Origin of the sequence: Pseudomonas sp. ok266, from assembly GCF_900110195.1 — a bacterium.
Classification (GTDB): domain Bacteria; phylum Pseudomonadota; class Gammaproteobacteria; order Pseudomonadales; family Pseudomonadaceae; genus Aquipseudomonas; species Aquipseudomonas neuropathica.
This window is the reverse complement of record NZ_FOCU01000015.1, coordinates 85,314-142,783: the sequence shown is the minus strand read 5'-3', so window position 1 is coordinate 142,783 and position 57,470 is coordinate 85,314. Positions and strand designations below refer to the sequence as shown.

56 protein-coding genes (1 of these 56 only partly in view) are annotated in these 57,470 nt (G+C 59.6%); 17 read left to right on the top strand and 39 right to left on the bottom strand.

Annotation, left to right across the window (positions count from 1 at the left end):
• The 5 genes from BMY54_RS25825 to sdhC all read right to left on the bottom strand — a co-directional run.
• Positions 1-2,233, bottom strand: the 5' portion of a protein-coding gene (locus tag BMY54_RS25825; protein ID WP_093439917.1) for a 2-oxoglutarate dehydrogenase E1 component. The gene continues 599 nt to the left of window position 1, outside the view; 2,233 of the gene's 2,832 nt are visible here — the first part of the coding sequence; it begins with the start codon at positions 2,231-2,233; its stop codon lies beyond the left edge, outside the window.
• A 251-nt stretch (positions 2,234-2,484) separates the two neighbouring features.
• Positions 2,485-3,189, bottom strand: coding sequence for a succinate dehydrogenase iron-sulfur subunit (locus BMY54_RS25820; protein WP_093440161.1), 705 nt, complete (start codon positions 3,187-3,189; stop codon positions 2,485-2,487).
• Between the two features lie 11 nt (positions 3,190-3,200).
• A complete protein-coding gene (gene sdhA / locus BMY54_RS25815; RefSeq protein WP_093439913.1) occupies positions 3,201-4,973 on the bottom strand; it encodes a succinate dehydrogenase flavoprotein subunit in 1,773 nt (590 codons plus the stop codon).
• Between the two features lie 3 nt (positions 4,974-4,976).
• Complete coding sequence (gene sdhD, locus BMY54_RS25810) at positions 4,977-5,345, bottom strand: succinate dehydrogenase, hydrophobic membrane anchor protein (RefSeq protein WP_003222999.1); 369 nt, start codon at positions 5,343-5,345, stop codon at positions 4,977-4,979.
• Complete coding sequence (gene sdhC, locus BMY54_RS25805; protein ID WP_016773673.1) at positions 5,339-5,713, bottom strand: succinate dehydrogenase, cytochrome b556 subunit; 375 nt, start codon at positions 5,711-5,713, stop codon at positions 5,339-5,341. The genes sdhD and sdhC overlap by 7 nt, the downstream gene beginning before the upstream one ends.
• A 363-nt stretch (positions 5,714-6,076) precedes the next feature.
• Here sdhC and gltA point away from each other — a divergent pair, with 363 nt between their 5' ends.
• On the top strand, positions 6,077-7,366 hold the full coding sequence (gene gltA, locus BMY54_RS25800) for a citrate synthase (RefSeq protein ID WP_039763648.1): 1,290 nt from the start codon (positions 6,077-6,079) through the stop codon (positions 7,364-7,366).
• Between the two features lie 1,265 nt (positions 7,367-8,631).
• Here gltA and BMY54_RS25795 read toward each other — a convergent pair.
• From BMY54_RS25795 to BMY54_RS25785, 3 genes are all read right to left on the bottom strand, one after another.
• The gene (locus BMY54_RS25795) at positions 8,632-10,290 is read right to left on the bottom strand and encodes a cation acetate symporter (RefSeq protein WP_093439909.1); all 1,659 of its coding nucleotides are present in this window, start codon (positions 10,288-10,290) and stop codon (positions 8,632-8,634) included.
• Positions 10,287-10,598 carry a DUF485 domain-containing protein gene (locus BMY54_RS25790; protein ID WP_093439905.1) on the bottom strand — a complete coding sequence of 104 codons (312 nt, stop codon included), beginning with the start codon at positions 10,596-10,598 and terminating at the stop codon, positions 10,287-10,289. Before BMY54_RS25790 ends, BMY54_RS25795 begins: the two co-directional genes overlap by 4 nt.
• Positions 10,599-10,838: 240 nt before the next feature.
• Positions 10,839-11,690, bottom strand: a complete 852-nt coding sequence (locus BMY54_RS25785) for a glycine betaine ABC transporter substrate-binding protein (protein WP_093439901.1) — start codon at positions 11,688-11,690, stop codon at positions 10,839-10,841.
• Between the two features lie 286 nt (positions 11,691-11,976).
• On the opposite strand from BMY54_RS25785, the gene BMY54_RS25775 reads away from it, so the two are divergent.
• On the top strand, positions 11,977-13,572 hold the full coding sequence (locus tag BMY54_RS25775) for a glycoside hydrolase family 17 protein (protein WP_093439897.1): 1,596 nt from the start codon (positions 11,977-11,979) through the stop codon (positions 13,570-13,572).
• A 97-nt stretch (positions 13,573-13,669) separates the two neighbouring features.
• Here the strand turns inward: BMY54_RS25775 and BMY54_RS25770 are convergent, their stop codons facing one another.
• Positions 13,670-14,038 (bottom strand): hypothetical protein, encoded by a 369-nt coding sequence (locus BMY54_RS25770; protein ID WP_093439893.1) that lies wholly within the window; start codon positions 14,036-14,038, stop codon positions 13,670-13,672.
• Between the two features lie 224 nt (positions 14,039-14,262).
• On the opposite strand from BMY54_RS25770, the gene BMY54_RS25765 reads away from it, so the two are divergent.
• Positions 14,263-15,561, top strand: a complete 1,299-nt coding sequence (locus tag BMY54_RS25765) for a hypothetical protein (protein ID WP_064117369.1) — start codon at positions 14,263-14,265, stop codon at positions 15,559-15,561.
• Complete coding sequence (locus BMY54_RS25760; RefSeq protein WP_034151542.1) at positions 15,554-16,342, top strand: MlaA family lipoprotein; 789 nt, start codon at positions 15,554-15,556, stop codon at positions 16,340-16,342. Before BMY54_RS25765 ends, BMY54_RS25760 begins: the two co-directional genes overlap by 8 nt.
• Positions 16,343-16,523: 181 nt before the next feature.
• Here the strand turns inward: BMY54_RS25760 and BMY54_RS25755 are convergent, their stop codons facing one another.
• On the bottom strand, positions 16,524-17,438 hold the full coding sequence (locus BMY54_RS25755) for a DUF808 domain-containing protein (RefSeq protein ID WP_093439889.1): 915 nt from the start codon (positions 17,436-17,438) through the stop codon (positions 16,524-16,526).
• A gap of 135 nt (positions 17,439-17,573) precedes the next feature.
• On the opposite strand from BMY54_RS25755, the gene BMY54_RS25750 reads away from it, so the two are divergent.
• Positions 17,574-18,179: a TetR/AcrR family transcriptional regulator gene (locus BMY54_RS25750; RefSeq protein WP_007919931.1), complete on the top strand. Its 606-nt coding sequence runs from the start codon at positions 17,574-17,576 to the stop codon at positions 18,177-18,179.
• Positions 18,180-18,291: 112 nt separating this feature from the next.
• On the opposite strand, the gene BMY54_RS25745 is transcribed toward BMY54_RS25750, so the two are convergent.
• Positions 18,292-18,750 (bottom strand): REP-associated tyrosine transposase, encoded by a 459-nt coding sequence (locus BMY54_RS25745; protein WP_093439884.1) that lies wholly within the window; start codon positions 18,748-18,750, stop codon positions 18,292-18,294.
• 209 nt (positions 18,751-18,959) lie between these two features.
• The gene (locus tag BMY54_RS25740) at positions 18,960-19,400 is read right to left on the bottom strand and encodes a GlcG/HbpS family heme-binding protein (protein WP_016987506.1); all 441 of its coding nucleotides are present in this window, start codon (positions 19,398-19,400) and stop codon (positions 18,960-18,962) included.
• 268 nt (positions 19,401-19,668) lie between these two features.
• Here BMY54_RS25740 and gcl point away from each other — a divergent pair, with 268 nt between their 5' ends.
• From gcl to BMY54_RS25700, 8 genes are all read left to right on the top strand, one after another.
• On the top strand, positions 19,669-21,444 hold the full coding sequence (gcl, locus tag BMY54_RS25735) for a glyoxylate carboligase (protein WP_007919935.1): 1,776 nt from the start codon (positions 19,669-19,671) through the stop codon (positions 21,442-21,444).
• A 136-nt stretch (positions 21,445-21,580) separates the two neighbouring features.
• Positions 21,581-22,363, top strand: a complete 783-nt coding sequence (hyi, locus tag BMY54_RS25730; protein WP_077571696.1) for a hydroxypyruvate isomerase — start codon at positions 21,581-21,583, stop codon at positions 22,361-22,363.
• Positions 22,364-22,519: 156 nt separating this feature from the next.
• A complete protein-coding gene (locus BMY54_RS25725; protein WP_007919937.1) occupies positions 22,520-23,413 on the top strand; it encodes a 2-hydroxy-3-oxopropionate reductase in 894 nt (297 codons plus the stop codon).
• A gap of 160 nt (positions 23,414-23,573) precedes the next feature.
• Positions 23,574-24,848 carry a glycerate kinase type-2 family protein gene (locus BMY54_RS25720; protein ID WP_093439880.1) on the top strand — a complete coding sequence of 425 codons (1,275 nt, stop codon included), beginning with the start codon at positions 23,574-23,576 and terminating at the stop codon, positions 24,846-24,848.
• Positions 24,845-26,260 carry a pyruvate kinase gene (pyk, locus tag BMY54_RS25715; protein WP_093439875.1) on the top strand — a complete coding sequence of 472 codons (1,416 nt, stop codon included), beginning with the start codon at positions 24,845-24,847 and terminating at the stop codon, positions 26,258-26,260. Before BMY54_RS25720 ends, pyk begins: the two co-directional genes overlap by 4 nt.
• Positions 26,261-26,406: 146 nt before the next feature.
• Entirely contained in the window at positions 26,407-27,321 is a 915-nt protein-coding gene (locus BMY54_RS25710) for an urea transporter (RefSeq protein ID WP_093439870.1), read from the top strand.
• Positions 27,322-27,342: 21 nt separating this feature from the next.
• On the top strand, positions 27,343-28,167 hold the full coding sequence (locus BMY54_RS25705; RefSeq protein ID WP_093439865.1) for an ion transporter: 825 nt from the start codon (positions 27,343-27,345) through the stop codon (positions 28,165-28,167).
• Between the two features lie 104 nt (positions 28,168-28,271).
• Positions 28,272-29,270 carry a sulfate ABC transporter substrate-binding protein gene (locus BMY54_RS25700; RefSeq protein ID WP_034151535.1) on the top strand — a complete coding sequence of 333 codons (999 nt, stop codon included), beginning with the start codon at positions 28,272-28,274 and terminating at the stop codon, positions 29,268-29,270.
• Between the two features lie 239 nt (positions 29,271-29,509).
• On the opposite strand, the gene BMY54_RS25695 is transcribed toward BMY54_RS25700, so the two are convergent.
• Positions 29,510-30,121 carry a DUF5666 domain-containing protein gene (locus BMY54_RS25695; protein WP_093439861.1) on the bottom strand — a complete coding sequence of 204 codons (612 nt, stop codon included), beginning with the start codon at positions 30,119-30,121 and terminating at the stop codon, positions 29,510-29,512.
• 241 nt (positions 30,122-30,362) lie between these two features.
• Here BMY54_RS25695 and BMY54_RS25690 point away from each other — a divergent pair, with 241 nt between their 5' ends.
• Positions 30,363-31,550, top strand: a complete 1,188-nt coding sequence (locus tag BMY54_RS25690) for an MFS transporter (protein ID WP_093439857.1) — start codon at positions 30,363-30,365, stop codon at positions 31,548-31,550.
• A 69-nt stretch (positions 31,551-31,619) separates the two neighbouring features.
• Here BMY54_RS25690 and BMY54_RS25685 read toward each other — a convergent pair whose 3' ends face one another.
• The 12 genes from BMY54_RS25685 to ccmA form a co-directional block, all read right to left on the bottom strand.
• Entirely contained in the window at positions 31,620-32,024 is a 405-nt protein-coding gene (locus tag BMY54_RS25685; protein ID WP_093439853.1) for a type II toxin-antitoxin system HicB family antitoxin, read from the bottom strand.
• Entirely contained in the window at positions 32,024-32,236 is a 213-nt protein-coding gene (locus tag BMY54_RS25680; protein WP_093439849.1) for a type II toxin-antitoxin system HicA family toxin, read from the bottom strand. Before BMY54_RS25680 ends, BMY54_RS25685 begins: the two co-directional genes overlap by 1 nt.
• A 207-nt stretch (positions 32,237-32,443) precedes the next feature.
• Positions 32,444-32,848, bottom strand: a complete 405-nt coding sequence (locus BMY54_RS25675; protein ID WP_093439844.1) for a hypothetical protein — start codon at positions 32,846-32,848, stop codon at positions 32,444-32,446.
• A gap of 25 nt (positions 32,849-32,873) precedes the next feature.
• Complete coding sequence (ccmI, locus tag BMY54_RS25670) at positions 32,874-34,076, bottom strand: c-type cytochrome biogenesis protein CcmI (RefSeq protein WP_093439839.1); 1,203 nt, start codon at positions 34,074-34,076, stop codon at positions 32,874-32,876.
• Positions 34,073-34,543: a cytochrome c-type biogenesis protein gene (locus tag BMY54_RS25665; protein WP_093439835.1), complete on the bottom strand. Its 471-nt coding sequence runs from the start codon at positions 34,541-34,543 to the stop codon at positions 34,073-34,075. Before BMY54_RS25665 ends, ccmI begins: the two co-directional genes overlap by 4 nt.
• Complete coding sequence (locus BMY54_RS25660; RefSeq protein ID WP_093439831.1) at positions 34,540-35,076, bottom strand: DsbE family thiol:disulfide interchange protein; 537 nt, start codon at positions 35,074-35,076, stop codon at positions 34,540-34,542. The genes BMY54_RS25665 and BMY54_RS25660 overlap by 4 nt, the downstream gene beginning before the upstream one ends.
• Positions 35,073-37,061 carry a heme lyase CcmF/NrfE family subunit gene (locus tag BMY54_RS25655; RefSeq protein WP_093439827.1) on the bottom strand — a complete coding sequence of 663 codons (1,989 nt, stop codon included), beginning with the start codon at positions 37,059-37,061 and terminating at the stop codon, positions 35,073-35,075. The genes BMY54_RS25660 and BMY54_RS25655 overlap by 4 nt, the downstream gene beginning before the upstream one ends.
• Positions 37,062-37,064: 3 nt before the next feature.
• Entirely contained in the window at positions 37,065-37,520 is a 456-nt protein-coding gene (gene ccmE, locus BMY54_RS25650; protein WP_085699419.1) for a cytochrome c maturation protein CcmE, read from the bottom strand.
• A complete protein-coding gene (gene ccmD, locus BMY54_RS25645; protein ID WP_093439819.1) occupies positions 37,517-37,693 on the bottom strand; it encodes a heme exporter protein CcmD in 177 nt (58 codons plus the stop codon). The genes ccmE and ccmD overlap by 4 nt, the downstream gene beginning before the upstream one ends.
• Positions 37,690-38,445 carry a heme ABC transporter permease gene (locus BMY54_RS25640; protein WP_016987487.1) on the bottom strand — a complete coding sequence of 252 codons (756 nt, stop codon included), beginning with the start codon at positions 38,443-38,445 and terminating at the stop codon, positions 37,690-37,692. Before BMY54_RS25640 ends, ccmD begins: the two co-directional genes overlap by 4 nt.
• Before the next feature lie 78 nt (positions 38,446-38,523).
• Positions 38,524-39,192 carry a heme exporter protein CcmB gene (gene ccmB / locus BMY54_RS25635; RefSeq protein ID WP_007919970.1) on the bottom strand — a complete coding sequence of 223 codons (669 nt, stop codon included), beginning with the start codon at positions 39,190-39,192 and terminating at the stop codon, positions 38,524-38,526.
• Positions 39,189-39,824, bottom strand: coding sequence for a cytochrome c biogenesis heme-transporting ATPase CcmA (gene ccmA / locus BMY54_RS25630; RefSeq protein WP_093439814.1), 636 nt, complete (start codon positions 39,822-39,824; stop codon positions 39,189-39,191). The genes ccmB and ccmA overlap by 4 nt, the downstream gene beginning before the upstream one ends.
• Before the next feature lie 197 nt (positions 39,825-40,021).
• On the opposite strand from ccmA, the gene BMY54_RS25625 reads away from it, so the two are divergent.
• Both BMY54_RS25625 and BMY54_RS25620 read left to right on the top strand, forming a co-directional pair.
• Positions 40,022-41,596 carry a flagellar hook-length control protein FliK gene (locus tag BMY54_RS25625; protein WP_093439809.1) on the top strand — a complete coding sequence of 525 codons (1,575 nt, stop codon included), beginning with the start codon at positions 40,022-40,024 and terminating at the stop codon, positions 41,594-41,596.
• Positions 41,593-41,922 (top strand): EscU/YscU/HrcU family type III secretion system export apparatus switch protein, encoded by a 330-nt coding sequence (locus tag BMY54_RS25620; protein ID WP_016987484.1) that lies wholly within the window; start codon positions 41,593-41,595, stop codon positions 41,920-41,922. Before BMY54_RS25625 ends, BMY54_RS25620 begins: the two co-directional genes overlap by 4 nt.
• Before the next feature lie 112 nt (positions 41,923-42,034).
• Here the strand turns inward: BMY54_RS25620 and BMY54_RS25615 are convergent, their stop codons facing one another.
• The 14 genes from BMY54_RS25615 to flhA form a co-directional block, all read right to left on the bottom strand.
• Positions 42,035-42,427 (bottom strand): DUF2802 domain-containing protein, encoded by a 393-nt coding sequence (locus BMY54_RS25615; protein WP_093439804.1) that lies wholly within the window; start codon positions 42,425-42,427, stop codon positions 42,035-42,037.
• Positions 42,428-42,913 carry a chemotaxis protein CheW gene (locus BMY54_RS25610; protein ID WP_003222936.1) on the bottom strand — a complete coding sequence of 162 codons (486 nt, stop codon included), beginning with the start codon at positions 42,911-42,913 and terminating at the stop codon, positions 42,428-42,430.
• A 90-nt stretch (positions 42,914-43,003) separates the two neighbouring features.
• Positions 43,004-43,963 (bottom strand): CheW domain-containing protein, encoded by a 960-nt coding sequence (locus BMY54_RS25605; RefSeq protein WP_093439800.1) that lies wholly within the window; start codon positions 43,961-43,963, stop codon positions 43,004-43,006.
• Positions 43,964-43,965: 2 nt separating this feature from the next.
• A complete protein-coding gene (locus BMY54_RS25600) occupies positions 43,966-44,754 on the bottom strand; it encodes a ParA family protein (protein ID WP_008077691.1) in 789 nt (262 codons plus the stop codon).
• A 43-nt stretch (positions 44,755-44,797) separates the two neighbouring features.
• A complete protein-coding gene (gene motD / locus BMY54_RS25595; RefSeq protein WP_093439795.1) occupies positions 44,798-45,688 on the bottom strand; it encodes a flagellar motor protein MotD in 891 nt (296 codons plus the stop codon).
• 12 nt (positions 45,689-45,700) lie between these two features.
• A complete protein-coding gene (locus tag BMY54_RS25590; RefSeq protein ID WP_003222929.1) occupies positions 45,701-46,441 on the bottom strand; it encodes a flagellar motor protein in 741 nt (246 codons plus the stop codon).
• Entirely contained in the window at positions 46,441-47,589 is a 1,149-nt protein-coding gene (locus tag BMY54_RS25585; RefSeq protein ID WP_093439790.1) for a protein-glutamate methylesterase/protein-glutamine glutaminase, read from the bottom strand. The genes BMY54_RS25590 and BMY54_RS25585 overlap by 1 nt, the downstream gene beginning before the upstream one ends.
• A 49-nt stretch (positions 47,590-47,638) precedes the next feature.
• Positions 47,639-49,906, bottom strand: a complete 2,268-nt coding sequence (locus tag BMY54_RS25580; protein ID WP_093439786.1) for a chemotaxis protein CheA — start codon at positions 49,904-49,906, stop codon at positions 47,639-47,641.
• Positions 49,907-49,960: 54 nt separating this feature from the next.
• Positions 49,961-50,749 carry a protein phosphatase CheZ gene (locus tag BMY54_RS25575; RefSeq protein ID WP_007920000.1) on the bottom strand — a complete coding sequence of 263 codons (789 nt, stop codon included), beginning with the start codon at positions 50,747-50,749 and terminating at the stop codon, positions 49,961-49,963.
• An 18-nt stretch (positions 50,750-50,767) separates the two neighbouring features.
• Positions 50,768-51,139, bottom strand: a complete 372-nt coding sequence (locus BMY54_RS25570; protein WP_161986607.1) for a chemotaxis response regulator CheY — start codon at positions 51,137-51,139, stop codon at positions 50,768-50,770.
• A gap of 167 nt (positions 51,140-51,306) precedes the next feature.
• Positions 51,307-52,047 (bottom strand): RNA polymerase sigma factor FliA, encoded by a 741-nt coding sequence (gene fliA, locus BMY54_RS25565; RefSeq protein ID WP_093439777.1) that lies wholly within the window; start codon positions 52,045-52,047, stop codon positions 51,307-51,309.
• Complete coding sequence (gene fleN, locus BMY54_RS25560; RefSeq protein ID WP_003222917.1) at positions 52,044-52,874, bottom strand: flagellar synthesis regulator FleN; 831 nt, start codon at positions 52,872-52,874, stop codon at positions 52,044-52,046. Before fleN ends, fliA begins: the two co-directional genes overlap by 4 nt.
• Before the next feature lie 116 nt (positions 52,875-52,990).
• Positions 52,991-54,331, bottom strand: coding sequence for a flagellar biosynthesis GTPase FlhF (gene flhF / locus BMY54_RS25555; protein WP_093439773.1), 1,341 nt, complete (start codon positions 54,329-54,331; stop codon positions 52,991-52,993).
• 11 nt (positions 54,332-54,342) lie between these two features.
• Entirely contained in the window at positions 54,343-56,472 is a 2,130-nt protein-coding gene (flhA, locus tag BMY54_RS25550; protein WP_093439768.1) for a flagellar biosynthesis protein FlhA, read from the bottom strand.
• Positions 56,473-57,092: 620 nt separating this feature from the next.
• Here flhA and BMY54_RS25545 point away from each other — a divergent pair.
• On the top strand, positions 57,093-57,452 hold the full coding sequence (locus tag BMY54_RS25545; protein ID WP_093439764.1) for a DUF6124 family protein: 360 nt from the start codon (positions 57,093-57,095) through the stop codon (positions 57,450-57,452).
• Positions 57,453-57,470: the final 18 nt, after the last annotated feature.

Sequence of the window (57,470 nt, the reverse complement as noted above, 5' to 3'; positions counted from 1 at the left end):
AACGCTCAAGACGTGCCGAGCTGTGCTCAGGGCCCTGACCTTCGTAACCGTGTGGCAGCAACATGGTCAGACCGCAGAGACGGCCCCACTTGTGCTCGCCGCTGGTGATGAACTGGTCGATTACAACCTGTGCACCGTTGGCGAAGTCGCCGAACTGGGCTTCCCAGATCACCAGCGCATCCGGCGTGGTGGTCGAGTAACCGTATTCGAAGGCCAGTACCGCTTCTTCCGACAGGAACGAGTCGTACAGGTCAAAGCGTGGCTGACCGTCGTACAGGTGCTGCAGCGGAATGTAGGTACCCGCGTCTTTCTGGTTGTGCAGCACAGCGTGACGGTGCGAGAACGTACCGCGGCCGATGTCCTGACCGGTCATGCGGATCGGGTGACCTTCGAACGCCAGGGTCGCGTACGCCATGGTTTCGGCGTAACCCCAGTTGATCGGCAGGCCGCCGGCTTGCATCTTCTGACGGTCTTCGTAGATCTTCGAGACCTGACGCTGAACCACGAAGCCTTCCGGAATTTCCAGCAGCTTGGCGGACAGTTCTTGCAGGGTTTTCAGATCAAAGCGAGTGTCGTGACGCGCAGTCCAGGCGTGGCCCAGATACGGACGCCAGTCCACGAACAGCTCTTTGTTCGGCTCTTTGACCAGCGATTTCACTACGTGCAGACCGTTGTCCAGCGCGTTGCGGTATTCATCGACTTTCGCCTGAACACGCTCTGCGTCCAGCACACCGCCCTGGGTCAGACGATCAGCGTACAGCTCACGGGTGGTGCGCTGTTTGGTGATCTGCTGATACATCAGAGGCTGGGTGCCGCTAGGCTCGTCAGCTTCGTTGTGGCCGCGACGACGGTAGCAGACCAGGTCGATCACCACGTCACGCTTGAACTGCATGCGATAGTCGATGGCCAGCTGGGTCACGAACAATACGGCTTCCGGATCATCACCATTCACATGGAGGATCGGAGCCTGGATCATCTTCGCGACGTCGGTGGCGTACTCGGTGGAGCGCGAGTCCAGCGGGTTGCTGATGGTGAAACCGACCTGGTTGTTGATCACGATGTGCACGGTACCGCCGGTCTTGAAACCGCGGGTCTGCGACATCTGGAAGGTTTCCATGACCACGCCCTGACCTGCGAATGCAGCGTCACCGTGGATGGAGATCGGCAGAACCTTCTCGCCAGTGGCGTCATTACGACGATCCTGACGGGCGCGCACCGAACCTTCGACCACCGGGGAAACGATTTCCAGGTGGGACGGGTTGAACGCCATGGCCAGGTGAACTTCACCGCCGGCGGTCATCACGTTGGACGAGAAGCCCTGGTGATACTTAACGTCACCGGAACCCAGCTCGACCTTCTTCTTGCCTTCGAACTCGTCGAACAGCTCGCGCGGGTTCTTGCCGAAGGTGTTGACCAGCACGTTCAGACGGCCACGGTGGGCCATGCCGATGACGACTTCCTTGGTGCCGTAGGAACCGGAACGCTGGATCAGTTCGTCGAGCATCGGAATCAGGCTTTCGCCGCCTTCCAGACCGAAACGCTTGGTGCCCGGGTATTTGGTGCCCAGGTATTTTTCCAGGCCTTCACCGGCGGTTACGCGCTCAAGCAGGTGGCTCTTGATGTCGGCGGAGTACGTCGGACGACCACGCACGCTTTCCAGACGCTGCTGGAACCACTGGCGCTGCTCGGAATCGGTGATGTGCGTAAATTCAGCGCCGATGGTGCGGCAATATGTCTGCTGCAACGCTTCGTGAATTTCGCGTAGGCTCGCTTCCTCTTTGCCGATGAACAGGTCGCCGGCACGGAAGGTCGTATCAAGATCGGCATTGGTCAAGCCGTAATGATTGATCGACAGGTCTGCAGGTGCAGGACGCTGCCACAGCCCCAGCGGGTCAAGCTGGGCTGCCTGGTGGCCACGCATACGGTAGGCCTGGATCAATCGCAACACTTCAACTTGCTTCTTCTCGTGCTCACTGCTCACGCTGCCGGCGGAAACCGGTTGGGCGCGGCGCTGGTTCTTTGCCAGCAGCACGAAATGATCGCGAATCGTGGAGTGCGAAACATCAGTGGCAGAGTTGCCGTCGGCAGGCAACTTCTGAAAGTAGGTGCGCCACTCTTCTGGCACAGCGTTAGGGTCGTGCAGGTAGAGCTCATAAAGCTCTTCCACATAGGCAGCGTTTCCACCTGAAAGGTAGGCGCTGTTCCACATGCGCTGCATCACGCTTTCTTGCATGCTTGGTCACCCTCGGTTAGGGGAACACCATCGATGTCGACACCGAGCAAACTTGCAGAAGTCCGAATGCAGCGACTAAAACAAGCCACTTAGGATCACACTGATAGTCCGGGTACCAGCCCGGATGCCCCTGCTTGTCTCATTTCTTCAAAATAAGAGCGGCAGCTTGTGGCTACTGCTCTGGTTATAGCCATGACGCGGGTTGAAGCCCGCGCCACAGCCTCTACGGTACAGCGGTTACAGCAGCTGAATCACACGCCGCTCGAAAGCAGCATGTTACGGATGTGACCGATGGCCTTAGTCGGGTTCAGGCCTTTCGGACATACGTTGACGCAGTTCATGATGCCCCGGCAGCGGAAGACGCTGAACGGGTCATCGAGCGAAGCCAGACGCTCGGATGTCTTGGTGTCACGGCTGTCTGCCAGGAAGCGATAAGCTTGCAGCAGCGCAGCTGGACCCAGGAACTTGTCCGGGTTCCACCAGAAGGACGGGCAAGAGGTCGAGCAGCAAGCGCACAGGATGCACTCGTACAGACCGTCGAGTTTTTCACGCTCTTCTGGCGACTGCAGACGCTCGATGGCCGGAGCCGGCGTGTCGTTCTGCAGGTAAGGCTTCACCTTCTCGTATTGCTTGTAGAAGATGCTCATATCGACGACCAGGTCACGGATAACCGGCAAACCTGGCAGCGGACGAACGATCAGCTTGTTACCTTTTACAACGGCGGACAGCGGCGTGATGCACGCCAGACCGTTTTTACCGTTGATGTTCATGCCGTCGGAGCCGCAGACGCCTTCACGGCAAGAGCGACGATAGGAGAAACCCTCGTCCTGCTCTTTGATCAGAGCCAGCACGTCCAGCACCATCAGGTCTTTACCACCGGTATCGACCTGGAATTCCTGCATGAACGGCGCAGCGTCCTGATCAGGGTTGTAGCGATAAACACTGACATTCAACATGGCGGTCACCCTTAATAAGTCCGGACTTTAGGTTCGAAAGTCGGAACAGTCTTCGGCGAGAAGTTCACGGCACGCTTGGTGACGCGCTTGTCACCCGGGAAGTACAGGGTGTGGCACAGCCAGTTTTCGTCATCACGATCTTCAAAGTCTTCACGGGCGTGAGCACCGCGGGACTCTTTACGTACTTCGGCCGCGATGGCGGTAGCTTCAGCCACTTCCAGCAGGTTTTGCAGTTCCAGCGCTTCGATACGTGCAGTGTTGAACGCCTGCGACTTATCGTTGATCTTCACGTTGGCGATACGCTTGCGCAGATCGGCCAGCTGAGCAATACCCTTCTGCATGTATTCGCCAGTACGGAATACACCGAAGTAGTTCTGCATGCAGCTCTGCAGCTCGCGACGCAGGGTAGCGACGTCTTCGCCGTCAGTACGGTTGTTCAGTGCGTTCAGGCGCGACAGGGCAGCTTCGATGTCGGCTTCGGTAGCGTCGTCGTATTCGATGCCGTCGGTCAGGGCTTTTTCCAGGTGCAGGCCGGCAGCGCGGCCGAATACCACCAGGTCGAGCAGCGAGTTGCCGCCCAGACGGTTGGCACCGTGAACCGATACGCAAGCCACTTCACCTACCGCGAACAGACCAGGAATGATCTGATCCACGCCATCGGCGTTCTGGGTGATCGCCTGACCATGGATGTTGGTGGCAACGCCGCCCATCATATAGTGGCAAGTCGGAACAACCGGAACCGGCGCAACAACCGGGTCAACGTGGGCGAAAGTCTTCGACAGTTCGCAGATGCCTGGCAGACGGCTGTGCAGCACTTCCTCGCCCAGGTGGTCGAGCTTGAGCATCACGTGGTCGCCATTCGGACCGCAACCGTTGCCAGCGATGATTTCTTTAACCATCGAGCGAGCAACCACGTCACGACCGGCAAGGTCTTTGGCGTTCGGAGCATAACGCTCCATGAAACGCTCGCCGTGCTTGTTGATCAGGTAACCACCTTCACCACGGCAACCTTCTGTAACCAGTACACCGGCACCGGCGATGCCGGTCGGGTGGAACTGCCACATTTCGATGTCTTGTACCGGTACGCCAGCACGCAGAGCCATGCCGACGCCGTCACCGGTGTTGATCAGGGCGTTGGTGGTGGAAGCGTAGATACGACCTGCACCGCCGGTAGCCAATACGGTGGCTTTGGCGCGGATGTAGGAAGTTTCGCCAGTTTCGATGCAGATCGCGATCACACCGACGAAATCGCCTTCCTGGTTTTTCACCAGGTCGACAGCGTAGTACTCGTTCAGGAACGTGGTACCGGCTTTCAGGTTGCCCTGATAAAGGGTGTGCAGCAGGGCGTGACCGGTACGGTCGGAAGCTGCGCAAGTACGCGCAGCCTGGCCGCCTTTACCGTAGTCCTTGGACTGACCACCGAACGGACGCTGGTAGATACGGCCTTGCTCGGTACGCGAGAACGGCAGACCCATGTGGTCCAGTTCGAAAACCGCGGCCGGGCCTTCCTGACACATGTATTCGATAGCGTCCTGGTCACCGATGTAGTCGGAGCCCTTGACGGTATCGTACATGTGCCAGCGCCAGTCATCGTTCGGGTCAGCAGACGCGATCGCGCACGTGATGCCGCCCTGAGCGGATACAGTGTGCGAACGGGTCGGGAAAACCTTGGTGATCACGGCAGTCTTGTGACCGCCCTGTGCCAGTTGCAGCGCAGCGCGCATGCCGGCACCGCCACCACCAATAATGATGGCGTCGAAAGAAATCGTTGGAATGTTAGCCATGACTCAGATACCCCAGAGAATCTGCACACCCCAGACGAAGTAAGCGAACATCGCAACGCCGCATACTGCCTGGAAAAGGAAACGTATCGCCGTTGCGGACTTGCCGAACGCCATCGGCGTCAGGTAGTCAGTCGCGATGGTCCACATGCCGACCCAGGCGTGAGCGCCGAGAGCAACAAGGGCCAGGAGGCTGAAAATACGCATCCCGTTGTGGGCGAACAATTCATGCCACTGGGCATACTCGAGGCCAGGGTGGGCCACGACGTATCCGATCAGAAAGATGAAGTAAGCCGCGAGAACGACCGCAGACACACGTTGCGCCATCCAGTCATAGAGGCCCGAACGCGACAGGTTCGTGACGTTAGTTACCATATCCAAACTCCTGCCAGAACGATTACCACCACGGAAACGGCGATAACGATTTTCGAGCCCAGCTTGCCGCCTTCCAGCGTCTCACCGATGCCCATGTCCATGATCAAATGGCGCACACCGGCTACCAGGTGATACAGCAGAGCGGACAGGATGCCCCAAATCACTAGCTTGGCTAGCGGACTGGTCAGACACGCTTTCACCTGACCGAAGCCTTCCTCGGAGCTGAGCGACTTGTCCAATGCATAAAGCATGATGGCAAGGCACACGAAGAGGATGACACCGGAGATACGGTGAAGAATGGACGTGTAAGCAGTGACTGGGAGTTTGATGGTCCTTAGGTCTAGGTTTACAGGTCGTTGGCTTTTCACGGCTTTTTTTTCACACTGAAGAGCCCCTAACAATCAGGGCAAAGTTGTTGGGGAGTGCACTGGTCAGGTAACCACCACCCAGGGATGCGACCCCCAATGAAAGCAAGCCCAAAAGCCCTTGGCGGTCGGTGGCCGAGTATAGACAGTTAGGCTACTAATGACAACGCAATCACCTACCCCAAATAGCTGATTGCACAAGTCGTATAAAAGGCGTAAATGGCAGTCAATTTCGAGGAAAAAGTGCGCTTAAAGCCTTCTGGAGCAAGACTTTAGGCAAATTGACATTCGAATTTATCTCACTATAGTGGTGCGGGCCCTGCGTGGGGGGTCTGTCTGATGGTTCAAGCATAAATAGGAGGCCACATGGCTGACAAAAAAGCGCAGTTGATCATCGAGGGCGCAGCCCCCGTCGAGCTGCCCATTTTAACCGGCACCGTTGGTCCCGATGTAATCGATGTTCGGGGCCTGACGGCCACGGGCCGCTTCACTTTCGACCCAGGCTTCATGTCGACCGCCTCGTGCGAGTCGAAGATCACCTATATCGACGGCGACAACGGCATTCTGTTGCACCGCGGCTACCCGATCGAACAACTGGCTGAAAAGTCGGACTACCTGGAAACCTGCTACCTGCTGCTCAACGGCGAACTGCCGACCGCAGAACAGAAGGCCCAGTTCGTCAGCACCGTGAAAAACCACACGATGGTTCACGAGCAGTTGAAAACCTTCTTCAACGGTTTCCGTCGCGACGCCCACCCGATGGCCGTCATGTGCGGTGTAGTCGGCGCCCTCTCGGCCTTCTACCACGACTCCCTGGACATCAATAACCCGCAGCATCGCGAAATTTCCGCGATCCGTCTGGTTGCCAAGATGCCGACCCTGGCAGCGATGGTTTACAAGTACTCCATGGGCCAGCCCATGATGTACCCGCGCAACGACCTGACGTACGCGGAAAACTTCCTGCACATGATGTTCAACACCCCGTGCGAGATCAAACCGATCAGCCCGGTACTCGCCAAGGCCATGGACCGGATCTTCATCCTCCACGCCGACCACGAGCAGAACGCTTCGACCTCCACCGTGCGTCTGGCAGGTTCTTCGGGTGCCAACCCGTTCGCTTGTATCGCCGCCGGTATCGCCGCACTGTGGGGCCCTGCCCACGGCGGTGCGAACGAAGCCGTATTGACCATGCTTGACGAGATTGGCGATGTTTCGAACATCGACAAGTTCATCGCCAAGGCCAAGGATAAGAACGATTCGTTCAAACTGATGGGCTTCGGTCACCGCGTTTACAAGAACCGCGACCCTCGCGCGACTGTAATGAAGCAGACCTGCGACGAAGTACTGAAGGAACTGGGCATCAACAACGATCCGCAACTCGAACTGGCCATGCGCCTGGAAGAGATCGCGTTGACTGACCCGTACTTCATCGAGCGCTCGCTGTACCCGAACGTCGACTTCTATTCGGGGATCATCCTCAAGGCGATCGGCATTCCGACCAGCATGTTCACCGTGATTTTCGCGCTGGCGCGTACTGTTGGCTGGATCTCCCACTGGAAAGAAATGCTCTCCAGCCCGTACAAGATTGGCCGTCCGCGCCAGTTGTACACCGGCTACGAGTCGCGTGACATTACCAAGCTGGAAGACCGCAAATAAGATTTGTCTTGCGATAACGTCTTAAGTTGTATCGGGAACGGCCTCTATTTATATAGGGGCCGTTTTTGTTTGTCTGGGATTTGGGGCTTTGGGATTGGGATTGGGATTGGGATTGGGATTGGGGGCATATCCGTTGCTGCGGGTGTTGCCGCTGGCGGTTTCGCTCTTACAGCGACTCACTTTTTCAAACGCCAAAAAGTAAGCAAAAGGCTTTGCCCCTGGCGTACGGCACTTCGCTGAGGCTCAGTGTTCCCTCGCTACGGTGTCCATCCGGGGGCATCGCCTACGGTTTGCTTCGCTGCACCTCCTCTCGATGTGATCGACTTCGTCGAACGGCGCTGCGCGCCTAACCCCCGGATGAACACCTACGCTCGGCCTGCCGATGGGGCAAAAGATCAAAAACCAAAGCCAAAGCCAAAGCAAGATCACAAGCCAGATCAAGAGCCCCTCACCCTAGCCCTCTCCCGGAGGGAGAGGGGACTGACCGAGGTGTTTGGGAGAGGTACGCCGACGTGCAATACCGCGTTGAACTCAGGCTCTGAAAAGCAAACGAATCGGCCCATCACCCTCCCTGAGAGAGAGGGGACTAACTGAGGTATTTGAGAGAGCTACGCCGACTTGCGATACCGCGTTGAACTCAGGCTTTAAAAAAAGGAAACAAATCAGCCCCATTTCCTTCCACTACCGGAGGGAGAGGGGACTGACCGAGGTGTTTGGGAGAGGTACGCCGACGTGCAATACCGCGTTGAACACAAATTTTGAAAAGCTCACCATCGGCTCCCTCTCCCTCGGGAGAGGGCTGGGGTGAGGGGCGAATCCAACACAAAACCACAGCCGACCGCGCTGTGCTCTTCACCACTCAACAGGATGAGCGTTAGCTCGGCTGCAGCTCTTGATCTGTAAGGCGACGTCGGAAGGCTGAGTGGAGGGATTGATCCGGACGGGGGAGCGCAGCGACCGTTTGGCGCAGCCAAACACAGCGAGAGGAGGTGCAGCGAAGCAAACCGTAGGCGCTGCGCCCGGATCGATCCCGCAGCGAAGGAACCCCGAGCCCCAGCGAGCGGGCCGCACGTAGGAGCAAGCGTTTTTTTTCTTACTTTTTTTAGGCGTTTGTAAAAAAAGTGAGTCGCCGTAAGGGCGAAACCCTAATCAGCCGTTACCGCAGCAACGGATATGTACACAGCTCTAGCCGATAACCGCCCAATAAAAATGCCCCGATCTCTCAACCGGGGCATTCAGCACAACATTACAAAACCATCAAACCATCAATGCGAAACCGCCCCACTCGCCCCCAACCCAGTCTGCGAACGCACAAACTGCGGGAAGAACAGCGCCCGCTCGTTATCCGCAGCCGTCGACTTGTCAGTAATCGAGAAGAACCAGATCCCGACAAAAGCAATGATCATCGAAAACAACGCCGGATACTCGTAAGGGAAGATTGCCTTCTCATGATGCAGAATCTGCACCCAGATGGTCGGGCCAAGGATCATCAAGCCCACCGCACTCACCAGACCCAACCAGCCACCAATCATCGCGCCCCGAGTGGTCAGCTTCTTCCAGTACATCGAAAGCAACAGCACCGGGAAGTTACAGCTGGCAGCGATCGAGAACGCCAAGCCCACCATGAACGCAATGTTCTGGCTTTCGAACAAGATACCCAAGCCAATAGCCAGAATACCCAGCGCAACCGTGGTGATCTTCGAAACGCGAATCTCATCCTTGTCGTTAGCCTTGCCCTTCTTGATCACGCTGGCATACAGATCGTGAGAGACCGCCGAAGCACCGGCCAGGGTCAGACCCGCCACTACCGCCAGAATGGTCGCAAACGCTACAGCCGAGATAAAGCCCAGGAAAATACTGCCGCCCACCGCGTCAGCCAGGTGCACCGCCGCCATGTTATTGCCGCCGAGCAGAGCGCCCGCCGCATCTTTGAAGGCCGGGTTGGTGCTGACCAGCAGGATCGCGCCGAAGCCGATGATGAACGTCAGGATGTAGAAGTAACCAATGAAGCCAGTGGCGTAGAGCACGCTCTTGCGCGCTTCTTTGGCGTCACTCACGGTGAAGAAACGCATCAGAATGTGCGGCAGGCCAGCGGTACCGAACATCAGTGCCAGGCCGAGGGAGAACGCCGATACCGGATCTTTCACCAAACCGCCCGGGCTCATGATCGCCTCACCTTTCGGGTGAACCTTGATCGCCTCGGAGAACAGCATGTTGAAGTCGAAGTTGACGTGCTTCATCACCATCAGCGCCATGAACGAGGCACCGGACAGCAGCAGCACCGCCTTGATGATCTGCACCCAGGTGGTCGCCAGCATGCCGCCGAACAGCACGTACATGCACATCAGGATACCGACCAGAATCACCGCCACGTAGTAGTCGAGACCGAACAGCAGCTGGATCAGCTTGCCGGCACCAACCATTTGCGCGATCAGGTAGAACGCCACCACCACCAGCGAGCCGCAGGCCGATAGCGTGCGGATCTGGGTTTGCCCGAGGCGGTAGGACGCCACGTCGGCAAAGGTGTATTTCCCCAGGTTACGCAGACGCTCGGCGATCAGGAACAGAATGATCGGCCAGCCCACCAGGAAGCCGATCGAGTAGATCAGGCCATCGTAGCCGGAGGTGAACACCAGCGCGGAAATCCCCAGGAAGGACGCCGCGGACATGTAGTCACCGGCAATCGCCAGACCGTTCTGGAAACCGGTGATTTTGCCGCCCGCCGCGTAGTAGTCGGCAGCCGACTTGTTACGCTTGGACGCCCAGTAAGTGATGCACAGGGTCGCACCGACGAACACCACGAACATGGCAATCGCCGCGACATTGAGCGGTTGTTTGTGAACTTCACCGGTCAGGGCGTCAGCGGCCCAGACCGCAGGCGCGAACGCCGAGATGCTCAGAAGAGCCAGTAGACGCCGGATCATTGCTGAGCCTCCTTGAGAATCGCATTGTTCAGGTCGTCAAACTCGCCATTGGCGCGGCGCACATAGATACCGGTCAGGACGAAGGCCGAGACAATCAGACCGACACCGATCGGAATGCCCCAGGTAATCGAAGATTCAGGACTGAGTTTCGCCCCGAGCACTTGCGGCCCGTAAGCGATCAACAGAATGAATGCGGAGTACAGCCCGAGCATGATTGCCGAGAGAATCCAGGCGAATCGTTCCCTTTTCTGAACCAGCTCCTTGAATCGGGGACTGTTTTGAATCGAGAGGTAAATGCTGTCGTTCATTGTTTTTATCCTCGCAGCACAAATTATTGTTGGAACATAGCTAATGTATGCGGCTGCGAGCGCGGTAACAGACGACCTTAGTAGTAGAACGCCATGACACTTTTGCCAATTTCCGGTACACACAAAACAACTGTGGGAGCGAGCTTGCTCGCGAAGGCGTCGGATCAGTCGATATTTGCATCAACTGACAGATCGCATTCGCGAGCAGGCTCGCTCCCACAGGGTTAGGCGGTGAGGCTTTTATTTAGTCCAGTCAGCCACGCGATCCGGGTGTTTGGCCACCCAATCCTTGGCCGCGGCTTCAGGTTTGGCACCGTCCTGAATCGCCAGCATGACTTCGCCGATTTCGTCTTTCGACGCCCACTGGAAGTTCTTCAGGAACTTGGCCACTTCCGGCGCTTTGGTCGCCAGTTCTTTGCTGCCGATGCTGTTCACGGTTTCAGCCGCGCCATACACGCCTTTCGGATCGTCGAGGAAGCGCAGTTTCCACTTGGCGAACATCCAGTGCGGCACCCAACCGGTAACGGCGATCGATTCGTTTTTCTTCTCGGCACGGGTCAGCTCGGCAATCATGCCGGCGCCGGAACTGGCCTTGAGCGAGTACTTGTCGAGGCCGTAATCCTTGATCGCCTGATCAGTCTTGAGCATCACGCCTGAACCGGCGTCGATGCCGACGATGCGATTCTTGAAGGTGTCGTCGGTTTTCAGGTCTTCGATCGACTTGGCTTTTACATACTCCGGCACGATCAGGCCGATTTTTGCATCCTTGAAGTTCGGGCCGTAATCGACGACCAGATCCTTGTTCTTCGTCCAGTATTCGCCGTGGGTCACGGGCAGCCAGGCCGAGAGCATGGCGTCGAGCTTGCCGGTGGCAACACCCTGCCACATGATCCCGGTGGCAACGGCTTGCAGTTTCACGTCGTAGCCGAGTTTCTGCTTGATCACTTCGGCCGCCACGTGGGTGGTCGCGACGCTGTCGGACCAGCCGTCAACGTAACCGATGTTCAGGGTCTGTTTTTCTGCGCTGGCGAAAGTGGAACTCATCGCAAGCACCACAGCGGCACCTGCGCCTAAAAGTCGTCGCATCTTCATCGTTACTTCCCCGAAATGCTGCGCCCGACGGATGCCGGGCATCGTCAACGTATTGTTATGGTGCACAGCGCCCCCATCACGCCTGACCGCAAACCAACTCGAACATCAGCGGAGTACTGATGCCTTGATCATCAACCTGACGCCGCAGGCGACCTGCTCTGTCAGCGACCTCAAGGCAACGAGAAACGACATCAGAAGGCCATTAATCGCGGCTATATAAATGACGCCAAATAATCCGCCCGAACTTTGCATGTGCAAATCATGCCGGTCACCAACCCCTCTATAAATGCAGGTAACATGCCTCGCTTTGCAGCCACTCGGCCTGACCATGTCCGCGACTTCCCGCTTCCCCTTTCTGCCTTATCTCTTCGCCTGCCTGCTCGGGCTGTTTGCCCTCGGCGGCTTCTGGTACGGCCTCGGCCAACCAGTGATCCTGCCCGACGCCGCGACCCCGACGCATAAATTGCAGTGCGCCTCCTACACCCCGTTCGATAAAGACCAATCGCCGTTCGACGTGCCGTTCAAACTGCGCCCGGAGCGCATGGACGCCGACCTCGCATTGCTGGCGACACGCTTTGAGTGCATACGCACTTACTCGATGACGGGCCTTGAGGCGCTGCCGGATCTGGCGCGCAAACACGGCTTGAAATTGATGATCGGCGCGTGGGTCAACAGCAACCCGGTGGACACCGAAAAGGAAGTCGACCTGCTGATCAAATCGGCCAACGCCAACGCGGATGTGGTCAGTGCAGTGATCGTCGGCAACGAGGCGCTGCTGCGCAAGGAAGTCACCGGCGCGCAACTGGCCCGATTGATCAACAAGGTCAAAAGTCAGGTCAAGCAACCGGTCACGTACGCCGATGTCTGGGAGTTCTGGCTCAAGCATCCTGAAGTCGCGCCAGCGGTGGACTTTCTGACAATTCATTTGCTGCCGTACTGGGAAGATGATCCGTCGAACATCGATGTCGCCCTGCAGCATGTGGCGGATGTGCGCCAGGTGTTCGGTAATAAATTCGCACCGAAAGACGTGATGATCGGCGAAACCGGCTGGCCGAGCGAAGGCCGTCAGCGCGAAACCGCCCTGCCGAGTCGGGTCAATGAGGCCAAATTCATTCGTGGTTTTGTCGCGATGGCCGAGAAGGAAGGCTGGCATTACAACCTGATCGAAGCCTTCGACCAGCCGTGGAAGCGCGGCAGTGAAGGCGCAGTCGGTGGCTATTGGGGCTTGTTCGATGCCGACCGTCACGACAAGGGCGTGCTGGCCGGGCCGGTGACCAACGTCCCCTATTGGAAGGAATGGCTGGCGGTCGGTGGTTTGATTTTTCTTGGCACGCTGATCCTTGGCGGTCGCGTCCGCACTACGCGCTCGGCGTTGGTGTTGCCGCTGCTGGGCGCCCTCGCCGCTTGCTCGATTGGCGCCTGGGGTGATCTCGCACGGGTAACCACGCGGTTTGCCAGTGAGTGGTTGTGGGTCGGCTTGCTGACGGTGTTGAATCTGTTGGTTCTGGCGCACGCTGCGTTGACGTTGAGCGCCCGTACTGGCTGGCGTGAGCGGGCGTTCAATCTATTGGAGCGCCGCGCGGGCTGGCTGGTCGCAGCGGCAGGTTTTGCCGCAGCAGTAATGATGCTGGAGATGGTCTTCGATCCGCGTTATCGCAGCTTTGCGAGCATGGCGTTCGTGCTGCCGGCGCTGGTTTATCTGTGCCGGCCGGTGAGCGTGCCGCGTCGGGAAATTGCCCTGCTGACGTTTATTGTCGGCGCGGGGATTGCGCCGCAGTTGTATCAGGAAGGTTTGCAGAATCAGCAGGCGTGGGGTTGGGCGTTGGTGAGTGGCTTGATGGTGGCTGCGTTGTGGCGCTGCCTGCGTGTTCGCAAGGTCTGATTTTCAGCGAGGCTAAAGACCTCTTCGCGAGCAAGCTCGCTCCCACAGGAGAATGCATTCCAAATGTGGGAGCGAGCTTGCTCGCGAAGACTGACTGTCAGGCGCTGCGGGACTCCCGGACCAGACGCAACCCGGCAATCACCAGCGCAAACACCGCCAACGTGGTGTTGTACAACGCCAGCGCCGGCGCCCCAAACACCAGCGCCAGCACCGCCAGCCACCACCCTGCCCGCCCCGGCAAGACAAAACCGATCAATGCCGCACCCAACGCCGTCCAGCCCATCACCTTGAAGTGAATCATCAACCCAAGGTTCGACCGCACCTGACATTCCCAGCGACTGGCCTCATCCACGCAGATGCCCACCCACTTTCCGTCTTCCATAAAGCCATAACGCGCGCCATAACTGGCGGCCAGCCACAACGGCAACAGAATGAGCAGCAAAATCACGGGCAAACGGCGGGACATGAAACACTCCAATCTTCGGAAATCGGCGGCCAGCTTAATCTGCCGCCAGCCGTGTGCAAGAACTAACAACTGTTAACTGTTCATTCAGGGCGTGCAAAGTGTATCGTCCAGCTACTATTACTCCGAATTCTGCCTGTTTGGTGCCGCAGCATGGCACTTTGGCGCAACCCCGGTGGTCATAGCCTGCGAACTTCATTCGGCACCTTCCTCTAAGGGATCTAGTCATGCTCCGTTCCTTGCGCTTCGCCGCGCTGTTCAGCGGCCTTATTTTGAGTGCGTCCGCACTGGCGGTGGATATCGATGCCGCCAGTTATGGCTACCCCCTGACCAACCCGTTCGAGGCGACCATCGCCACGACGCCGCCGGACTTGCGCCCGGAATTGCCGCTGGACGACGACATCAATCAGTCGGACCGCAGCCTGACGTTGCGCCCGGAGCGAGAGTTCATCCTGCCGGATAACTTTTGGGCGGTGAAAAAACTCACCTATCGCATCGCCACCCAGGACAAACCGGCACCGCTGATCTTCCTGATCGCCGGCACCGGCGCGCGTTATGACAGCACCCTCAACGAATACCTGAAAAAGCTCTACTACAAGGCCGGCTACCACGTCGTGCAATTGTCGTCGCCGACCAGTTTCGACTTCATCAGCGCCGCCTCGCGCTTCGCGACCCCGGGCGTGACCAAGGAAGACGCCGAGGACATGTATCGGGTGATGCAGGCCGTGCGCGCGCAGAACCCGAAACTGCCGGTGACCGAGTACTACCTGACCGGTTACAGCCTCGGCGCCCTTGATGCCGCCTTCGTCGCGCATCTGGACGAGACGCGCCGCAGCTTCAACTTCAAGAAAGTCCTGCTGCTCAATCCGCCGGTCAACCTCTACACCTCGGTGACCAACCTCGACAAGTTGGTGCAAACCGAGGTGAAAGGCATCAACAACAGCACCACGTTCTATGAACTGGTGCTGTCGAAGTTGACCCGCTACTTCCAGCAGAAAGGCTACATCGACCTCAACGATGCACTGCTCTACGACTTCCAGCAGTCCAAGCAGCACCTGACCAACGAACAGATGGCGATGCTGATCGGCACCTCGTTCCGCTTCTCGGCGGCCGACATTGCCTTCACCTCGGATCTGATCAACCGTCGCGGCCTGATCACCCCGCCGAAGTTCCCGATCACCGAAGGCACCAGCCTCACGCCATTCCTCAAGCGCGCGCTGCAGTGCGACTTCGACTGCTATCTGACCGATCAGGTGATTCCGATGTGGCGTGCGCGCACTGACGGCGGCAGCCTGCTGCAGCTGATCGACCAGGTCAGCCTGTATGCGCTCAAGGATTACCTGCACGACAGCCCGAAAATCGCCGTGATGCACAACGCCGACGACGTGATCCTCGGCCCGGGCGATCTCGGTTTCCTGCGTAAAACGTTCGGTGATCGTCTGACCGTTTATCCACTGGGCGGCCATTGCGGCAACCTTAACTACCGCGTCAACAGCGACGCCATGCTGGAGTTCTTCCGTGGCTAAATATCTCCTGCTGATGGCAGCGCTCCTCTGCGCAGGCGTGGCCCAGGCCGACAACAGTAAAGCCAACGCGCCGGTCGTCGTCGACAGCGACGGCTTCAAAGAGCCGCTCTCCAAACTCAAGTTCAACCCGGGGCTGGATCAGCGCGAATTCGAGCGCTCGACGCTCAACGCGCTGAACGTCTACGACCCGCTGGAGTCGTGGAACCGTCGGGTTTACCACTTCAACTACCGCTTCGACCAATGGGTGTTCCTGCCGGTGGTCGATGGCTATCGCTACATCACGCCGAGTTTTGTGCGTACCGGGGTAAGCAACTTCTTCAACAACCTCGGTGACGTGCCGAACCTGGTCAACAGCCTGTTGCAGTTCAAAGGTCAGCGCTCGATGGAAACCACCGCGCGCCTGCTGCTCAACACCACCATCGGCATTGCCGGCCTTTGGGACCCAGCGACCGCCATGGGCCTGCCGCGCCAGAGCGAAGACTTCGGCCAGACCCTGGGCTTCTACGGAGTACCGGGCGGCGCCTACTTCGTGTTGCCAATCCTCGGCCCGTCGAACATCCGCGACACCGCCGGTCTTGCTGTGGATTACACCGCCGAATCAGCGATCAACTTCCTCAACGTCTCGGAAGTCAGCTCCAACCACCCGGAAATCTGGGCCCTGCGCGCGGTCGACAAGCGCTACCAGACCAGCTTCCGCTACGGCCAGATGAACTCGCCGTTCGAGTACGAGAAGGTGCGTTACGTGTATACCGAAGCGCGTAAGTTGCAGATCGCCGAGTAAAAACGGCAGGCACAAAAAAGGGCCATTCAATGAAAATTGAATGGCCCTTTTTCATGGCATCAGCTGAATCCAATGTGGGAGCGAGCTTGCTCGCGAATGCGGTAGTCCAGTCAACATTTAAGTCGACTGATACTCCGCTTTCGCGAGCAAGCTCGCTCCCACATTTGTTTTGTGTCGCTGGTTAGCCCTTCACGGCTTTCCAGATTTTGCCGACAACGGAAACCACCGCCAACACCACCGCACCGGCAATAATCCCCGCCACGCCATTGAGCAACATCGGCACCGCAAACCCGGCACTACCGGCCGCGGCGCCAACGCCTTCAATCCAATCATGCACGACCGGCACGCCATGGGTGAGGATGCCGCCGCCGACCAGGAACATCGCCGCCGTGCCGACCACCGACAGGGTTTTCATCATGTACGGCGCGGCACTGAGAATGGCGCTGCCGATTTTCTTCGCCAACTGCCCAGGCTTTTGCGTCAGCCACAAGCCGAGGTCGTCGAGTTTGACGATGCCCGCCACCAGTCCATACACGCCCACCGTCATCACAATCGCGATACCGGACATGACGATCACTTGCTGAGTCAGCGAAGCAGTAGCCACGGTGCCCAGGGTGATCGCGATGATTTCTGCGGAGAGGATAAAGTCAGTGCGGATCGCGCCTTTGATCTTGTCCTTCTCGTACGCCACCAGATCGGTCGCCGGATCAGCAACTGCTTCAGTCAGTTGCGCATGTTCGACCTCGTCTTCAGCCTTGCTGTGCAGAAACTTGTGCGCAAGCTTCTCAAAACCCTCAAAGCACAGATACGCACCGCCGACCATCAACAATGGCGTCACCAGCCACGGCACGAACGCACTGATCGCCAGCGCCGATGGCACTAGAATCAGTTTGTTGACGAAAGAACCCTTGGCCACGGCCCAGACCACGGGGATTTCCCGTTCGGCACGTACGCCGGAGACCTGCTGGGCGTTGAGCGCCAGATCATCGCCGAGTACGCCGGCGGTCTTCTTGGCGGCCATTTTGCTCATCAACGCCACGTCATCCAGCACAGTGGCAATATCATCGACCAGCACCAGCAAACTGCTTCCTGCCATGAATCCTGTTTCCTTTTATGTATGAATGGTGCGAAGCATAACGCGACCACAGACCACACGGGGCATTCTTGAGCGCTGCGCGAGGCCGGTGCTACCATGCGCAACCGCCAGAACAGGCAAGGAACCACCGGGTTTATGAGCACAATCCGCGAGCGCAACAAAGAACTGATCCTGCGTGCCGCCAGTGAGGAGTTTGCCGACAAGGGCTTCGCTGCGACCAAAACCAGCGACATCGCCGCCAAGGCGGGATTGCCCAAGCCCAATGTCTACTACTACTTCAAGTCCAAGGAAAACCTCTACCGCGAGGTTCTGGAAAGCATCATCGTGCCGATTTTGCAGGCCTCGACCCCGTTCAATCCGGACGGCGTACCGAGCGAAGTGCTGAGCGGCTACATCCGCTCGAAAATCCGCATCTCCCGCGACCTGCCCTTCGCCTCGAAAGTATTCGCCAGCGAAATCATGCACGGCGCCCCACACCTCAGCGCCGACCTGGTCGAGCAACTCAACGGCCAGGCCAAGCACAACATCGATTGCATCCAGAGCTGGATCGACCGCGGGCAAATTGCCCCGATCGACCCTAATCACCTGATGTTCAGCATCTGGGCCGCGACCCAGACCTACGCCGACTTCGACTGGCAGATTTCTGCAGTCACCGGGAAAGACAAGCTGGACGAGGCGGATTATGAAGCGGCGGCGCAAACGATTATCCGGCTGGTGTTGAAGGGGTGTGAGCCGGACTGATAGACCGCGGCGACTGCTTCGCGAGCAAGCTCGCTCCCACAGGGATTCGTGAACGCCACAGATCCAATGTGGGAGCGAGCTTGCTCGCGAATGGAGCGACTCGGTTAGCCTGTCAGACCCACATCGCATCCCACAGGGGATAGTCGCCAAACTTCTGCACTAAACCTGCCCGCAATGGGTTGGCCACGACATAACGCGCCATTTTCACCAAATCGTCTTCCCGCCTCAGCGCACGGTCATGAAATCCCTGCTGCCACAAACTGCCTTTTCTATCCGCAGCCATATTCACAGCCCGCGCGCTCAAGGATTTGGTCCGTTGCATCAGGTCACTCAAGGAACCTCGCTTCAAATCGATCAACCAATGAAAGTGGTCAGGCATAACCACCCACGCCAAAGAGTCGGCAAAGCCCTGCTCTTGGGCGCGTCGAAATTGGTCAACGACCAACCTGCCCAACGCAAAATCGTGGAAAACAGGTTCGCGATATAGGGTATTGGCAGTCAGCAGATAAATTCGGTTGGGCTCGTCGTAACGACCAAAGCGCAAGCGATGTGAAGCGGACAGTTTCGGCATTCCTTTGCCCCTTTCAAGAGATGACCTGAAAGGTTAGATCTGTACACGGGGAGGAAGCGTCAAGACTGTTAGCCAGATGTGTCCGTTGAATCGCCTTCGCGAGCAAGCTCGCTCCCACAGGGGATTTGAGGTGTTCACACTTTATGTGACAGAACACAAACCTGTGGGAGCGAGCTTGCTCGCGAAGACTTCAGTTCAGACGCTAAAGATCAAGCAGCCACCCCCGCATCCGCCCTCAACTCCAACGCCTCCACCGCCCTGATCGCCACCTGCTCATCAATATCCGACAAATCCCCGCTAATCCCGATCGCACCCAGCACATTCCCCGCCTGATCCCGAATCAACACACCGCCCGGTGCCGGCACGACGCTGCCCTGGCCCATGCTGTTCAGCGCGGCAATAAAGGCTGGGCGTTGTTGCGCGTCGAGTGCCAGCAGGCGTGAGCCTTTGCCCAGCGCGATGGCGCCCCAGGCTTTGCCGATGGCGATGTTCGGGCGCAGCAGGCTGGCGCCGTCTTCGCGTTGCAGGGTGATCAGGTGACCGCCGGTATCGAGTACCGCGATGGTCAGCGGCGCGGCATTGATGCCGCGCCCTGCGTTGATGGCTTCGTTGACCAGGTTGACTGCGACTTTCAAGGTTAAAGCGCTCATGGTGCCGTCCTCATTTTGTTATAGGGAAAGTCGTGGGCCTGCGGTTTTCTGCCGCAGGTCGATGCAACAAATAGAACACAATGAATTATTTTTTTGTATACAATAATTATCGAAAAGCGCCACATGCGACGAAAAGCCACAGTCAGAAAGGCTTCCGACGAATGAAACAGGCGCTTGAGAAAATGGATTGACCTGCGCCGTCCGCCGTGAATACACTCTGCGCAAAGCCACTTGTATACAATTACAAAACGTAAAGAGGCACAAAACCATGAGCAAAATGAGAGCAATCGAAGCCGCCGTTCTGGTGATGCGCCGTGAAGGGGTTGATACCGCTTTTGGCATCCCGGGCGCTGCCATCAACCCGCTGTACTCCGCCTTGCAGAAGGTCGGTGGCATCGATCACGTCCTTGCTCGCCACGTTGAAGGCGCCTCGCACATGGCCGAGGGCTACACCCGCACCAAGGCCGGCAACATCGGCGTGTGCATCGGTACTTCCGGCCCTGCCGGTACCGACATGGTCACCGGGCTCTACAGCGCCTCGGCCGACTCGATTCCAATCCTCTGCATTACCGGCCAGGCACCCCGCGCCCGTATGCACAAGGAAGACTTCCAGGCTGTCGACATCACCAGCATCGTCAAGCCAGTCACCAAGTGGGCGACCACTGTTCTGGAACCGGGCCAGGTGCCTTACGCGTTCCAGAAAGCGTTCTTTGAAATGCGCTCCGGCCGTCCTGGCCCCGTGCTGATCGACCTGCCGTTCGACGTGCAGATGGCCGAAATCGAATTCGACATCGACGCCTACCAGCCGCTGCCGCTGGCCAAACCGACTGCGACCCGCGTTCAGGTCGAGAAGGCTTTGGCTTTGCTGGATCAGGCTGAGCGTCCATTGCTGGTGGCCGGCGGCGGCATCATCAACGCCGACGCCAGCGATCTGCTGGTTGAATTCGCTGAGCTGACCGGCATCCCGGTGATCCCGACCCTGATGGGCTGGGGCACTATCCCGGACGATCACCCGCTGATGGTGGGCATGGTTGGCCTGCAGACTTCGCACCGTTACGGCAACGCGACCATGCTGAAATCCGACGTGGTGTTGGGTATCGGTAACCGTTGGGCCAACCGTCACACCGGTTCGGTTGACGTTTACACCGAAGGTCGCAAGTTCATTCACGTCGACATCGAAGGCACGCAGATCGGCCGCGTGTTCACGCCGGATCTGGGCATCGTTTCCGACGCCGCTGCAGCACTGACCGTGTTCATCGAAGTGGCGCGTGAGTGGCAAGCCGCCGGCAAGCTGAAAAACCGCAGTGCCTGGCTGCAAGACTGCCAGCAGCGTAAAGCCAGCCTGCATCGCAAGACCCACTTCGACAACGTGCCGGTCAAGCCGCAGCGCGTTTACGAAGAAATGAACCAGGTGTTCGGCAAGGACACCTGCTACGTCAGCACCATTGGTCTGTCGCAGATTGCCGGCGCGCAGTTCCTGCACGTCTACAAGCCGCGTCACTGGATCAACTGTGGCCAGGCCGGCCCGTTGGGCTGGACCATTCCGGCAGCGCTGGGCGTGGTGAAGGCCGATCCGAGCCGGAAAGTCGTGGCCCTGTCGGGGGACTATGACTTCCAGTTCATGATCGAAGAACTGGCGGTCGGCGCTCAGTTCAAACTGCCGTACATCCACGTCGTGGTGAACAACTCGTACCTGGGTCTGATCCGTCAGGCCCAGCGCGGGTTCGAAATGGACTACTGCGTGCAGCTGTCCTTCGATAACCTGAACGCGCCGGAACTCAACGGTTACGGTGTTGACCACGTTGCAGTGGCTGAAGGCCTCGGCTGTAAAGCGCTGCGTGTATTCGAGCCCTCGGAAATCGCCCCTGCCCTGCGCAAGGCCGAACAGATGATCGAAGAGTTCAAGGTGCCGGTGATCGTCGAGATCATTCTGGAGCGTGTGACCAACATCTCCATGGGCACCGAGATCAACGCCGTCAACGAATTCGAAGACCTGGCGCTGGTCGGCAACGATGCGCCAACGGCGATTTCGCTGCTTGATTAACTGCTGACCGCTGATCGTTCCCACGCTCTGCGTGGGCGCAGCCCGGGACGCTCTGCGTCCCAAAGCGGACGCAGAGCGTCCATTGAGGCATTCCCACGCAGAGCGTGGGAACGAGAATCTAGAACGGGAGACCACCATGCCGCGTTTCGCAGCCAACCTGTCCATGCTGTTCACCGAACAGGATTTCCTTGCCCGTTTCGACGCCGCCGCCAAGGCTGGTTTCAGCGGTGTCGAGTACCTGTTCCCGTACGACTTCAGCTCTGCCGAAATCAAGGCCAAGCTCGACGCCAACGGTCTGACCCAAGTGCTGTTCAACCTGCCGGCCGGTGACTGGGCCAAGGGCGAGCGCGGTATCGCGTGCCTGCCGGATCGGGTTGAAGAGTTCCGCGCCGGTGTCGATCTGGCGATTGCCTACGCGCAAGTGCTGGGCAACACCCAGATCAACTGCCTGGCCGGTATTCGTCCGCAAGGCGTTGACGATGCCACCGTGGAAAAGACCTTCGTCGCCAACCTGAAATACGCCGCCGACAAGCTGCAGGCAGCGGGCATCAAACTGGTGATGGAAGCGATCAACACCCGCGACATTCCGGGTTTCTACCTGAACAACACAGCGCAAGCCCTGTCGATTCGCGAGCAGGTCGGCAGCGCCAATCTGTTCCTGCAATACGACATCTATCACATGCAAATCATGGAAGGCGATCTGGCCCGCACCCTGCAATCGCACCTGGGCGAGATCAACCATGTGCAGCTCGCGGACAACCCGGGGCGCAACGAACCAGGCACCGGTGAAATCAACTACCGCTTCCTGTTCGAACACCTCGATCGCATCGGTTATCAGGGGTGGGTGGGCTGTGAATACAAGCCGCTGACCACCACCGAAGCAGGCCTCGGCTGGCTGAAAACCCATAACGCAATCTGACGCAGATCCCCTGTAGGAGTGAGCCTGCTCGCGATGAATTCACCTCGGTACACCTGATGTACCTCAGCGCCTGAATCGCGAGCAGGCTCACTCCTACATAAAGGCAACAGCTTCCCCCTATTTGCTTGAGCAAGACAAAAACAAGAGGATTTTCTCATGGCTAAAATCGGATTTATCGGCACCGGCATCATGGGCCACCCAATGGCTTCGAACCTGCAGAAAGCCGGTCACAGCCTGTTCCTGTCCGCGCACCACGACGCCGCCCCCGCCGACCTGGTCGCCGCTGGCGCCGTCGCCCTGGCCAACCCGCGCGAAGTCGCGCAGGAAGCAGAATTCATCATCGTCATGGTCCCGGATACCCCGCAGGTCGACGACGTACTGTTCCGCGCCGACGGCGTTGCCGCCGGCCTGAGCAAAGGCAAAATCGTCATCGACATGAGCTCGATTTCGCCGACCGCGACCAAGGCGTTCGCCGCCAAGATCAACGAGAAAGGCGCGCAGTACCTCGACGCACCGGTGTCCGGTGGTGAAGTCGGCGCCAAAGCCGCGACTCTGAGCATCATGATCGGTGGCGACGCCGATGCCTTCGAACGCGCTCTGCCGCTGTTCCAGGCCATGGGCAAGAACATCACTCTGGTCGGTGGCAATGGCGACGGTCAGACCGCCAAAGTCGCCAACCAGATCATCGTCGCCCTGAACATTCAGGCCGTCGCTGAAGCCCTACTGTTCGCTTCGAAAAACGGTGCCGATCCAGCCAAGGTGCGTGAAGCACTGATGGGCGGTTTCGCTTCCTCGAAGATTCTTGAAGTGCACGGCGAGCGCATGATCAAAGGCACTTTCGATCCAGGCTTCCGCATCAGCCTGCACCAGAAGGACCTGAACCTGGCCCTGCAAGGCGCCAAAGAGCTGAACATCAACCTGCCGAACACCGCCAACGCCCAGCAAGTGTTCAGCACCTGCGCGGCCATCGGTGGCAGCAACTGGGACCACTCGGCGCTGATCAAGGGTCTGGAGCACATGGCCAACTTCTCGATTCGCGACAACAAATAAGCCACTGCCCCACCGCTTAAACCTGTGGGAGCGAGCTTGCTCGCGAAGAGGGCGTGTCAGTCGACATGGATATTGACTGATCCACCGCTTTCGCGAGCAAGCTCGCTCCCACAGGGATCTCTACCGCCCTTTCGAATAACAAGAATTCCGGGAGCCCGCCATGTCGGTCGATCCGCAACAACTGCTGCGCGAGCTGTTTGCCACAGCCATCGACGCGGCCCATCCGAACCAGGTCCTCGAAGCCCATCTGCCTGCTGATCGCAGCGGTCGGGTGATCGTCATCGGCGCCGGCAAAGCCGCTGCTGCCATGGCGCAAGTAGTCGAGCGCTGCTGGGAAGGTGAAGTCACAGGCCTGGTGGTGACCCGTTACGGTCACGGCGCCCCGTGCGAAAAAATCGAAGTGGTCGAAGCCGCGCATCCGGTGCCGGACGCTGCCGGTCTGGCCGTGGCCAAACGCGTGCTCGAACTGGTCAGCAACCTGAGCGAAGACGACCGCGTGATCTTCCTGCTCTCCGGTGGTGGCTCTGCCCTGCTGGCGCTACCTGCCGCAGGCATCACCCTCGCTGACAAGCAGTCGATCAACAAAGCCCTGCTCAAATCCGGCGCAACCATCGGCGAGATGAACTGCGTGCGCAAGCACCTCTCGGCGATCAAGGGCGGGCGTCTGGGCAAGGCCTGCTGGCCCGCGACTGTTTATACCTACGCGATTTCCGATGTACCGGGCGACCTCGCCACGGTCATCGCTTCCGGCCCGACCGTGGCCGATCCAAGCACCTCCGCCGAAGCGCTGGCGATCATCAAACGCTACGGCATCGAGATTCCGGTTTCGGTACGCACCTGGCTGCAAAGCCCTGAGTCGGAAACCGTGAAACCCGGTGATCCAAGCCTGGCACGCAGCCACTTCCAGTTGATCGCCCGTCCTCAGCAATCGCTGGACGCTGCGGCGGTGAAATGCCGTCAGGCCGGTTTCAGCACGCTGATCCTCGGCGACCTCGAAGGTGAGTCGCGCGAAGTGGCAAAAGTCCACGCCGGCATCGCCCGCCAGATCATCCATCACGGCCAGCCATTGGCGGCACCGTGCGTGATTCTCTCCGGCGGCGAAACCACCGTGACCGTGCGCGGCAATGGCCGTGGCGGGCGCAACGCCGAGTTCCTCCTTAGCCTCACCGACAGCCTCAAAGGCCAGCCCGGGATTTACGCCTTGGCGGGTGACACCGACGGCATCGACGGCTCGGAAGACAACGCCGGCGCAATCATGACCCCGGACAGCTACGCCCGCGCCGCCGCCCTCGGTTTGAGCGCCAGCGACGAACTGGATAACAACAACGGCTACGGCTATTTCGCGGCGCTCGATGCGTTGATCGTCACCGAGCCGACCCGCACCAACGTCAACGACTTCCGCGCCATCCTGATCCTTGAGAGCTGCAAATCATGACGCCTGATAAAAAGGTCAAAATCCTCGCCACCCTCGGGCCTGCTGTCGATGGCATCGAAGACATCCGTGAACTGGTCGAAGCCGGGGTCAACATCTTCCGCCTGAACTTCAGCCACGGTGATCACGCCGACCACGCCAAGCGCTATCAGTGGATCCGCGAAGTCGAGCGCCAGCTCAACTATCCGCTGGGCATTCTGATGGACTTGCAGGGACCGAAACTGCGCGTCGGCAAGTTCGCCGACGACAAGGTGCAACTGCATCGTGGTCAGGCGTTCCGCCTGGATCTGGACGCAACACCGGGCGATGAACGCCGGGTGAATCTGCCGCATCCGGAAATCATCGAAGCGCTGGAAGCGGGCATGGACCTGCTGCTCGACGACGGCAAACTGCGTCTGCGTGTGGTCACCAAATACGCTGACGCGATCGACACCACCGTGCTCAACGGCGGCGAGTTGTCGGATCGCAAAGGCGTCAACGTGCCGCAAGCAGTGCTCGACCTCAGCCCGCTGACTGCCAAGGATCGCCGTGACTTGAGCTTCGGTCTGGAACTGGGTGTGGACTGGGTCGCGCTGTCGTTTGTGCAACGCCCGCAAGACATCATCGAAGCCCGTGCACTGATCGGCGACAAAGCCTTTTTGATGGCGAAAATCGAGAAGCCTTCGGCCGTTGAGCAACTGCGCGAAATCGCTGAACTGAGCGACGCGATCATGGTGGCGCGTGGCGACCTCGGTGTTGAAGTACCTGCCGAAAGCGTGCCGCAGATTCAGAAGAACATCATCACCACCTGCCGCGAACTCGGCAAACCGGTGGTGGTGGCGACGCAGATGCTTGAGTCGATGCGCTTCTCCCCTGCCCCGACCCGCGCCGAAGTGACTGACGTTGCCAACGCCGTGGCCGAAGGCGCCGATGCGGTGATGCTGTCGGCGGAAACTGCCTCCGGCGAATACCCGCTGGAAGCGGTGCAGATGATGAGCAAGATCATTCGCCAGGTGGAAAACGGTCCGGACTATCAGACCCAGCTCGACGTCAGCCGGCCGAAAGCGGAAGCGACCGTTTCCGATGCGATCAGCTGCGCGATTCGTCGTATCAGCAACGTGCTGCCGGTGGCGGTGCTGGTCAACTACAGCGAGTCCGGTGCGTCGAGTTTGCGTGCAGCGCGGGAACGGCCGAAAGCGCCGATCCTCAACCTGACGCCGAACCTGCAGACCGCACGGCGTTTGAGCGTGGCGTGGGGCATTCATTCGGTGGTCAACGATCGCCTGCGTCAGGTCGATGAGGTTTGCTCGACCGCGCTGGAAATCGCCCAGGCGCAGGGTATGGCCGAGCGTGGCGACACGCTGCTGATCACTGCGGGGGTGCCGTTCGGGCAGCCTGGGTCGACTAACTCGCTGCGGATTGAAACGTTGATTTAGCGCCTGTACCGGCCTCTTCGCGAGCAGGCTCGCTCCCACAGTTGATTTGTGTGCATCACAAACTCAATGACTGAACAAAGATTCAATGTGGGAGCCAGCCTGCTGGCGAAGAAGGCAACTCGGTTTCACTGACTTTCAGAACTGCCATGCCTGCCAATCACTTCAACACCCACTGCCCCGACTGGGCCGAGGCTTTGCTCAACGGTTTCAGTCAGATATTCCTCCAGCGCCATCCGCTGTGTGGTCTGCTGTGCCTGTTGGCGATCCTGCTGACAGCACCGGTGCTGTTCGCCGGTGCGCTGCTCGGTGCCGTCGCCGGATTGCTCACCGCACAACGGCGCAACTACGCCAAGGCTGATCGCCAAGCCGGGTTGTTCAGCTACAACGGCATCTTGCTTGGCCTGCTGCTGAGCCTGTATTTCCCATGGTCGCCGCTGCTGCCGCCGCTGATTCTCGCAGCCGGCGGACTGAGCGCGATGGCCACGCAGCAATGGCTCAAACATGTGTACCGCAGCCGCTCGATTCCGGCCTACACCTCGCCGTTCGTGGCCATGAGCTGGATTCTTCTGCTGTTCACCGAACCGTCGGCGCCGATGGCGCACATCGAGATGAACACGCTGAACCTGCTCGCCGCTGAACTGCGCGGCTTGGGTCAGGTGATGTTCCTCGGTCATCCACTGGCCGGCGCATTGATCGCCGTCGGCTTGCTGATCGCTGATCGCCGTGCATTCTGCTGGGCGCTGCTGGCGTCGGCGATCGGCCTCGGCTCCAGTCTGCTGCACCACGAAACCAGTGCTGCACTGTTAGGCCTCGGCAGCTACAACGCCGTACTCGCCGCCCTCGCCTTTTCCGCGCAACGCCAACAACCGTGGCTGCCGCTAGTCGGCATCGTGTTAGCGCTGCTGGTTACACCGCTGTTTGCCGCCGTCGGCCTCGCCACGTTGACCGCGCCGTTTATCCTCGCCGGCTGGCTGATCCGCGCCGGGATTCAGATGCTCGGCAAAGCCACCGTCGAGCGTGCGCCTTGCGCTCACGGGGAGAATCAACCTAGGCTGCGCTGATCTTCGATTCAGGCGTTATCCATGGACAGCAGCAACAGTTGGCGCGAACGGCTTTACGTCATGATTTTCCAGAGCGACACCCTCGCCGGGCGTCGCTTCGACGGCACCCTGCTGTTGATCATCCTCGCCAGTCTGGTGATCGTGATGCTCGATAGTATCGACAGCATTCACCAGAACTATGCCGACGTGCTGGCCTACATCGAGTGGGGCTTCACGATCATCTTTCTCGGCGAGTACATCCTGCGTCTGTACTGCTCGCCCAAGCCGTTGCGCTACGCCTTCAGCTTTTATGGCCTGGTGGATCTGCTGGCCATCGTCCCGGGCATCCTCGCCCTGTATTACAGCGATGCGCAGTACCTGCTGATTATCCGGATCATCCGCATGCTGCGGATTTTCCGCGTGCTCAAGCTCAGCCCGTACCTCAAGCAAGCCAATTATCTGATGTCGGCGCTACGCGGCAGCAAGCAGAAGATCGTGGTGTTTCTGGTCAGCGTCTGCACCCTGGTGACGGTGTTCGGCACCCTGATGTACGTGATCGAGGGCCCCGAGCATGGCTTCACCAGCATTCCCAAAGGCATCTATTGGGCGATCGTCACGCTGACCACCGTGGGCTTCGGCGACATCGTGCCGAAGACCCCGCTGGGTCAGGTGATTTCGTCGCTGGTAATGATCACCGGTTACTCGATCATCGCCGTGCCGACCGGGATTTTCACCGCCGAACTGGCCAACGCCATGCGCGGCGAACAGCTGCAACACGATTGCCCGGTGTGCAAGAAAAACAGCCATGAACATGGCGCCGCGTTTTGCTCGCGATGTGGCAATGCCTTGTTCAAGAAACTGGAATAAGCAAAGAGCTTTTTAATCTTTAAACGACTATGCGCGCGCCGTTATAGTCAGTGGCAATTGAACATCACCCCCTGCTTCTACACCGATAAAACAAGGAATGCGCAGTGAAAAAACTCTTTGGCGCCTCACTTCTCGCCGCCGGCCTGGCCTTGGCCAACATCGCTCAGGCAGCCCCGACGCTGCTCAACGTTTCCTACGACGTGATGCGCGATTTCTACAAGGACTACAACACTGCGTTCCAGAAACACTGGCAAGCCGAGCACAACGAAAACATCACCGTGCAGATGTCCTTCGGCGGCTCGAGCAAGCAAGCGCGTTCGGTGATCGACGGCCTGCCGGCTGACGTCATCACCATGAACATGGCCACCGACATCAACGCCCTCGCCGACAACGGCAAACTGGTCCCGGAAAACTGGGTCACGCGTCTGCCGAACAACAGCGCGCCGTTCACCTCGGCCACGGTGTTCATCGTCCGCAAAGGCAACCCGAAAGCGCTCAAAGACTGGCCGGATCTGCTCAAGGACGGCGTGCAAGTGATCGTGCCAAACCCGAAAACCTCGGGTAACGGCCGCTACACCTACCTGTCGGCCTGGGGTTATGTGCTGAAGAACGGTGGCGACGAGAACAAGGCCAAAGACTTCGTCGGCAAACTGTTCAAGCAGGCGCCGGTGCTGGACACCGGTGGCCGTGCGGCGACCACCACGTTCATGACCAACCAGATCGGCGACGTGCTGGTGACCTTCGAAAACGAAGCGGAAATGATTGCCCGCGAGTTTGGTCGTGATCAGTTTGAAGTGATCTACCCGAGTGTTTCGGCAGAGGCTGAGCCGCCGGTTTCTGTGGTCGATAAAGTGGTCGACAAGAAAGGCTCGCGTGCGGCGGCGGATGAGTACCTGAAGTACCTGTGGTCGCCGGAAGGCCAGGAGATTGCTGCGGCAAACTACCTGCGTCCACGTGACCCGGCGGTGCTGGCGAAGTACACCGATCGCTTCCCGAAAGTTGATTTCCTTTCGGTGGAGAAGACCTTTGGTGACTGGCGTACGGTGCAGAAGACGCACTTCAATGATGGTGGGGTTTTCGATCAGATTTATAGTGGGCAGTAAGGTTTAAGCCGTGATGAAAAAGGCGACTCTCAGAGGTCGCCTTTTTTGTGGACGCTTTACCCTCACCCCAGCCCTCTCCCGGTGGGAGAGGGGGCCGACCGAGGTGTCTGGCGAGTTACATCGACCTGAGAAACCTTATCGATTATGGATTCGGCATCGCAGTTTCAGGTCGGCGTATTCCTTCAACATCCCCCAATCGGTCCCCTCTCCCTCCGGGAGAGGGCTAGGGTGAGGGGCTTCTACATCGGCGGCGTCACCCCATCCTTCCCCGCAGAAATAGATTGCGCCGTCAGCGTGCCATCCGCACCCTGCGTGACGAACGTAACAATCTTCACCCCCACCTTCAGCAAAGTCCGATCCCCGGGCACCAGATTGACGATCGGCACATCCTCCGGCACCAGAATCTTCTGCTGCCCGCCCTTGTAGTTAACCGTCAGCACCCGCCCGTTGCTCACCACCAGGTCGCCGACGCTGCCATTGGTCATGCTGCTGCCCTTGGCCAGATCAAACGGCCGATGGCCGTCGCCGCTGCCCGCCAGTTCCGGCGGAAACACATGCACCTCCAGTGCCTTGAGCGTGCCATCCTCTTGAGGCATCGCCGCCGAACCAATGTAACTGCCGGGTTTGATGTCCTCGATATTGGCCAGGGTGACCGCGCGAACTTTGGTGTCACCAGTCAACTGGATCACCACGTTCTCACCGCTGTTGACGTGGACTTTGAGGCTGTCGGCGCTGACCCCGGTGATCTCGCCGCGCACACCGAGGCGCATCCCCGGTGCGTCGGCGGCCTGTGCGCTCATCGCGCCGAGCAGGCTAGTCAGGACAATCGTTGCGATAAGACGAAGCTTCATTGCAATCCTCCGGTCATGAATGTTGAACAAGCCAATGCAAACATAAGCACGCTATCGAACAGGATGTAAGTGAATGTATCATCGACCCGCAACGGTCGGACGCAAGGTCCGCCGATGGATCACACGCTGCTAGCACCCCGACATTGCGCAACGGAATAACTGATATCAACCGAAGGCGTCTTCTGCCCATCCGGTTTGCCCCATAGCCTTAGCGCATTCTTTCGCTGGATCGAGAAACCTTATGACCACCACCACTCACGCAATGACCCGAGGCATGGTGCTGCTGTTCGCCTTTTGCTGCGGCGCCATCGTTGCCAACATTTACTACGCGCAGCCGATCATCGGCCTGATCGCGCCGGACATCGGCCTCTCCGATACCATGGCCAGTTTCATCGTCTCGCTGACGCAAATTGGCTATGCGCTGGGCCTGTTCTTTCTGGTGCCGCTGGGCGATCTGCTGGAAAACCGCCGTTTGATGATCACCACCACCGTGGTGGCGATTGCCAGTCTGTTGGCGGCGGCGTTTACCGATCAGCCGAACGTGTTCCTGCTGATCTCGTTGCTGGTGGGCTTCAGTTCGGTGTCGGTGCAGATTTTGATTCCGTTGGCCGCGCATCTGGCACCGGAAGAATCCCGTGGCCGGGTGGTCGGCGGGATCATGGGCGGCTTGTTGCTGGGTATCCTGCTGGCACGACCGGTGTCGAGCGTAGTCGCCGACCATTTGGGTTGGCGGGCGATGTTCATGATTGCCGCCGCATTGATGGCGGCAATCAGCGTGGTACTGGCGTTGACCGTGCCCAAGCGCCAGCCCGATCATAGCGCCACGTATGGCCAGTTGATCGGTTCGCTGTGGACCCTGCTGCGCCAACAACCGGTATTGCGTCAGCGGGCGTTTTATCAGGGCTGCATGTTCGCCACCTTCAGCCTGTTCTGGACCTCCGTGCCGCTGGAACTGGCGCGCAACCATGGTTTGTCGCAAAGCGAAATCGCGATCTTCGCCCTGGTCGGCGCCATCGGTGCCATCGCCGCACCGATCAGCGGACGTCTGGCTGACGCTGGCCATACCCGCATCGCTTCGCTACTGGCGATGATATTTGCCAGCCTGAGCTTCCTGCCGGCGTTCATTCATCCGGCCTACAGCGTCATCGGCCTGGCCGTGACCGGCGTGGTGCTCGACTTCTGCGTGCAGATGAACATGGTCCTCGGCCAACGCGCGGTCTACTCGCTGGACGCCAAAAGCCGTGGTCGCCTGAACGCGCTGTACATGACCAGCATCTTTATCGGCGGCGCCTTCGGCTCGTCGGTGGCGAGTGCGGTGTACGAGCATGGCGGCTGGTTGTGGATCGTGATTGTCGGCAGTGCGTTCCCGCTGTTGGCATTGTTGCGGTTTTTGAGTGTTTCGCAGCGTGGTTCATTGGCGACGGCGTAAGGCTTCAAAAGCTTCGCGAGCAGGCTCGCTCCCACGGGTTATTCATTTAGCCTGAGGGAGCGATGAAGCTTAGTAACGAACCAGTTTCTCCATCGCCGCATCCGCCAGAAAGGAGGAACGGCTTTTGACGTTGTGTTCGCGCACATAACGATCGATGCGCTGAATTACATAGCCAGGCAACGTCACGTTGACCTTTTCGGTCTTGCCGAGATAAGGCGAAATATCCAGCTCGAGCATGCCCCAACCCATGTCGGCAAAGTCCGGATTACTGCGATGAGCGGATGCCGAAGTCGGCATAGGAATCGACTCCCCGTCCGCCGCAATCTCCTGCAGCATGATGTGGGCGACTTCAACCGCCACGTTGTAGGCATCTTCAAAGCTATCCCCCGCTGTAACGGCGCCGGGAATATCGGGGATCTGAATACCGATGGCAGTGTTCTCGTCTCCCCACTCGATACAGATTGGATATTGCATTATGGATCTCCTTCGAAACTGGCTGGCGGGTTGTACAACCCGGCACGTCTCCTGATGCTTTTGACTGTCCCCAACGGCAAATCCTTTTTCGGATGAGGAACGGGAATCGTGTAAGGGTTGTAACGGTGCCTGAAAATGTGATGAATGCCGGTAATCCGGTCCAGCGTCCAACCCGCCTCCTCCAGCTCCTTGATCAATAACCTGCTTTGCACCAATCGCCTCCTTGCCCCGGCCCATTAAAAGTAACCCTAGAGTTACCTTTACTCAAGCACGAAAATCCACAGAGCGACGTCCGGTTGTTTTACATAGTGTGATTGAAACGCTAGATCCTGAGCTTTACGCAGCACTTCCTTGAGCAATTTCTGTGCGAACCCAACAGGCACACAGCAAAACGGCGATCCAAAGATCGCCGTTTTCATTTACTGCCCAAACTGCTTGCCCAACCCCGGGGGCACGCCGTGGATGTTGGTGTCTTCCCACGGGCCATTGGGGCTGACGGAGCGGCTCCAGCCGTTGTTCCAGCGGTAGTAGGTGCGCTGGCGGTAGAAAGTGTTGGTCTGGTCGTCGAGGACGTAGACGCCGAGTTTCTGGTCCCAGTGGCTGTTGCCGCCCGGTGGCGGTGCGAAGCTGGCCGAGGTGCGCGGGACGGGTTTGGACGGTTTTGCCGGGATGCTTTTGCCTGGGGTCGGCGAGGTCGACGGGGTCGGACTCGGTTGCGAAGGCGGGATCGGCGGCAGGTTGGTGGTCGGTTCCGGTCGTTGCACCGCACATGCACTCAAGCCCAGGGCCAGTGTGAGGACTGTGATTCGGGCGATGGTGTGCATGGCGGTGCTTTCCTGTTGTGTCCGGCTATTGGTCCGGGCTGTCGATGGTCAGTTTTTGTAGCGCAGTGGTGCTGCTGGCCAGAGGGCCGCTGCGACCGACCCACTCGCCGGCAGTCGGTTGGCCGGCGCGGGAGATGCGCGCAACCAGTTGGACTTCAGGGAAGTTCGACAGTTTCAACTGCGGCATCATTGCGTCGGCATCGCCCAGTTCGACGGTCACCGGTAGATCGGCCACGGTTAGACGCTTGGCGGCCAGCGGTGCCGGCGGGCCGGAAGTCGCGCGGGCAAAGATGAACACACTGTCGCCCGGTTGTACTTTGCTTCGGAGTTCGCTGGAAAGATCGACGCTGACTTTCAACAGCGCGGCTTTCGCGGCTACGGGCGCCTGAGCAACCTTGCCACCGCTGGCTTCCAGACGTTCGGCGGCGCGTTTGATCCCGCCTTGCAGCGCCGCGCGGGAATTGTCTTCCGGCGGCAATTGCGCCAGCAAGCGGGTCCAGTAGTCGATGGCTTCCTGATAACGCTCGCCTTCGAAAGCGGCGATACCGAGCAGACCAAGGCTGGTGACTTCTTTCGGATCAGCCTTCAGCGCTTCGTCGGTCAGCGCCTGAATCTTCGCCGACCATTTCTTGCCATCCGCAAAATACTGCGCCTGCGCCCACTGGCCGAGCAGTTCCGGCTGACGACCGGCAAGGTTGGCGGCACGTTCAAACATCTTTGCCGCGTCCGCCGGACGCTCTTGCGCCATGTAGGTACGACCGAGGAAATACAGGCCTTCAGCGGAGTCCGGCTGCGCCGCGACGGCACGTTCCAGACGCTGGGTCATCTCTTCCATCGACTGCGGCGCCTGGGCGAATTCGCGGGTCAGTTCGACTTTGTCGGCAGCGCCGAAATGCAGATACAGACCCAGGCCCAACACCGGCACCAACACAGCCGCCAACAACGGCAACGGTTTACCCAGCTTCGACACACGCGGTGCGGCAACGCCTTCGGTATCCGCCAGCAACTCACGCGCCGCCTCGGCGCGGCCGCTGTCCATTTGTGCCGCGTCGAGTACACCTTCAGCCTGTTGCGACTGCAACTCGGCGACGCGCTCCTGATACAGCGCCACGTTCAGAGCAGTACGATCCTCTTCACGCTGGGCGCGACGCTCACGCAGCACCGGGATCAGCAGAAAACTCAGGGCGACCAGAAGCAACAGCCCTGCGGCAAGCCAGAAATCAATCATTCTTGGTTTTTATCCAACAGTTGATCGAGGCGCTGACGCTCTTCGGAGGACAGCGATTGCGGGGTGTCGGCGCGTTGTCCGCGACGACGGCGGACGATGACCGCGATCACCACGAAACCACCGAGCAGCAGACCGGCCGGGCCGAACCACAGCAGTGCGGTCTTGGCATTCAATGCCGGTTTGTAGCGGACGAAATCACCGTAGCGATCGACCATGAAGTCGATGATCTGCTGGTTGTCCTTGCCCTCGCCGAGCATGCGGAAAATCTCTTTGCGCAAGTCCGCGGCAATCGGCGCGTTGGAGTCGGCGATGTCCTGGTTCTGGCACTTGGGGCAGCGCAGTTCCTTGGTCAGTTCGCGGAAACGCTCGCGATCAGCTTCTTTGGCGAACTCGTATGTATCGATCGCGGCATGGGCGACGCCGGCCAGACTCAAGCCCAAAACCACGGCAGCCAGAAAGCGCTTCATGGCTTGGCCTCATCGACCAGCGCCTGATACTTGGCGGCGAGTTTTTCGCGCCAGACCTGCTCGTCGATCACGCCGACATATTTGTCGCGGATGATGCCCTTGGCGTCGATGAAGAAGGTTTCCGGTGCACCGTACACACCCAGATTGAGGCCCAGCGAGCCCTCTTCGTCGCGGATATCCAGCGCATACGGATTGTGGAATTCGGCCAGCCACTTCAAGGCATCGGCGTTGGTGTCCTTGTAGTTGATGCCGTAGATCACCACACCGCGCTCGGCGAGTTTGTTCAGCACCGGATGCTCGACCCGGCAGGAAATGCACCAGGTGCCCCAGACATTGACCAGCGCCGGTTTGCCGAGAATGTCAGCCTTGGTCAGGGTCTTGTCGCCCTGCACCGCCGGCAACGAAAACTCCGGGAACGGCTTGTTGATCATCGCCGACGGCAGCTCCGCCGGATCAAGGTACAGACCGCGATAAAGAAATACCGCCACCAGCAGGAAAATCGCCAGTGGCACCAGCATCAACCAACGTCTCATGCAGCCGCTCCCGTCATGCCCAGTGCTTCACGCACCTTGGCTTTCACCTTGACCCGATAACGTCGATCCAGCGCCGCCAGCAAACCACCCAAACCTGTGAGCAAGCCGCCGAACCAGATCCAGCGTACAAACGGTTTGACGTGCACGCGCACCGCCCATGCGCCGTTGTCCAGCGGCTCGCCGAGGGCAACGTAGAGGTCGCGAGTGAAACCAGCGTCGATCCCGGCTTCGGTCATCATCGAACTCTGCACGGTATACAGGCGTTTTTCCGGGTGCAGCACGCTGACTTCCTTGCCGTCGCGGATCACCCGAATGGTGCCTTTGTCAGAGGTGAAGTTCGGCCCTTCGAAGTGCTTGGCGCCTTCAAAGATGAAGTGATAACCGGCTAGGTCCATCGACTCGCCCGGCGCCAGACGCAGATCGCGCTCGGCACTGTTCTGGCTCGACAACACCACGCCCAGCGCGCACACGGCGATGCCCAGGTGCGCGATCTGCATGCCCCAATAGCTGCGAGTCAGCGTCGGCAGACCTTTGATCAAACCTTTGTGGCGAGTCTTGTCGACAATGTCGCGCGCACCGGCGAGCAACACCCACGCGGCGAGCAGGAAGGTCGCGATCACTGCCCAGTTGAAATCGCCGTAAGCGACACCAGCCACCACGGCCAGCGCGACGCTGCCGAGCAATACCGGGGTCAGCATGCCGGCCAGCCATTTCACCGGCGTGTCTTTCCAGCGCACGATCACGCCGATCGCCATTACCACCATCAGCAATCCCATCAATGGGATGAACAGCGCGTTGAAGTACGGCGGGCCAACCGACATCTTGGCGCCGCTCAGGGCATCGAGAATCAGCGGGTACAGCGTGCCGAGCAGGATCATCGACGCGGCGACGACCAGCACCAGGTTGTTGCCCAGCAGCAGGGTTTCCCGCGACCACAGGTTGAACCCGACCTGACTCTTCACCACTGGTGCGCGCAGGGCGAACAGCGTCAGCGAGCCGCCGACCACAAACAGCAGGAAGATCAGGATGAACACGCCGCGCTCCGGGTCAGAGGCAAACGCATGCACCGAGGTCAGCACGCCGGAACGCACGAGGAACGTGCCAAGCAGGCTCAGCGAGAACGCGGCAATCGCCAGCAACACCGTCCAGCTCTTGAACACGCCACGTTTTTCCGTGACCGCCAGCGAGTGAATCAGCGCGGTGCCAACCAGCCAAGGCATGAAGGATGCGTTTTCCACCGGGTCCCAGAACCACCAGCCGCCCCAGCCGAGTTCGTAATACGCCCACCACGAACCGAGGGTGATGCCGATGCCGAGGAAGGCCCAGGCGACGATGGTCCACGGACGCGACCAACGCGCCCACGCCGCATCAAGGCGACCGCCCATCAACGCGGCGATGGCGAAGGCGAACGCCACCGAAAAGCCGACGTAGCCCATGTACAACATTGGCGGGTGAACGATCAGGCCGATGTCTTGCAACAACGGATTCAAGTCGGCGCCATTGCTGGGCATTTGCGGCAGGATGCGTTTGAACGGGTTGGACGTGAGGATCAGAAACAGCAGGAAACCGGTGCTGATCATGCCCATCACCGCCAGTACACGAGCGAGCATGACTTGCGGCAACTGCCGCGAGAACACCGACACCGCGAAGGTCCAGCCGCCGAGGATCAACGCCCACAACAGCAACGAACCTTCGTGGGCGCCCCACACGGCGCTGAATTTGTAATACCACGGCAACGCGGTATTGGAGTTGTTTGCCACGTAGGCGACGGAGAAGTCATCGGTCATGAACGCGTAGGTCAGAATGCCGAACGCGAACAGCAGAAAGGCAAACTGCCCCCACGCCGCCGGCTGGGCCAGGCTCATCCAGAAACGGTCGCCGCGCCAGGCACCGACCAATGGCACCACGGCCTGCACCAGCGCAAAACACAGGGCCAGAATCATCGCCAGATGGCCGAGCTCAGGAATAAAAATTGCCGAGGTCATCGATCAACCCTCCTTCGCAGGCGTTGGTGCCGATTGACCACTGTCTTTCAAGGCTTTGGTCACTTCCGGCGGCATGTACTTCTCGTCGTGCTTGGCCAGCACTTCATCGGCCACCACCACGCCGTCGGCGTTGAGCTTGCCGAGGGCGACGATGCCCTGCCCTTCGCGGAACAGATCCGGGAGGATGCCGCGATAGGTGATGGTCACGGATTTGTTGAAGTCGGTGACGACGAATTTGACGTCGAGCGAATCCGGCGAGCGTTGCAGCGAACCCTTCTCGACCATGCCGCCAGCGCGGATGCGGGTGTCTTGCGGTGCTTCGCCGTTGGCAATCTGGGTCGGCGTGTAGAACAGATTGATGTTCTGCTGCAGGGCGCTGAGCGCCAGGCCGACGGCAGCGCCGACCCCGACCAGAATGGCCAGAATGATGATCAGACGTTTCTTGCGCAGCGGATTCACTTGCCGTTCTCCCGGCGCAGACGACGCGCCTCTTGTTGCAGATAGCGCTTGCGGGCCGCGATCGGCACCACCACGTTGAGGATCAGCACCGCCAGACAGATGCCGTAGGCCGACCAGACATACAGGCCATGATGGCCCATAGCGAGGAAGTCGCCGAATGAAGCAAAACTCATCGAGCGGCCTCCAGACTGTGCTGCACTTCTTCTTTCACCCAACTGGCACGGGCCTCACGCTTGAGCACTTCAAGACGCATGCGCAGCAGCAGCACGGCGCCGAAGAAGCAGTAGAAACCCAGCACCGTCAGCAGCAGTGGCAGCCACATTTCGGCAGGCATCGCCGGTTTTTCAGTCAGGGTGAAGGTCGCGCCCTGGTGCAGGGTGTTCCACCACTCCACCGAGTATTTGATGATCGGGATGTTGATCACGCCGACGATGGCCAGCACCGCGCAGGCCTTGGCGGCGCTGTCGCGGTTGCTGATGGCATTGCCCAGCGCGATCACGCCGAAATACAGGAACAGCAGAATCAGCATCGAGGTCAGGCGCGCATCCCAGACCCACCACGAGCCCCACGTCGGTTTGCCCCAGATCGCCCCGGTGACCAGCGCCACGGCGGTCATCCACGCGCCGATCGGTGCGGCGCATTGCAGGGCGACGTCGGCCAGTTTCATCTTCCACACCAGCCCGACCACGCCGCACACCGCCAGCATTACGTAGATCGACTGAGCGAGCATCGCCGCAGGTACGTGGATATAGATGATGCGAAAGCTGTTGCCTTGCTGATAATCCGGCGGCGCGAAAGCCAGGCCCCAAACGACGCCGACGCCAATCAACAGCAACGCTGCAATGCTCAGCCATGGCAAGAACTTGCTGCTGATGCCGTAGAACCACTTGGGCGAGCCGAGCTTGTGAAACCAGGTCCAGTTCATACTGTTTCCATCACGGGTGCCGCTCATCGGTGTGAGCAGTCTCAGGGTCTTTGCTGGTTAAATTTTAACCAGACCTCATTATTCGCCGACGCTGATCTTCAGGCCAGCAGCTATTGCAAACGGTGTCAGGGTGATCGCCAGGGCGGTCAGGCTACCCAGCCACAGCAGATACCCGGTCGCCGGCATGCCTTGGAGGGCTGCCTGCAAAGCGCCACTGCCGAGGATCAACACCGGGATGTACAACGGCAGAATCAGCAGCGCCAGCAACAGGCCGCCACGCTTCAAACCGACCGTCAGTGCCGCGCCCACCGCGCCGAGCAAGCTCAGCACTGGTGTTCCCAGCAACAACGAAAGCAGCAAAACCGGCAGACAGGCGGCAGGCAAACCGAGCATCAACGCCAGCAGCGGTGAGAGCAGAACCAGCGCCAGACCGGAGAAAAGCCAGTGTGCCAGCACCTTGGCCAAGACCAGAAGTGGCAACGGGTGCGACGAAAGGACCCACTGTTCCAGCGAGCCGTCTTCGAAATCACTGCGGAACAGCCCGTCCAGCGAGAGCAGGACCGACAACAGCGCCGCCACCCAGACTAACCCGGGGGACAGGTTTTGCAACACTTGAGTTTCCGGGCCGACGGCCAGCGGGAACAACGCGATGACGATGGCGAAGAAAATCAGCGGATTGGCCAGTTCCGCCGGGCGGCGAAACAGCAGTCGGGATTCACGGGCAACCAGCAGGCCAAACACACTCATACTGCCCAGTTCCCCAGATCGATATCGCGATAACCGGCCGGCATCCGGCTCAGCGTATGGTGCGTGGTCAACACCACCAGACCACCGCGTTCGCAGTGCCCGGCCAGATGCTCTTCGAGCTGCGCCACGCCCTGCTTGTCCAGTGCGGTAAACGGCTCATCGAGAATCCACAGCGGCGGGCTGTCCAGAAACAAACGAGCCAACGCCACGCGGCGTTGCTGACCGGCGGACAGACTGTGGCAGGGAACATCTTCGAAACCGCGCAATCCTACGGCTGCCAAGGCTTGCCAGATGGCCTCGCGTTCGGCGGGATGATGCAGGGCGCAGAGCCAGGAGAGGTTTTCTTCAGGGGTCAGCAAATCCTTGATCCCGGCGGCGTGGCCGATCCACAGCAGATTGCGTGCGAGTTCGCTGCGTTGTTCGGTCAGCGGCTGGCCATTGAGCAGGACGTGCCCGGCGGTCGGCTGCATCAGCCCTGAAAGCAGACGCAACAGGCTGGTCTTGCCGCTGCCGTTGGGACCGCTGATCTGCACCATATCGCCACTGGCGAGTCTCAATTCGAGATTTTCGAAGAGCAGCCGCAGATCACGTTCACACGCGAGGGCAACGGTTTGCAGGACAGGACTGGTCAAGGGATCACGGGCCTTATACGGTTCAAGTCGGCTCTGGCGCGGCCGTTAAAGAGATGCAGCATAGATGCATTGACGGCTCGATCTAGAGAGCTGGGTCAAACAATTGCTATGTTTTTTATTCGAAGCGCAAGACGGGCGGCATTATACATGTCGTGCCTTACTCTCAAGAGTGCATTTTCCTCAGGTTGTGTCCGCGTATGACAGGCGAAATAAACATCCTCCCGCTCCCGCCCACCACCCCGGCGACCGTTCGCCCGCAGGTCGGTGAGCTGCTCAAGCTGCTGACCCCGGTCGAAGGCCTGATCGGCGCCGGGCAAAGCGCCAAGGCCGAGGTGTTATCGCTCAAGCAGGCGGATCAGACTTTTCAGCTATTGCTCAAGGTGACCGTCGACGGCGGACGCCAGACCACCGTGCAAGCGACCAGCAATCTGCCGCTACCCCAAGGCACCAGTCTGGCGATCACTCAGCCCTCGGCGGGCAATCTGGCGATTACTGTGCAACAAGCCATTGCCAGCAGCGTCGCCGCCCTCACCCGCATCGACACCGCACAATTGCCGGTCGGAACCCTGCTGCAAGGCAAGGTGCTGACCTCGCAGGCGCTGCCGCAGACGCCGGGGCAGGCAGCGGTGTTCCGCTCCTTGGTCAGTTTGCTCAACACCGCGCAGAGCGGCAGCACACTGACCATCGACAGCCCGCAGCCGCTGCGCATCGGCACTTTGCTGTCGGCGTTGGTCGAAGACGCACAAACCCTGAAATTCCTGCCAATGAGCAGCCGTCAGGAACAACTGGCCGTGAGTCAGCAACTGCTCGGCCAGCAAAGTCGTCAGGCGTCGCTGAGCGGGTTGTTGAACGCGCTGCAAAACCTGCCACCCGCCACCGACCAAACCTCTGCGGATCTACGCGCGGTGGTCGACAAGCTCCTTGCCAGCCTCCCGGACGTGCAACAACTGAGCACCGCCAAAGGCGTGGCCCTTGCCCTGGCCAACAGCGGCGTGTTCCTCGAAGGCAAGCTGCTGACCGGGCAGAACCCGACGCTGGCACCGGACATGAAAGCCGATCTGCTCAAGCTGATCGCACAACTGACCCCGGGTTTGCCGAGCAGCACCAGTTTCAACGCAATCATCGCCGCCAACACCCTGGCGCAAGCGCTGCCGAGTTTCGTGCGTAATGCGCTCGGCATGCTCGGTCAGGTCAGCGCGAAACCGGTGCCAAGCAGCTTCCCACTGCCCGAGCGTTTGCTGCAAAGCCTGGACGGCGAAGGCGATCTGGAACAGTTGTTGCGCCTCGCTGCTGCCGCTGTTTCACGCCTGCAAAGCCATCAGCTGTCGAGCCTGGAGCAGACCGGCGTCACCGACGATGGGCGCCTGCTCAGCACCTGGCAGCTGGAAATTCCCATGCGCAATCTGCAGGACATCGTGCCGTTGCAGGTCAAGTTTCAGCGTGAAGAAGCACCGGAGCGAGAACCGCAAGCGAACGAGCGCCGCGATGAGCGCGAGCCCAAGCAACAACTGTGGCGCGTCGATCTGGCGTTCGACATGGAACCGCTCGGGCCGATGCAAATTCAGGCGCAGTTGATCGCCGGCAGCCTGTCCAGCCAACTGTGGGCCGAACGGCCGTACACCGCCGAACTCATCGAAAACAACCTGTTTGCCCTGCGCCAGCGCCTGCTCGATCGCGGGCTGAACGTCGGCGACATCGACTGCCACCATGGCACCCCGCCGCAAGGCAACCAAACCCGTCTTGAACATCGCTGGGTCGACGAAACCGCATGAACGATTCCACTGCCCCACGCCAGGCCATCGCCCTCAAATACGACGGCAACCACGCGCCAACCCTCACCGCCAAAGGTGATGACGAACTGGCCGAAGAAATCCTGCGCATTGCTCGCGACTGTGAAGTGCCGATTTACGAGAACGCTGAACTGGTGCGGTTGTTGGCGCGAATGGAGCTGGGCGACAGCATTCCCGAAGAGTTGTACCGCACCATCGCCGAGATCATCGCGTTTGCGTGGAATCTGAAGGGCAAATTCCCCGAGGGGCAGGACCCGAATGCGCCGATGGTCGAGAAAGACGTCACCGATCGCGGGGATGATTACTGAGACTTCGAAGACGCCTTCGCGAGCAAGCTCGCTCCCACATTGGTTCGGCGTACACCGATCTAATGTGGGAGCGAGCTTGCTCGCGAATAGGCAATCAGCTTGAGCGCAAAAATCAGTTTTTGTGAAGTTTGCGCATCAACTCCGCCTCAGCCTGGGTCAACCCGCAGGACTGAGTCAGTTCATCGACGCTTGCGCCCATGCCCACCAGTTTCGCCGCTTGGGCGAATGACAGGCTCGACGGGTCGCGTTGTTCAAGCGCGACAATCTTGTCCGGCAACGGATTCACCACCGCGCGCAACTCGTGCAGGGCGTCGCCCATGCGCACGTTGCCGTTCTGGTAGTCGTCGACACGCTTGGCCAGGTCTTTGATGCGCTGGTCACGCAACGCATCGCCCTGAGCCTGTTGCGCAGCGATCACCCGCTGCGCCTTGATGTACGACACAAACATTGCCAGTGTGCCAGCCCAGAAGAGGAACAGGACAATGACCGCAACCTCGAGAATCAATCAGATGCTCTCCAGTTCCGACCATTCTTCTTCGCTCATCATCTTGTCCAGCTCGACCAGGATCAGCAACTCGTTGTTCTTGTTGCACACGCCCTGGATGAACTTGGCCGACTCTTCGTTGCCAACGTTCGGCGCCGTCTCGATTTCCGACTGACGCAGATAAACCACTTCGGCCACGCTGTCGACCATGATGCCGACGACTTGCTTGTCGGCTTCGATGATGACGATACGGGTGTTGTCGCTGATCTCGCCGCTGTTCAGGCCGAAGCGCTGACGGGTGTCGATCACGGTGACCACGTTACCGCGCAGGTTGATGATGCCCAGCACGTAGCTTGGCGCGCCCGGCACCGGAGCGATCTCGGTGTAGCGCAGCACTTCCTGAACGCGCATCACGTTGATGCCGTAAGTCTCGTTGTCCAGTTTGAAGGTCACCCATTGCAGGATCGGATCTTCAGAACCTTTTGCATTCGTCGCCTGACTACTCATACCCTGACCCCTCGAAAAAACCGCTCTGAGCGGTGTGTGTTCTGTGTGGCGGCATTCAACAATGCCGTCGCCTGATTGTTATGTCGGCTGCTATGTCGGTTTATGTAGCGGCTTGTGGCCGCCGAGGTGCTTTGCCCCACCGCTGGCGATCAACTCGGCCAGTGCGGAAACGTCAAGCAATGCACACATGTGCTCAATCACGGTGCCGGCGAGCCATGGCCGCTGACCCCGGTGACTTCTCCATTTGATTTCATTCGGGTCCAGACGCAACGAGCGGCTGACCTGATGCACCGCCAGCCCCCACTCGTAACCTTGTACCGAAATCACGTACTGCAGGCCCTGACGGAAGTCATCGCGGTAGCGATCCGGCATGACCCAGCGCGCGGTGTCCAACACTTTCAGGTTGCCGGCCTGGCTCGGCAAAATCCCGAGGAACCATTCCGGCTGACCGAACAGCGGCGTCAGCTCGTGGCCGGCCAGCGAGTAGATCGAGCCGAGGCACACCAGCGGCACGGCCAGCGTCAGGCCGGCAACGTCGAACAGCAGGCATTCGAACGCTTCCGAGGCCCAGGCCGGGCGACCATCGGTTTCCACCGGTGGCGGCGTATTGCTCGGCGGCAGATGTACCTCCACCAGCGGCGGGACCAGCGTCTGTTCGACGGGCGCGGGTGCAACCGGAGCTGGGGCCGGTTCGACCACTGCCGGTTCCGGCGCGGTTTTCAGCAATTGGGTTTGCAGCAACGGCGCCAGTGTCGAGACCGGTGCGCGAACCGGCTCGGCTTCTTCAATCAATGCAACCGGTGCCTTGGCGACCGGTGCGGCGGCAGGCGCGACAACCGGCGCAGCAGGCCTGGTCGCTTTCTGTGCGTCACGCGCCTGCTCTTCCAGCACTGCGGCCTGGAATTCGTCCAGCGTTTCGGTGCTTTCGACGACTTCAGGCTGCGCCTCAATGACCGGCGGCAGCTCCTCAGGAATTTCCAGCAGCAAATTATCCAGATAAGACTGCAACGCCAATTGCGGACGCGATGTGAGTTTGACCGGGCGATTCATGCTCACGCCACCTGCGGAACAAGTTGTTGCGCCAACAGATGCTTGAGCAGTGCGCGATACGCCAGCACGCCACGGCTCTTGCCGTCGAATTGCGAAGGCGTGACACCGGCCCGGCTGGCGTCGCGCAGACGGGTATCGACCGGAATGTAACCCTGCCAGATCTCGTCGGGGAATTTGTCGCGCAGCACGCGCAAGGTATGCATCGAGGCCTGGGTACGGCGGTCGAACAGGGTCGGCACGATGCTGAACGGCAGCGCCTGTTTGCGCGAGCGGTTGATCATCGCCAAGGTGTTGACCATGCGCTCCAGACCTTTGACGGCCAGATGTTCGGTCTGCACCGGAATCACCAGTTGCTGGCTCGCCGCGAGGGCGTTGACCATCAGCACGCCGAGCAACGGCGGGCTGTCGATCACCGCGTAATCAAAATCCTGCCACAGTTGCGCCAGACTCTTGGCGATCACCAGACCGAGACCACTCTGCCCTGGCGACTGACGCTCCAGGGTGGCGAGTGCAGTGCTCGATGGCAGCAGGGAAATGCGTTCGTCGCTGGTCGACAACAGCAACTGCCCCGGCAGGCCTTGCGGCACGCTGCCCTTGTGCAGAAACAGGTCGTAATTGCTGTGTTCCAGGCTGTCGGGGTCATAGCCGAAATAGCTGGTCATCGAGCCGTGCGGGTCGAGATCGACCACAACCACGCGCTTGCCCGCCTCCGCCAGCAATCCGGCTAAAGCGATGGAAGATGTGGTTTTACCGACACCACCCTTTTGATTGGCGACTGCCCAGACTCTCATTCGGTTCGTTCCTCCCGGCCGATATGCTCGACCGAGACATAGCTCAGCGTGTTAATGCGGGTGACGGAGAATTGACGGCACTCTCGCGTCCCGGCGTCTTGACCGGGGTCGGTGCAGTTTGTGTGCCAGCACGCTTCAACGCAGCATCCGGTTGCGCATGGGCGGTTCCAGTGCCGGTCAGGCTGCGGCGTACATCGAGGTTTCGCGACACCACCAGCACGACGCGACGGTTCTTCGCGCGGCCTTCAGCGGTGGCGTTGTTGGCCACCGGCTGGAACTCACCGTAACCCACTGATGCCAGGCGACCAGGGTTGACACCCTGCATTGCCAGCATGCGCACGATGCTCGCCGAACGCGCCGAGGACAGCTCCCAGTTGGTCGGGTACTGCGCGGTGCGGATCGGTTGATCGTCAGTGAAACCCTCGACATGGATCGGGTTATCGAACGGTTTCAGAATCGCTGCAACCTTGTCGATGATGTTGAAGGCGATGTCACTCGGCATGGCGTCGCCGCTGCCGAACAACAGGCTGGAGTTGAGTTCGATCTCGACCCACAACTCGTTGCCGCGCACGGTCATCTGATTCGAGCTGATCAAATCGCCGAACGCGGCGCTGATGTCATCGGCGATGCTTTTCAGCGGATCGCTGGCACCGGCAATACCGGCGTCAACCTGCTCGGCGTCCTTGACCAGCGGCTTGGCCGGGGTCACGGTCTTCGGTCGTTCATCGCCAATCGGGATCGGTTTGAGCGAGCGGTCGGAGTCGGTAAAGACGCCGATCAGCGCTTCGGAAATGACTTTGTACTTGCCTTCGTTGATCGACGAAATCGAGTACATGACCACGAAGAACGCAAACAGCAGCGTGATGAAGTCAGCGTAGGAAACCAGCCAGCGTTCGTGGTTTACATGCTCTTCCTGGTGGCGACGACGTGCCATGAGGTTATTCCCTTAATCCATGAAGCCTTGCAGCTTCAACTCAATGGAGCGAGGGTTTTCACCTTCGGCGATCGACAAGATCCCTTCCAGCAACATTTCGCGATAACGCGACTGCCGCAACGCGATTGACTTCAGCTTGGCCGCCACTGGCAGCAACACCAGGTTGGCACTGGCCACGCCGTAAATGGTTGCGACGAACGCCACGGCAATGCCGCTGCCCAGTTGTGTTGGATCAGCCAAGTTGCCCATCACGTGGATCAGGCCCATCACCGCACCGATGATGCCGATGGTTGGCGCGTAGCCGCCCATGCTTTCAAAGACTTTCGCCGCTTCGATGTCGCGGGCTTCCTGGGTGTAGAAGTCCACTTCGAGGATGCTGCGGATCGCTTCCGGCTCGGCGCCATCGACCAGCAGTTGCAGGCCTTTGCGCGAGTAGTTGTCAGGTTCGGCATCGGCCACGCCTTCCAGGCCCAGCAGGCCTTCCTTGCGCGCGGTGAGGCTCCAGTTGACGACGCGATCGATGCCACCGGCCAGATCGACCCGTGGCGGAAACAGAATCCAGGCAAGGATCTGCATGGCGCGTTTGAACGCGCTCATCGGCGATTGCAGCAGTGCGGCACCGATGGTGCCGCCCAGTACGATCAATGCCGCCGGGCCGTTGGCCAGCGCACCGAGGTGACCACCTTCAAGGTAGTTACCACCGATGATGGCGACGAACGCCATGATGATCCCGATAAGGCTTAAAACATCCATCAGAGACACGCCTCGACAATGTGCTTGCCGATGTCGTCGAGGCTGTACACCGCGTCGGCGAGGTCGGCTTTAACGATGGCCATCGGCATGCCGTAGATCACGCAGCTTGCCTCATCCTGTGCCCACACCGCGCTGCCGCCCTGCTTGAGCAGACGCGCGCCTTCACGGCCGTCGGCGCCCATGCCGGTCAACACCACCGCCAGAACTTTGTCACCGTAGGATTTCGCCGCCGAACCAAAGGTGATGTCCACACACGGCTTGTAGTTCAGACGCTCGTCGCCCGGGAGGATTTTCACCGCGCCACGGCCGTCGATCATCATTTGCTTGCCACCCGGTGCCAGCAACGCCAGGCCCGGACGCAGGATGTCGCCATCCTCGGCTTCCTTGACGCTGATGCGGCAGAGCTTGTCGAGACGTTCGGCGAAGGCCTTGGTGAACGCTGCCGGCATGTGCTGGATCAGCACGATCGGTGCCGGGAAATTCGCCGGCAACTGAGTCAGCACGCGTTGCAGCGCAACCGGGCCGCCAGTCGAGGTCCCGATGGCAACCAGTTTGTAGGCCTTGCGTTTCGGTGCAGGCGACGAAGCGCTGGCGGCCGGGGCGCGAGTCGGTGCCGGCGCTGGAGCCGGACGAGCCGGCGCGCTGGTGCTGTGACTGCTGCTGTGGCTGCTGAAGCTCGATGCTGCCGGAGCAGGCGTCGGCGCTGGTGCAGCAACCGGCGCAGGCGCGCTGTAGGCACTGAAACGACGATTACTGCGCGAGATGCTATGCACCTTCTCGCACAGCAGTTGCTTGACCTTCTCCGGATTGCGCGAGATGTCTTCGAAATTCTTCGGCAGGAAATCCACCGCGCCGGCGTCCAGCGCATCCAGGGTGACCCGGGCGCCTTCGTGCGTCAGCGAGGAGAACATCAACACCGGGGTCGGGCAGCGCTGCATGATGTGCCGCACCGCCGTGATGCCGTCCATCATCGGCATCTCGTAGTCCATGGTGATCACGTCCGGCTTGAGCGCCAGCGCCTGATCAATCGCCTCTTTACCGTTGGTTGCAGTGCCGACCACCTGAATGCTCGGATCCGCAGAAAGAATTTCCGAGACGCGGCGGCGGAAAAAACCCGAATCGTCCACCACCAGGACTTTGACTGCCATAAACACTCCATTAGGTGCAGCGGGACGTTGTCGCCCCGCCGCCCCGGATTCAAATACGCCGTGCGGCGTAACGCTTGAGCATGCTTGGAACATCGAGAATCAGCGCGATGCGGCCGTCACCGGTAATGGTGGCGCCGGACATGCCCGGAGTGCCCTGGAGCATTTTGCCCAATGGCTTGATGACCACTTCTTCCTGACCGACCAACTGATCGACGACGAAGCCGATCCGCTGGGTGCCCACCGAAAGGATCACCACGTGGCCTTCACGCTGCTCTTCGTGAGCGGCGGAGCTGACCAGCCAGCGCTTGAGGTAGAACAACGGCAGCGCCTTGTCCCGCACGATCACCACTTCCTGACCGTCGACAACGTTGGTGGTCGACAGGTCGAGGTGGAAGATTTCGTTGACGTTGACCAGCGGGAACGCAAACGCCTGATTGCCGAGCATGACCATCAGGGTTGGCATGATCGCGAGGGTCAGCGGCACCTTGATGACGATCTTCGAGCCCTGGCCCTTGGTCGAGTAAATGTTGATCGAACCGTTGAGCTGGGAAATCTTGGTCTTCACCACGTCCATGCCGACACCGCGGCCGGACACGTCGGAGATCTCGGTCTTGGTCGAGAAACCCGGGGCGAAAATCAGGTTGTAGCACTCGGTATCGCTCAGGCGATCGGCTGCGTCCTTGTCCATCACACCGCGTTTTACCGCAATGGCGCGCAGGACGTTCGGGTCCATGCCTTTGCCGTCATCGGAAATCGACAACAGGATGTGGTCGCCTTCCTGCTCGGCGGCCAGAACAACACGACCGCCACGGGCCTTGCCCGATGCCTCGCGCTCTTCCGGCGACTCGATGCCGTGGTCGACCGCGTTGCGCACCAAGTGGACCAGCGGGTCGGCCAGGGCCTCGACAAGGTTTTTGTCGAGGTCGGTTTCTTCGCCCACCAGTTCCAGGTTGATCTCTTTCTTGAGCTGACGCGCGAGGTCACGAACCAGACGCGGGAAGCGCCCGAAGACCTTCTTGATCGGCTGCATCCGCGTCTTCATCACCGCGGTCTGCAAGTCAGCCGTGACCACGTCGAGGTTCGACACGGCCTTGGACATGGCTTCGTCGCCGCTGTTGAGGCCCAGGCGCACCAGACGGTTACGCACCAGCACCAGCTCGCCGACCATGTTCATGATTTCGTCGAGACGCGCGGTATCAACCCGTACCGTGGTTTCCGCTTCGCTCGCCGGTTTTTCTGGCGGCGGTGCGGCGGCAGCACGGGCCGGAGCCGGTGCAGCAGCAGCCGGTTTCGGCGCTTCGGCTTTCGGCTCAGGCTTGGCGGCAGGCTTGGGCGCTGCAGCAGCGGCCGGTGCCTTGGCAGCCGGCGTGGCGACGGTCGAAGCACTGCCAGCAGCAGCGGTGCCGACTTCGGAGAACTTGCCTTTGCCGTGCAGTTCGTCGAGCAGCGATTCGAACTCGTGATCGCTGATCAGATCGCTGCCGGCAGCGGCGGCCGCTGGAGCAGCCGGCGCAGGTGCCGAAGCAATCGCCGACTCCAGCGCATCCACGGCAAAGTTGCCCTTGCCATGCAACTGATCGAGCAGGGCTTCGAATTCGTCGTCGGTGATGTCGGAGCTGTCGCCCTTGGCCGGTGCCGCAGGAGCTGCTGCAACTGGCGCAACCGCGTCCACCGCGAACTGGCCCTTGCCGTGCAACTGATCGAGCAAAGACTCGAACTCGGCATCGGTGATTTCATCGCTCGCGGCTTCAGCGGCCGTTTGCGCAGGGGCAGCAGCAGCCGGGGCTTCAGCTTCAGCCTTGACGGCGTTCAGCGAGTCCAGCAGTTGTTCAAATTCGTTATCGGTGATGTCGCCCGACGCGTCGCCTTCGACGACCTGGTCTTCGATCATCTCGGCCACCGGCGATGCCGGGGCGGCGTCCGCCGATTGCGGTTCGGCCAGACGCGCCAGGGCGGCCAGCAGTTCCGGGGTGGCGGCGGTGATCGGAGCACGCTCACGGACTTCGCTGAACATGCTGTTCACCGCGTCCAGTGCTTCGAGGACAACGTCCATCAGTTCTGCATCAACGCGACGCTCACCCTTGCGCAGGATGTCGAACACGTTTTCGGCGATGTGACAGCACTCCACCAGCTCATTGAGCTGAAGGAAGCCGGCGCCCCCTTTTACAGTGTGGAAACCGCGAAAAATTGCGTTGAGCAGATCTGCGTCATCCGGGCGGCTTTCCAGCTCGACCAGTTGTTCGGACAGTTGCTCAAGAATCTCGCCGGCCTCAACCAGGAAATCCTGAAGGATCTCTTCATCGGCGCCGAAGCTCATTAATGGGGTGCTCCTACAGGTCTAAAAACCCAAAAAACCTAAAATTCCACAACTCTAGAATCCGAGGCTGGATAACAAATCGTCCACATCGTCCTGACCGGACACAACGTCTTCTCGTTTATCGGCATGAATCTGCGGACCTTCACCCTGCGAGAGATGTTTTTGTGGATCTTTTTCTGCAAGCATCGCGGCGCGGTCATGTTCGATGCCCGCAAAGCGGTCGACCTGACTGGCCATGAGCACGAGTTTGAGCAAATTGCTTTCGACTTCGGTGACCAGTTGGGTCACACGCTTGATCACCTGACCGGTCAGGTCCTGGTAATCCTGGGCCAGCAGGATGTCGTTGAGATTGCTCGACACCGCACGGTTGTCCGTGCTGCTGCGTGACAGAAAACCGTCGACCCGGCGCGCCAGCTCGCGGAACTCTTCAGCCCCGACCTCGCGACGCATGAAGCGACCCCAATCGGCGCTCAAGGTCTGCGCTTCATCAGCCAGACTGTTGACCACCGGCGTGGCGCTTTCCACCAGATCCATGGTGCGGTTGGCCGCGGCTTCTGTCAGCTTGACCACATAGCCCAGGCGTTCGGTGGCGTCGGTGATTTGCGACACTTCCTCGGCCTGCGGCATGTTCGGATCGATCTGGAAGTTGACGATCGCACTGTGCAGTTCACGTGTGAGCTTGCCGACTTCCTGGTACAGGCCACGGTCACGGGTCTGATTGAGCTCATGGATCAGTTGCACAGCGTCGCCGAACCTGCCTTTTTCAAGGCTTTCGACCAGTTCGACCGCGTGTTTTTTCAGGGTCGACTCGAAATCGCCCTGTGAAGATTCGTTATGCTCCATAGCTCCCCCGCGCGTTCATCAGCCGATGCGTTCGAAAATCTTCTCGATTTTGTCTTTCAACGCCTGAGCCGTGAAAGGTTTGACTACGTAGCCGTTTACACCAGCCTGAGCGGCTTCAATGATCTGCTCGCGCTTGGCTTCTGCAGTCACCATCAGCACTGGCAAGTGCTTGAGCTTTTCATCGGCACGCACGTGACGCAGCAGGTCGATACCGGTCATGCCCGGCATGTTCCAGTCCGTTACCAGAAAGTCGATGCTTCCGCTGTTGAGCACTGGAATGGCAGTCACGCCATCATCCGCCTCGACAGTGTTGGTGAACCCCAGATCACGCAGCAGGTTCTTGATGATCCGCCGCATCGTTGAGAAGTCATCAACGATGAGGATTTTCATGTTCTTGTCCAATTCGACCTCCAAGCAGTCTTAAACGCGCCCAGCACCTGGACGCGCCATTTCAATCATTCCGGCGTAGCACTCGAAGACTGTCTGGAGCACAACAGAGCAAGACCGGTGCCGTTCATCACCGCACCAGCCTCGTTCGCAGTGTCCCCACACTGCCTTCAGCGCGCTCGCCACTCCCCCAAACGCCCCCGCAAACGGGCCGCGCACTGGCTGTGTAACTGGCTGACCCGCGATTCACTGACGCCAAGGACTTCACCGATCTCCTTGAGGTTCAGCTCTTCGTCGTAGTACAGCGCCAACACCAGTCGCTCACGCTCCGGCAAATTGGCAATCGCGTCCGCCAACGCTGCCTGGAAACGTTCATCTTCCAGATCGCGTGACGGCTCCATATGAGCACTCGCGCCATCCTCGTGCAGCCCTTCGTGTTCGCCGTCCTGCAACAGGTCGTCGAAACTGAACAGGCGACTGCCCAAGGTGTCATTCAAAATCCCGTAGTAATCGTCGAGACTCAATTGGAGTTCGGCCGCAACCTCGTGATCTTTAGCATCACGGCCGGTTTTAGCTTCAATTGAGCGAATCGCGTCGCTGACCATACGGGTATTGCGGTGAACCGAGCGTGGCGCCCAGTCCCCTTTGCGCACTTCGTCGAGCATCGCGCCGCGGATTCGTATGCCCGCGTACGTTTCGAAACTGGCGCCTTTGCTGGCGTCGTATTTGGTCGAGACTTCAAGCAGGCCGATCATCCCGGCCTGGATCAGGTCTTCGACCTGCACACTCGCCGGCAAGCGCGCCAGCAAGTGGTAGGCAATGCGTTTGACCAGTGGCGCGTAACGCTCGATCAGCTCGTACTGCGCGTCACGTGCCGACTTCTTGTAGTAGTTCATACCGCTTGCGGTCATAGCACGGGCCCTGCCGTTTGCTGCACGAGGCGCTCGACGAAAAACTCAAGGTGGCCACGCGGGTTGGCGGGCAGCGGCCAGGTGTCGACCTTCTGCGCGATCGCCTTGAACGCCAGCGCGCACTTGGAACGCGGAAAGGCTTCGTACACCGCGCGCTGCTTCTGCACCGCTTTACGCACGCTTTCGTCGTAAGGCACGGCGCCGACGTATTGTAGGGCCACGTCAAGGAAGCGATCCGTGACCTTGGTCAACTTGGCGAACAGGTTGCGCCCTTCCTGCGGGCTCTGCGCCATGTTGGCGAGGACGCGGAAGCGGTTCATGCCGTAATCGCGGTTGAGCAATTTGATCAGCGCGTAGGCGTCAGTGATCGAGGTCGGCTCATCGCAGACCACCAGCAACACTTCTTGCGCGGCGCGAACAAAACTGACTACCGAGTCACCAATACCCGCAGCGGTATCGATCACCAGTACATCGAGATTGTCACCGATGTCGCTGAACGCCTGAATCAGGCCGGCATGTTGCGCCGGGCTCAGGTGCACCATGCTCTGGGTGCCGGACGCCGCCGGCACGATGCGAATGCCACCGGGGCCTTGCAACAGCACGTCGCGCAGCTCGCACCGGCCTTCGATGACGTCGGCCAGCGTGCGTTTAGGGGTCAGCCCCAACAATACGTCAACGTTCGCCAGACCCAGGTCGGCGTCCAGCAGCATGACCCGACGGCCAAGCTCTGCCAGCGCCAGCGACAAGTTCACTGACACGTTAGTCTTGCCGACGCCACCTTTGCCGCCGGTCACCGCGATCACCTGTACGGGATGCATGCTGCCCATGTTATTTCTTTACCTTGTCTTGCATAGACGGAGGCCACATTACTGGCTGCGCGTTCACAACCGGAACAATGCATGGCAGACCATCGATGTAGGTACAAAAACTGTTCATGAATACCTCAGCCTACCTGCTTGGTCGGGCTGTGATAGATATCAGCGAACATGTCAGCCATGGCTTCTTCGCTGGGTTCTTCCTGCATTTGCACGCTGACGGCGCGGCTGACCAGTTGATGACGGCGCGGCAGATGCAAATCATCCGGAATCCGTGGGCCATCGGTCAGGTACGCGACCGGCAATTCATGACTGATCGCCAGGCTCAACACTTCGCCAAGGCTGGCCGTTTCATCCAGTTTAGTCAGGATGCAGCCGGCAAGCCCGCAACGCTTGTAACTGTGATAAGCGGCGGTTAGAACCTGTTTCTGGCTGGTGGTTGCCAAGACCAGATAATTTTTTGAACGAATGCCACGCCCGGCCAGACTTTCGAGCTGCATGCGCAGGGCCGGATCGCTGGCTTGCAGGCCGGCAGTATCGATCAATACCACGCGTTTGCGCAGCAGTGGATCCAGCGCTTGCACCAGCGATTGGCCCGGATCGACGTGGGTCACTGGCACATTGAGAATGCGGCCCAGCGTCTTCAGTTGTTCCTGAGCGCCGATACGGAAACTGTCCATGCTCACCAGCGCGACATTCTGCGCGCCGTATTTCAGCACATAACGCGCGGCAAGCTTGGCGAGTGTAGTGGTCTTGCCCATGCCGGCAGGGCCGACCATGGCAATGATACCGCCCTCTTCCAGTGGCTCGACTTCCGGTACGGCAATCATCCGGGCCAGATGCGCGAGCAGCATGCGCCAGGCCTGACGCGGTTCTTCGATATCAGTGATCATCGCCAGCAGATCGCGCGACAACGGGCCGGACAGGCCGATACGTTGCAGACGGCGATACAGGTTGGCTTGCGCCGGACGGCTGCCTTGCAGCTGATTCCAGGCCAGGGTGCCGAGCTGAACTTCCATCAGCTCGCGCAGGCTGTTCAATTCAAAGCGCATCGAATCCAGTGCACGCGGATCGATACCACCGGAGGACTGCGCAGGTGCCGGGGCCGGACGCGCCGGAGCGGCGTAAGTCGGCTCGGTCAGCGGTTCAGCGGCGGTCAGCGGCAGGCCGGCGGTCAATGGCAGCCCGGCGAAAATCTGGCGATTGCTATTGCCATCGGCTTCGCCACGCAGGCTCAACTCGGCCTGAGCGGTGACGATGCGCGACTGGGTCTTGCGCAGTTCGTCCTCGAGCTCCATGTTCGGAACCCGTGGCGCCAGCGCCGACAATTTGTAATCCAGTGCCGCCGTCAACTCGACACCGCCGGCAATGCGGCGGTTGCCAATGATGGCAGCATCAGCGCCCAGCTCATCACGAACCAGCTTCATGGCCTGACGCATATCGGCGGCAAAGAAACGCTTAACTTGCATAAACCACTACCTCAGCCGTTGGGCCCTACTGTCGCAACGATGGTCACTTGCTTGTTGTCCGGTATTTCCTGGTAGGCCAGCACATGCAGTCCTGGGACGGCGAGGCGGCCAAAGCGCGAGAGCATCGCGCGGATCGGGCCGGCGACCAAAAGGATCACCGGCTGACCTTGCATTTCCTGACGCTGCGCCGCTTCGATGAGCGAACGCTGCAGCTTCTCGGCCATGCTTGGCTCCAGCAGAACGCCCTCTTCCGAGCCTTGTCCTGCCTTCTGCAGACTATTGAGCAATATTTGTTCCAACCTTGGTTCCAAGGTGATCACAGGCAGCTCGGACTCAGTACCTACAATGCTTTGGACGATGGCGCGGGATACGCCGACCCGCACAGCAGCCACCAGCGCGGCGGTATCTTGACTCTTCGCGGCGTTGTTGGCGATGGCTTCGGCAATGCTGCGGATATCGCGCACCGGCACGTGTTCGGCGAGCAGCGCTTGCAGCACTTTGAGCAGCTGCGACAACGTGACCACACCCGGCACCAGCTCTTCAGCCAGTTTCGGCGAGCTTTTGGCCAGCAATTGCATGAGTTGCTGCACTTCTTCGTGGCCGATCAGCTCGCTGGAGTGCTTGTACAGAATCTGGTTCAAGTGGGTCGCGACCACGGTGCTGGCGTCGACCACGGTGTAACCGAGCGATTGTGCCTGGGCGCGCTGGCTGATTTCGATCCACACCGCCTCGAGGCCGAAAGCCGGATCTTTGGCGTTGATACCGTTGAGCGTGCCGTAAACCTGGCCCGGGTTGATCGCCAGTTCGCGATCTGGATAGATCTCGGCTTCGGCGAGAATCACGCCCATCAGGGTCAGGCGATAGGCGCTTGGCGCCAGGTCGAGGTTGTCGCGAATGTGCACGGTCGGCATGAGGAAGCCCAGATCCTGCGAGAGCTTCTTGCGCACGCCCTTGATCCGCGCCAGCAATTGCCCGCCCTGATTACGATCCACCAGCGGAATCAGGCGATAGCCGACTTCCAGGCCGATCATGTCGATCGGCGTCACGTCGTCCCAGCCCAGCTCTTTGGTTTCCATGGCGCGGGCCGGCGACGGCAGCAAATCCTGCTGGCGCTTGACCTCTTCCAACGCCACGACTTTAGCGACGTTCTGCTTTTTCCAGAACAGGTACGCGCCGCCAGCGGCCAGCGCAGCCATGCTCAGGAACGAGAAATGCGGCATGCCCGGCACCAGGCCCATGACCGCCATCAGACCGGCGGCCACCGCCAGCGCTTTGGGCGAGGCGAACATCTGGCGATTGATCTGTTTGCCCATGTCTTCCGAACCGGAAGCACGGGTCACCATGATCGCCGCCGCTGTTGATAACAACAGTGATGGCAATTGCGCCACCAAACCGTCACCGATGGTCAGCAAGGCGTAAACCTTGCCGGCATCGCCGAAGCTCATGTTGTGCTGGAAGATACCGACGGCCATACCGCCGATGAGGTTGATGAACAGAATCAGCAGGCCGGCAATGGCGTCACCACGGACGAATTTGCTGGCACCGTCCATCGAACCGTAGAACTCGGCCTCTTGGGCGACTTCCTGACGGCGCATCTTGGCCTGGTTCTGGTCGATCAGACCGGCGTTGAGGTCGGCGTCGATCGCCATTTGTTTGCCGGGCATCGCATCGAGAGTAAAGCGCGCGCTCACCTCGGAAATCCGCCCGGCACCCTTGGTCACCACGACAAAGTTGATGATCATCAGGATCGCGAAGACCACGATACCGACCACGTAGTTACCGCCGATCACCACCTCACCGAAGGCCTGAATCACCTTACCGGCAGCGGCGTGGCCGTCCTGACCGTGGAGCATCACCACCCGCGTCGAGGCCACGTTCAACGCCAGCCGCAACAGCGTCGCGACCAGCAGAATCGTCGGGAACACGGCGAAATCCAGCGGTCGCAGCGCATACACGCAGACCAGCAGGACGACGATCGACAGGGCAATGTTGAAGGTGAAGAACACGTCGAGCAGGAACGGCGGCACCGGCAACATCATCATCGCCAGCATGACCAGCAACAACAACGGCACGCCCAGATTGCCTCGACTGAGGTCGGCAACGTTTGTGCGAGCAGTGTTGAATAACTGAGAGCGATCCACCGGTTTTCCCCGTTCCTTTAAAGCAAACTTTTGACGCCCAGAGCGGGCTCACGGCGGGTACTGCAAGAAGCTTTCCAACTTTTGCGGTTGATTGAAAAACACGGCCAGTGTAGGAGTGAGCCTGCTCGCGATAGCGGTTTGTCTGGTTCGAATTCATCGACTGAAAAAAAACCATCGCGAGCAGGCTCACTCCTACAGGGGACCGAATTCCAAATATTGGAGTGGAATGCAATCCAAATGTGGGAGCGAGCCTGCTCGCGAAGAGGCCAGTGAAGTCAGCGTAAATCGCCCTTTAAACTCCAGCGCTTAAAAGACACCTGCAGACACGGTCTCAAGGCTACAAATCCTTGCGCCATTGCCTACAGCCAAGCCAGAATCCGCCGGCTTGTGCGCCTTGGGGTCGGGTTCTATTGTGGTCCGGTCGCTGACGAATCAGCGATCGGGTCTCGCAGCCCGTCGATCTCTGGACGCACAACACCCGCTTTTTTATGGCGGCTGTACGTGGGAGACCTTCGGGTCTGCCGGTTCTAGAGTCCCGGTCTGCGACCCGCGTATAGCTGCCACCCTCATTCGTCTCGCAGCGAACGTTGGCAGCTCCAATGACTCTAGGGAGCTTCACAATGACCAAACCAACACCCAACCCACCCGAAACAGACCTCGCTTCCCCCTACGAATCCCTCGATTCAAAAAAGCTCAACGACGCCGCCGAACACGCGCTCGATCATTACCTCTGCCCACCCGGCTCCACCCCGCCGCCCCGTAAAACCCGCCGGATGTACGCCGTCACCGCAGACTTCAAAAACGAGGAACTGCTCGCCGATGCCAGCGAAACCCTCGCCTCAGCCAGAACCATCGCCCATGACTTCGCCCACCTGATACCCGCGTCGCAGCGCAGGACGCTGCTGGGGATCGCGCAACTGATCATGCTCGGCGAGCTGGCGGTGAATCGGGTGATGGATAATCTGGAGTTGCCGCAGTAGCGACACGCGATGATCGTT

Coding starts and splice junctions, on each gene's coding strand:
- BMY54_RS25820 (WP_093440161.1), bottom strand. CDS start 3,189: ATGTTGAATGTCAGTGTTTATCGCTACAACCCTGATCAGGACGCTGCG.
- sdhA (WP_093439913.1), bottom strand. CDS start 4,973: ATGGCTAACATTCCAACGATTTCTTTCGACGCCATCATTATTGGTGGT.
- sdhD (WP_003222999.1), bottom strand. CDS start 5,345: ATGGTAACTAACGTCACGAACCTGTCGCGTTCGGGCCTCTATGACTGG.
- gltA (WP_039763648.1), top strand. CDS start 6,077: ATGGCTGACAAAAAAGCGCAGTTGATCATCGAGGGCGCAGCCCCCGTC.
- BMY54_RS25795 (WP_093439909.1), bottom strand. CDS start 10,290: ATGATCCGGCGTCTACTGGCTCTTCTGAGCATCTCGGCGTTCGCGCCT.
- BMY54_RS25790 (WP_093439905.1), bottom strand. CDS start 10,598: ATGAACGACAGCATTTACCTCTCGATTCAAAACAGTCCCCGATTCAAG.
- BMY54_RS25785 (WP_093439901.1), bottom strand. CDS start 11,690: ATGAAGATGCGACGACTTTTAGGCGCAGGTGCCGCTGTGGTGCTTGCG.
- BMY54_RS25775 (WP_093439897.1), top strand. CDS start 11,977: ATGCAGGTAACATGCCTCGCTTTGCAGCCACTCGGCCTGACCATGTCC.
- BMY54_RS25770 (WP_093439893.1), bottom strand. CDS start 14,038: ATGTCCCGCCGTTTGCCCGTGATTTTGCTGCTCATTCTGTTGCCGTTG.
- BMY54_RS25765 (WP_064117369.1), top strand. CDS start 14,263: ATGCTCCGTTCCTTGCGCTTCGCCGCGCTGTTCAGCGGCCTTATTTTG.
- BMY54_RS25755 (WP_093439889.1), bottom strand. CDS start 17,438: ATGGCAGGAAGCAGTTTGCTGGTGCTGGTCGATGATATTGCCACTGTG.
- BMY54_RS25750 (WP_007919931.1), top strand. CDS start 17,574: ATGAGCACAATCCGCGAGCGCAACAAAGAACTGATCCTGCGTGCCGCC.
- BMY54_RS25745 (WP_093439884.1), bottom strand. CDS start 18,750: ATGCCGAAACTGTCCGCTTCACATCGCTTGCGCTTTGGTCGTTACGAC.
- BMY54_RS25740 (WP_016987506.1), bottom strand. CDS start 19,400: ATGAGCGCTTTAACCTTGAAAGTCGCAGTCAACCTGGTCAACGAAGCC.
- gcl (WP_007919935.1), top strand. CDS start 19,669: ATGAGCAAAATGAGAGCAATCGAAGCCGCCGTTCTGGTGATGCGCCGT.
- hyi (WP_077571696.1), top strand. CDS start 21,581: ATGCCGCGTTTCGCAGCCAACCTGTCCATGCTGTTCACCGAACAGGAT.
- BMY54_RS25725 (WP_007919937.1), top strand. CDS start 22,520: ATGGCTAAAATCGGATTTATCGGCACCGGCATCATGGGCCACCCAATG.
- BMY54_RS25720 (WP_093439880.1), top strand. CDS start 23,574: ATGTCGGTCGATCCGCAACAACTGCTGCGCGAGCTGTTTGCCACAGCC.
- pyk (WP_093439875.1), top strand. CDS start 24,845: ATGACGCCTGATAAAAAGGTCAAAATCCTCGCCACCCTCGGGCCTGCT.
- BMY54_RS25710 (WP_093439870.1), top strand. CDS start 26,407: ATGCCTGCCAATCACTTCAACACCCACTGCCCCGACTGGGCCGAGGCT.
- BMY54_RS25705 (WP_093439865.1), top strand. CDS start 27,343: ATGGACAGCAGCAACAGTTGGCGCGAACGGCTTTACGTCATGATTTTC.
- BMY54_RS25695 (WP_093439861.1), bottom strand. CDS start 30,121: ATGAAGCTTCGTCTTATCGCAACGATTGTCCTGACTAGCCTGCTCGGC.
- BMY54_RS25690 (WP_093439857.1), top strand. CDS start 30,363: ATGACCACCACCACTCACGCAATGACCCGAGGCATGGTGCTGCTGTTC.
- BMY54_RS25685 (WP_093439853.1), bottom strand. CDS start 32,024: ATGCAATATCCAATCTGTATCGAGTGGGGAGACGAGAACACTGCCATC.
- BMY54_RS25675 (WP_093439844.1), bottom strand. CDS start 32,848: ATGCACACCATCGCCCGAATCACAGTCCTCACACTGGCCCTGGGCTTG.
- ccmI (WP_093439839.1), bottom strand. CDS start 34,076: ATGATTGATTTCTGGCTTGCCGCAGGGCTGTTGCTTCTGGTCGCCCTG.
- BMY54_RS25665 (WP_093439835.1), bottom strand. CDS start 34,543: ATGAAGCGCTTTCTGGCTGCCGTGGTTTTGGGCTTGAGTCTGGCCGGC.
- BMY54_RS25660 (WP_093439831.1), bottom strand. CDS start 35,076: ATGAGACGTTGGTTGATGCTGGTGCCACTGGCGATTTTCCTGCTGGTG.
- BMY54_RS25655 (WP_093439827.1), bottom strand. CDS start 37,061: ATGACCTCGGCAATTTTTATTCCTGAGCTCGGCCATCTGGCGATGATT.
- ccmD (WP_093439819.1), bottom strand. CDS start 37,693: ATGAGTTTTGCTTCATTCGGCGACTTCCTCGCTATGGGCCATCATGGC.
- BMY54_RS25640 (WP_016987487.1), bottom strand. CDS start 38,445: ATGAACTGGACCTGGTTTCACAAGCTCGGCTCGCCCAAGTGGTTCTAC.
- ccmB (WP_007919970.1), bottom strand. CDS start 39,192: ATGAGTGTGTTTGGCCTGCTGGTTGCCCGTGAATCCCGACTGCTGTTT.
- BMY54_RS25625 (WP_093439809.1), top strand. CDS start 40,022: ATGACAGGCGAAATAAACATCCTCCCGCTCCCGCCCACCACCCCGGCG.
- BMY54_RS25620 (WP_016987484.1), top strand. CDS start 41,593: ATGAACGATTCCACTGCCCCACGCCAGGCCATCGCCCTCAAATACGAC.
- BMY54_RS25610 (WP_003222936.1), bottom strand. CDS start 42,913: ATGAGTAGTCAGGCGACGAATGCAAAAGGTTCTGAAGATCCGATCCTG.
- BMY54_RS25605 (WP_093439800.1), bottom strand. CDS start 43,963: ATGAATCGCCCGGTCAAACTCACATCGCGTCCGCAATTGGCGTTGCAG.
- BMY54_RS25600 (WP_008077691.1), bottom strand. CDS start 44,754: ATGAGAGTCTGGGCAGTCGCCAATCAAAAGGGTGGTGTCGGTAAAACC.
- motD (WP_093439795.1), bottom strand. CDS start 45,688: ATGGCACGTCGTCGCCACCAGGAAGAGCATGTAAACCACGAACGCTGG.
- BMY54_RS25590 (WP_003222929.1), bottom strand. CDS start 46,441: ATGGATGTTTTAAGCCTTATCGGGATCATCATGGCGTTCGTCGCCATC.
- BMY54_RS25585 (WP_093439790.1), bottom strand. CDS start 47,589: ATGGCAGTCAAAGTCCTGGTGGTGGACGATTCGGGTTTTTTCCGCCGC.
- BMY54_RS25580 (WP_093439786.1), bottom strand. CDS start 49,906: ATGAGCTTCGGCGCCGATGAAGAGATCCTTCAGGATTTCCTGGTTGAG.
- BMY54_RS25575 (WP_007920000.1), bottom strand. CDS start 50,749: ATGGAGCATAACGAATCTTCACAGGGCGATTTCGAGTCGACCCTGAAA.
- BMY54_RS25570 (WP_161986607.1), bottom strand. CDS start 51,139: ATGAAAATCCTCATCGTTGATGACTTCTCAACGATGCGGCGGATCATC.
- fliA (WP_093439777.1), bottom strand. CDS start 52,047: ATGACCGCAAGCGGTATGAACTACTACAAGAAGTCGGCACGTGACGCG.
- fleN (WP_003222917.1), bottom strand. CDS start 52,874: ATGGGCAGCATGCATCCCGTACAGGTGATCGCGGTGACCGGCGGCAAA.
- flhF (WP_093439773.1), bottom strand. CDS start 54,331: ATGCAAGTTAAGCGTTTCTTTGCCGCCGATATGCGTCAGGCCATGAAG.
- BMY54_RS25545 (WP_093439764.1), top strand. CDS start 57,093: ATGACCAAACCAACACCCAACCCACCCGAAACAGACCTCGCTTCCCCC.